The organism is Bacillus sp. CDB3 (genome assembly GCF_002081505.1).
Classification (GTDB): Bacteria; Bacillota; Bacilli; order Bacillales; family Bacillaceae_G; genus Bacillus_A; species Bacillus_A cereus_AT.
Genome location: NZ_ALBR01000007.1, coordinates 1 through 44,685 on the forward strand (window position 1 = coordinate 1; position 44,685 = coordinate 44,685).

Genomic DNA, 44,685 nt, shown 5'->3' on the forward strand with positions numbered 1-44,685 from the left:
ATCATTCATTCTCCTTTTTTATAAGTTATCTATATGTAATTTCTAAGAAATGATTAGTTCATAGTTTTTATGTTATCGTTACATTAAAATTAATTACGTAACGTTTGTAACATTAATGTAACATAACTATTATTACGTTGCAATATAATTACGTAAATTTTATTACACTTTTTTTACGTTTTTTAAATAAACACTCAAAAACCTTGTTTTAATGCATTTTCCACTACGCCCACACTTGTAACACTAGTGTAACATTACGGTCATAAAGTGAAATATAATATTATTTATATCTATTTTTGTTACAAAATAATATAAAACTTTAATCAGTCGAGCTTTTTCATTCCTACTGATTATTAGCACTCATTAATCAAGCTTTTATTGATAGTTAAGGAGAGATAAAACCCTATCTTCCCAATATAAGTTTGTATGTTTCCTTCATATAACTATGTATAATGGAAACAAAGAGGTGGTCATTTTGAAATTAATCGCACTAGATATGGATGGTACACTACTATCATCTAATCTTGAAATCTCCAAAGAGAACTTACAAGCTATTCAAACCGCAAAAGAAGCTGGTCATATTGTAATGATTTGTTCTGGCCGCGCGAAAGAGGATGCTTTGAAATTATTGGAAGAATATAAACTATCTCTTCCAGTTGGAGCAAGCAATGGGGCAATTGTTTATGTGGATGGAAAAGTAATTAACTCGCGTTGTTTACAAAATGATAAAGTATACAAGCTTGCAAAGTTACTAGAATCTGAAGGTTTTCCATATAAGTTGTACACAAATAAAGGGGTTTACTCTCCTTATACATGGCAAGATCAGGTTATGCAGGCATTCGAAGAAAACAAGCATACACTAGATGTTACACTTGAAGAACTTGAAAGAATTACAGAAAAACAAAAGAAATCAAACCTAATTACTGATTTCCAAAAAATCGAAGATGTTGTAAATAATCCAGAATTAGAAATATCTAAATTCTTTATTTTGACATTTAATGCTGCCCATCGTTCGCAGCTATTACAAACTTTACAAGAAGATACGGATATTTCAGTTACCGCATCAGCTCCTACTAATGTAGAAATTATGGATAAGCATGGTCATAAAGGGAACGGCCTACAAGAAATGGCAGCTTATTTCAATATACCAATTGAAGATACTGTTGCAATCGGTGATAACTTTAATGATGTGCCAATGCTACAAGTAGCTGGCTTATCAGTTGCAATGGGAAATGCCGAAGAAGATGTAAAAAAACTATGTGACGTTGTAACATTAACAAACAATGAGCATGGTGTTGCTCATGCAATCGAGCAATTTGTATTGAAACAAACTTCATCTAGTAAATAAGAAAAGGACTCTTTCAACTTCTGAAAGGGTCCTTCTTTTTTATACATGATGACAAGCAACAAAATGATCTTCACCAACATTACGAAACTCTGGTACTTTCGTTTTACAAATATCCGTAGCAAAGGGGCAGCGTGTATGAAAACGACAACCTGACGGCGGATTTGCCGGACTTGGAATATCCCCTTCTAGAATAATCCGTTCTCGCTTAACTATTGGATCCGGTATTGGCACTGCCGATAACAATGCTTTTGTATATGGATGAAGCGGATTCGCAAATAACTCATCACGTGGTGCTGTTTCCACAATAGTTCCTAAATACATAATTCCAATTTTCGTACATAAGTGCTCCACAACACTTAAATCATGTGAAATAAATAAATATGATAATCCCTTTTTCTCCTGTAATTCACTAAACAAATTAATAATTTGCGCTTGAATAGATACATCTAATGCCGCAACAGGCTCATCAGCTACAATAAATTCCGGATCTAATACCATCGCCCTTGCAATAACGATACGTTGACGTTGCCCACCGGAAAACTCATGAGGGTACCGGTCAATATGATACGGCGCTAAACCACATAACTCCAATACTTCTATCACCTTTTCACGGACATTTTCTTTCGTCGCTAGCCCATGAGCCAACATTGGCTCACCAAGTGCTTCTCCAATTCTCATTCTAGGATTTAATGAGCTAAATGGATCTTGGAACACGAGCTGCATATTGGGACGATGCTTTCTCAGCTCCTCTTTTGATAAAGCATGAACATCTTGACCTTTAAACTTCACTTCACCTTCTGTTTTTTGAACGAGACGGAGAATTGTTTTCCCTATCGTCGTCTTCCCACTTCCAGACTCTCCTACTAGGCCAAACACTTCTCCTTTATCAATTGTAAAGCTTACCCCATCTACCGCTTTCACATGTCCAATCGTTCTACTAAATACGCCTCCCTTAATCGGAAAATACGTTTTTAAGTTCTTCACTTCTAATAATGGTTCACTCATTGCCCAGCACGCTCCTCATATAACCAACAAGCTACTTTATGATCCTCGTCATGCACATTAAGATTTGGCGCTTCATTTTTGCATATTTCCATGCAATGTTCACAGCGACCACTAAAGTAGCAAAACTCATCTAAGCCAACTAAATTTGGAACTTGCCCTGGAATAGAATAAAGTTTATCTGTTCGTTTCCCCATTACTGGTTTTGATTTTAGCAATCCCTGTGTATATGGATGTTTCGGATTTTGAAATATCTCTAGTACCGGTGCCTCTTCAATAACTTTTCCGCCATACATAACGACAACGTAATCGGCCATTTCCGCTACAACACCTAGATCATGTGTAATTAATAAAATGGACGTTTTAAATTCCTCTTTTACTTGTCTTAGTAAGTCTAATATTTGCGCTTGAATCGTAACGTCCAGAGCTGTTGTCGGTTCATCTGCAATTAATAACTTTGGATTACAACTAAGTGCAACCGCAATCATAATGCGTTGTAACATCCCACCACTTAGTTCATGTGGATAAGAATGGACAATTTCATCAGCGCGAGCTATACCAACTTTACGAATTAATTCAATTGCCTTTTTGTATGCTTCGTTTTTACTAAGTAGTTCATGCTCTCTTAACGTTTCTACAATTTGTTCGCCTACGGTGAAGACAGGATTTAGCGATGTCATCGGTTCTTGGAAAATCATCGCAATGTCATTACCTCGTAAACTACGAAGCTCTTTCTCTTTCATCCCTAAAAGACTTTTTCCTTCATAAAGAATATCACCACCAACGATACCGCCAGATTCAGCAATAAGTCCCATAATAGATAAAGCCGTCACACTTTTCCCGCAACCTGATTCGCCTACTACACAAACTGTTTCACCTTCTCGAACTGAAAAGCTAACATGATTAACAGCCTTTACTGTACCTTCTTCCGTCTGAAAATGTGTTTGTAAATCCTTTAGCTCTACCACTGCTTTACTCATGCTTCCTCACCTACCGCTTCATCTTTGGATCTAATGCATCACGAAGTGCATCGCCAAGTAAATTAATTGATACAACTGTTATAAAAATTGCAAAACCAGGTGGTATCCATAACCACGGGCGTTTTTGGAAATCGATTAATGAGTTTGCTGCGCTAATCATATTTCCCCAAGATGGTGTAGGTGGAACGACGCCAAGTCCTAAGTAGCTTAGTGCAGACTCTCCTAAAATAGAACCAGCAACACCTAATGTTGATACAACAATTAATATGGGCAAAACATTTGGGATTAAATGATATACAATTTTCCGGTAATCTTTTATCCCGAGCACATCAGCAGCTTGCATAAACGATTGTTCTCGAAGTGATAAAATTTGACCTCGTACGAGACGTGCAAGTCCTGGCCAACCTACTAAACTTAAAATAATCATGATGACATAAAGACGGTAATCAGATGGTACTTTCCATTCTGATAAAATAGCTCCCATTATAATAAGTAAAGGTAATCCTGGCATCGACATTAAAACATCTGCAAAACGCATTATAATATTGTCAACGATACCGCGATAAAAACCTGCAATAGCTCCTAATAAAGCTCCTAATATTACTGATAAAACCATTGAAGCTAAGCCAATTGTTAATGAAATTCGTCCTGCTTGCATAAGCCTCGTTAAAATATCCCGTCCTAATTGATCCGTACCAAGCCAATGAGAAAAACTAGGTGGCTTGTTAATTAGCGTAACTTGTATTTTTCCTGATGCATACGGTGAAAAGAATGGACCGATAAAACAAAATAAAAACATAAAAACTAATGCATAAAATCCTATAAGTGCCATTTTATTTTTCTTTATCCTTTTAAAAGCTTGCCTCCACGGCGATGATTCATTCCGTCTTTTCTTTTTTGCCTTTTTCTCTGTAATTGCTGTAACAGTTTCCATCTCTTTCCCCCCTTACTTCAACCGAATACGTGGATCAACAACTGCATATACAACATCCGCTAAAAAATTTGAAACGATTGTCAAACAAGAAAGAAACATCGTAAATGCCATTAATACTGTATAATCACGGAAACTAAGTGCCTCTAATTGAATATTACCGATGCCAGGCCAGTTGAAAATTTGTTCAATAATAATTGCCCCTGAAAACAATCCCGGTAACTCAAATGCAAGCAATGTAATAGCCGGTAAAATTGCATTTTTTAATGCATGTTTATAAATAACGGTCCTCTCCTTTAAACCTTTTGCTCTAGCCGTTCGAATGTAATCTTGCCGTACAACTTCTAACATACTCGTTCTAAAATAGCGAGTTAGTGAGCCTACTCCAAGAAGGGTTAAAATAAACACTGGTAAAACCATATGCTTTGAAACTTCTATTACGTAAGCAAGCCCAGTCGAATTACTACCAACATCAATCATCCCGCCTATCGGTAATAACTTAAAGTCAACCGCAAACACTTTAATTAAAAACAAACCGATAAAGAATGAAGGGAATGACATCGCTGCAAAGACACCAATTGTTACAAACTTATCGAATAAGGAATGTTGCTTTGTCGCTGAAAACACACCGATAATAAGTGCAATTAGCCAAATAAAGAACAATGCAATGATCGCAACAATAAACGAATTCCATATGAATTTATTTAATAATGATGTTACAGGTTCTTGATATTGAAGTGAAAAACCAAAGTCACCCTGCAATGCATTACCTAACCAATGAAAGTAACGCTCAACAATTGGTTTATTTAAACCATATAGCTCTCTAAGTTCCGCAGCTCTTTGCGGTGTAATCTTTGGATTTGAATCAATATAGTCACCTGGAAGAAGCGCGAACAAAAAAAAGATAATAACTGACGTACCCAACAGTGTAGGAATCATTTGTAACACCCTACGAATGATATATGTTTTCACCCTTTTTCTCTCCAATCTTATGCTTAAAATAGAAGAACATTTTTTCAAAACGGCACACTACTTGCCGAATGAAAAAATGTCTTCTACTTATACATTCTTATCGTTATTTTTCAATAGATAATACTGGTAAGTTTGAACTAATACTATTGTATTTTTCAGGGTCAATTCCTTTTATATTCCCGTTGTATCCTGTAATTGTTCTACGGTAGTTTAATAGAATTACTGGTGGGTCATCACTTAATTCTTTATACAATTCTTTGTAAATAGGTTTACGTTTCTCAATATCAACTGTCTCAATACCTTTTTTAATTAACTCATCAACTTTTGCATTTTTATAACCAAGACTCTCCTTATTAACACCAGATAAATATTCACCTGCAGTTTCACTCGGATCAGTTGTAATCGGTGTAGCAACAGAAGCTAAATCATAATCACCTTTATTTACCTTCGAAAGCATAGTATTAAAGTCCATAAATTCAGGATTAAATTCTACACCTATCTCTTTATAATTCTCTTTTGCAATTGGAATTAATAAATCACTATCTTTAGCCGAACTTGGGCCGAAATAAGAAAGCTTTAATTTTTGACCATCTTTTTCACGAACTCCATCCGAACCAACTTTCCATCCTGCTTCATCTAATAATTTTTTCGCTTTTTCTTTGTCGTATTCATATTTATTAACCCCTTCTTCTGTATAAGCCCAAGAAGTTGGATGAATTGGTACATTAGCTACCGTACCGTATCCTTTCAATGCTGTATCAACATATTTTTTACGATCTAACCCGTAAATAAGTGCTTGGCGAACCTTTTTATCTTTTAAGTACGGCTTATTATTATTCATATAAATATAGTTAAATGATGCAGCTGTTTCGATTTGAATGTTCGCGAATTGTAAACCTTTCGCCTGTTCAAGAATTTCATCACCAGTACCTAGGCCAGTATAGTCAACTTCGCCTGTTTGGAACAATTGGAGTTTTGTATCACCAGCAGTAATTTTATAAATGAAGTTTGGAATTTTCGGCTTACCTGCATAATAATTTTCGTTTGCTACAAAACGAACTTCTTGACCTGGAATATACTTTTCAAATTTATACGGCCCCGCAGCTATCGGTTTTCCATATAACTCTTTTAAATAATCTAAACTTGTATTTTGTTTATAGTCTTTTCCATAATACGCTTTTGATAACACCGGTCCACCTAAAGCAGTTAGTGTCTGCGAATTAACTTTTTCAGTCGTAATTTTAATTGTCTGTGGATCAACAACTTGAATTCCTTCAATAGAAGTTGCTTTTCCTTCTTTATATTCTTTACCACCTTTAACAGCATATTGAGAGATGTCTATTTCGCCTTCATATGCCTTATCATGTAAAAGCGTCAATGTGAACGCTACATCATCCGCTGTTAATGGCGAACCATCACTAAATTTTAAATCTTTACGTAAATGGAATGTATATGTTAACTGATCAGAAGAAACATCCCACTTCTCAGCTAATTCTGGAGTTGGCTTTCCTTGTTTATCTGTCGATACAAGCGACGCAAAAATGACAGAGGTTACATTTCCATCCCAACCATTTTGCTGGAAGTATGGTAAAAAGACACCACCCGGTTTACTAATCCCAACAACTAACGTGTCTTTTCGATTTTTTGCTTTATCGGGTACTTTCGTCTTATCTGTAGCAGCAATCTTTTCGATTTTTATATTTTTTAAATCTTGCTGTTTAACTGGTTCTGTAGAAGCCGTATCTTCCTGTCCCCCGCAAGCAGATAACACAAACGAACTACTCAATAATACTGAAAATACACCAGCCCATTTTTTTGTCTTTTTCTTCATTGTCCCCACCCTAACTTTTTTTAATAATTACACTTTATGAACTGCTTGCCTTATGTATGCCTCCCACAGCAACATTTATAGCCAATCGGAAAAGTCGGTTTTGAACGTAAAAAAGATGTTTTTGAGGGGTAACAATCTTATTCCGACCTTTCCGGTAGACTTTATGGTTATTAGCTTATATCTTTCAATATATTTTGTCAATTCTTTCTATATAAATATTTTAAGAATTCTTTCGAAATTATTGATCAATCTTTAATTTAGGTAAACTTAACAAAATACCGTTGTAGTTGTCTTCTTGTAATCCTTGAATTCACGCATTATGTGCAGACACGACTTTACTATTGTTTAAGAAGATAACAGGTGGATCTTCACTTAACTCTTGATATAGTTTTTTATAGATTTCTTTTCGTTTTTCAATATCCAATATTTCTAGTGCCTGCTTAGCTAATTCATCTACCTTCGGATTATAATATCCATCATAATTACGCTTACTTGTCGAAACAAACTCCTCAATTGTTCCGCTCGGATCATCAATCATCGGTGTGGAAACCATCGCTAAATCATAATCTCCTTTAATTACCTTGGAAATCATCGTATTAAAGTCCATGTATTCAGGGTTGAAATCTACCCCAATCTTTTTATAATCCTCTTTCATAACGGGGATCATCACATCGTTGATTTTACTTGCAGAAGAAGCAAAATAACTTACCTTCAATTTCTGGCCATCTTTTTCCCGAATACCATCTGCCCCAGCTTTCCACCCTGCTTCATCAAGTAATTTCTTTGCTTTTTCTAAATTATATTCGTATTTATTGATCCCTTCTTCTGTATACGCCCAAGAGACTGGTGTAATTGGTACATTGACGAGTGCAGCATAACCTTGGAAATACGTATCAATTACTTTTTGGCGCTCTAATCCGTAAATAAACGCTTGGCGTACACGTTTATCTTTAAAGTAGGGCTTCTTATAATTCATTTTAATATAGCCGTAAGAACTTCCCATATACACATTAATATTAGCGAAACCTAGCTCTTTTAATTGCTCAATCGTTTCCGCATTTGTCGTGAAACCATCATAATCTACTTCTCCCGCTTGAAATTGTTGCAAATTCGTATCACCTTTTGTAATTTTATAAATAAAGTGCCCAATCTTCGGTTTACCTTCAAAATAATTTTCATTTGCTACAAAACGAACTTCTTGACCTGGAATATATTTATCAAGTTTATAAGTTCCTGCTCCCATCGGTTTTCCATATAACTCTTTTAAATACTCTAAATTCCCTTGCTTATATTCTTTACCGTAATAAGCTTTTGATATAACTTCTCCACCAATTAACGATAATGTTTGGGCATTTACCTTTTCAGTTGTAATCGTAATTGTTTTCGGATCGATTACTTGAATCCCCTCAATAGAGCTTGCTTTTCCTTCCTTATATGCTTGCCCACCCTTTATTGCTGTTTGACTTATGTCAGTTGCTCCGCTATATGCCTGGTCATGTAGTAACGTTAATGTAAATGCTACATCATCCGCTGTTAACGGCGAACCATCGCTAAACTTTAAATCATCTTTCAAATGGAACGTATATGTAAGTTGATCCTGAGAAATATCCCATTTCTTCGCTAGAATTGGGATTGGTTTTCCTTCCTTATCCAGCCCAACAAGAGGCGCAAAGATAGCTTGCGTTATATTACCATCCCACCCATTCTCCATAAAATGCGGAAGGAATATCCCGCCAGGGCTCGGCATTCCAATTACAAAAGTATCTTTTCTTTCTTTTGCCTTTGCTGGACTTTTTGCTTTGTCACTCGCTTTAATAAACTCATCTTTTACTTTCGGCATCTTTGTTGCTTCATTTGTACTTGTCTCTTCTTGAGCACATCCTGCTAATAAAACCGATGTACTAAGAAACGTAGCAAATAACCCTTTAAAGACCTTTCGCATAATTCTCACCCTTACTTTCCTGTTTTTTAATTAAGTGGTAACATAACGCGCTTCTGTAACTATCTTTATTTTACCTATAAAAATAGTATGAATTAATTTCAAGATTATTCCTTTTCACTATTTATGTCAATCCTTGCTAATTGTTTTCCCTCAAAAAAATAAAAAACACCTTCTATTACCTAATAGCCCAGCATAGAATAATAACAATTAACTACCAAGAAGGGGGCGGAAATATGGACAATCTATTCCAATATGTCCTGCACTATGTATTATTGACACTCATGATCGTCGGGGCGTTATTACTATTCCCTTTCTTCCCAAAGTTCGTCCTCTTTTTAGCTTTTTTTATTATGCTCGGGATCGCTATTATAATTTCAACGAGAGAAGATGCCACACAAAAAGAAAGCAGAGTTCAGCGCGTAAAGCTGTGAACTCTGCTTTCTTTTTTCAGTCATAACGTATTCTTGTTAAACCAATTACGAAAAATACTCCTGCAAATAAAATGAGTATACCAATATATCCTCCTATATCTGCTAATGTACCTCCCCTTACAATTAACTCCGTAAAGCCACGCATCGCCCAAGTTTGCGGAACAAAGTTTGCTGCCGTTTGCATCCATGCCGGTTCAATTTCAATCGGCCAATAAAGACCACCAATCATGCATGTTGAAATCACAACGATATTACCTAATGCAGACTGTTGTTCTGTTGTTTTTACGATACTTGCTAATAATAAGGCTAAACCAATGACAGCTAATAATAATACCGAAACAAGTGTAATAACCCCTAATAAATTTCCCCACTGCACATCAAATAATGAATGCGTTAATATCATTAGAACACCAAATTGAATCCATCCTATTAAAAAGAAAGAAAGGATATATCCAGTTAGTATTTGAACTTTCGAAACCGGCGCTCCTAATAAACGGGACCAAACACCGATTTGTCTAGCTTTCAAAATGGTTCCCGTTGCACTTAACATGACAATCATAACGAATAGAATTGAAAAACCAGCCGCTCGCCCTGTAACGTTATTTAACTTTTGTTCATCATGTAAAATTGATTCTTTTTGAATCGAACCCGGTTCTACTTTTGTATAGATTTCTTTATACATCGATTCCCACGAAGTGTTACTTTTCTTCTCAAAATCTCTTGCTGCACTAACTTCTATCTCCATCTTTTTTAATGCACTTGCTAATACTTGCTCTACAGAAGTTCCACCCGTAAAATCAGCACTGGCTTGAAATTGAATATTTTCTACTTTTCCATCTAGCATACTCTTTTGAAAGTCTTTCGGAATGATAACTATACCGGAAGATTTTTTGTTTTCAATCTTCTGTTTCCCTTCCTTATACGTTACCTTCTCTATAGAAATTAAGTCACTTTTCTTTATTTCCTCATAATAGTTGCTAGATAATATAGAACCATCTTCATCTACTAAGCTAATATTTACTTTCTCATTCCCAATTCCACCTAAAAGTCCGCCGAAAATGAGTGTGAAAATAATAGGCATTCCAAACATGAGTATATAACTTTGTGGCTTTATTAAAATTTGTTTTAATTCTAACCAACAAAGCGCCCAAACCTTCTTCATCATTTCCCCTCCTATCTCGTACGTAAACGTAATGTTCCAATCATAACGGAGATAATTCCTGCACTACATAAACTTAAAATAACAGGGAATAGCACATCCCAAGATGTTCCCGACATAATATTTAAGAAGCTCGTAAGCGCCCATTTATTCGGAGCAATATTCGCAACTGTTTGAAGTGTATCGGGAAATACGTAAATCGGTAACATTGATCCCCCTAATATAGCTAGTATTTGAATACCGATTCCTCCCATTAAATCTGCCGTTTTTTCCTCACGAATAAAAGCTGCAATTAACATGGATAAACCAGAAACACAAATTGCATAAGAAATCCCCAACACTACTATTTGAGACACGTCTTCGCCCCATTCCACATGGAACATAAAGTGTGTAGCAACTATAAATATTCCAAATTGTATACAGGCAAATAGTAATGTACCTAAAAACTTTCCGAATAAAATTGAAAATGAGCTCGTCGGTGTACTGAACAAACGCGCCAACGTTTCAGTTCGTTGCTCTGTTACAACTGACTTTGCACCTACTGTTATGTTATATAGTAAAAACATGACTAACATTGCTGCTGCATAATATTGCATCGCTGCAACTGTTCTTTTACCTATCGTTCCTTTTTGGATGTTATCCACACTTGCAGTTGCTATCGTCTGTAGACTTCCACTTACTTCTTTTGCAACTTGTGCTAGATCACCATGCTGAGATTTTGCTAATTCTGTTACAACACTTTTAGTAGATACTGCGACTGTTTGAACACGTTCTGAAAAAGAGCGGATCATTGATTCGGCAATTTTCGCTTGTATATCTTTTGATGGGTCTATAAGCACCTTTGGTTCTTTTAATTTTCCATCTTGTATTTGTTCGCTCCATTTATTTGGGATGACAATTCCTACATCAATTTTCTTTTCCTTTAACATATCTTCAAGCTCTTCCTGAGAATTAACTACCTTTACTTTCACATCATCTTTTATTTCTTTAGATTGCAATACATCTTTTTGAAAGACATCTGCAAACTCATCCGTTCCCTCTTGATAATAGCCAATTACTGTTTTCGGTAGTCCACCACTATCAAATACATTACTTAACGCTGAACCTAAAATCGCTGTTAATAAAAGCGGCATAATTAACATCATCATAAATCCGCGGCGATCAATTAAACGGATTTTTAAATCTTTCCATGCAATAATGAAACTTTTCATCTCGCACTAACCTCCTTAATCACGCAGTGAACGTCCTGTTAATTGTAAAAAGAGTGCCTCTAAATTCGGTTCTTGTACTTCCAGTTTTAAAATTTGAGCTTTGTTTTCAACAACTTCTGAAACAACTGTACCAATTGCCTCGCCACCATTTAGTCCAATGTCAATTGTGCTATTATCTTCGTCAAAAATAATCCGCTCAACAACAGGTAGTGCTTTCAACTTTTGTAGCAGTTCCGTACTATAGCGGTTTAATTGCAATTTCACCATAAATCCATCTGTCAGGCGATTACATAGCTCTCTTTTCGTTCCTAATGCAATTACCTTTCCGTGATCAACGATTGCAATCCGCTCACATAAATACTCAACTTCTTCCATGTAATGACTCGTATAAATGACTGTCATACCTTTTTCATTTAATTTTTTAACAGTCTCTAAAATATGATTTCTCGATTGTGGATCAATCCCGACTGTCGGTTCATCCATAATTAATAACTCCGGTTCGTGCATAAGTGCTGCACCAATATTAATACGCCTTTTCATTCCACCTGAAAATGTTTCAATTTTATCTTTTCCCCGATCCTGTAAACCGACGTAAGCTAACACTTCCTCTGCTCGCTCTTTTGCAACTTTTCCATTTAAGCCGTACATCTTTCCCCAAAAAATCAAATTTTCCTTTGCTGAAAGTGTCGGATACAGCGCAATGTCTTGCGGAACAATACCAATTTTCTTTTTCGCTTCTAATGGATACTCTTTTACAGATTTCCCACCAACTTTTATATCACCACTATCGTATGGAATTAATCCGCAAATCATTGATATTGTCGTTGATTTTCCTGCCCCATTTGGGCCAAGCAATCCAAATGTTTCACCTTTTTTCACTTCAAAAGAAACATTCTTTACGATTTCCTTCTTACCAAATGATTTCGTAATATGATCTATGACTAACATATTGATTCAGCCCCTTTGCATTCATCTACACTTTCATTGTAGAAAAATTTCTTCTTCTCTCCATCACCCTTAAGATAGAAATACAAAATAAAAAAGCAGCAAATTCTGCTGCTTTTTCACACTTATATATGCCAAAAGTCATGTGTACATCGTGACGCCATATCTTACTGCGTATATCGCTGCTTGCGTTCGATCTCTCAGTTCTAACTTGCTAATTAAATTGGAAACATGATTCTTAACAGTTCCCTCTGTAATAAATAGCTTTTCCGCAATCTCTTTATTATTTAACCCAAGCCCAATTTCTCTTAAAACATCTACTTCTCGCTCAGTTAATAGTTCTAATTGTTCTGGCGTGGTGTACTCTACTACTGTTTTTGTCTTTTTTAATTCCTTTACAATTTGCGCTGTTACATCTTGAGGAAGCACAGCTCCTCCGCCATGTACCGTTAAAATAGCTTGAACGATTGCATCTGTCTCCATGTCCTTCAATAAATACCCACTTGCTCCTTGCTCTAATGCTTCAAAAATAAGCTCACTATCACTAAAAGTCGTCAACATAAGAACCTTTATATGAGGGAACTGTTCTCTAACTAGACGTGTTCCTTCAACACCATTCATACGGGGCATCCGAATATCCATCAAAATAATTTCAGGATGTAACTCTTTCACTTTCTGTATCACTTCGTCTCCATCAGTAGCTGTTCCCACTACTTCAAGTTGCGAACGTAAATTTAACAACATCGCTAAACCATCACGAATGAGTGATTGATCATCAACAATCATAATGCGAATCATACCGTTCCCCCTATTATCCACGTTTTCTCCTGAAGCGGAAATTCAATCTGTAACCGGAAACCCTTTTCTATCTCACTCTCAAATTGAATAGTTCCACCATGTTCCTCTACACGTTCTTTCATATTAAGTAAACCAAATCCTGGACTTACTTCATTAACCCCAAAACCATTATCCAGAATACATAGTTTAACTTGTTTCATTGAACAGGTTAGACTCACTTCACATAAACTCGCTTTCCCATGACGTTTTGCATTCGTTAAAGACTCTTGCATAATCCGAAGCAATGTAGGTTGTAGTGACAACGGAATCACAACCGGATCCCCTTGTAATTGAAAAGATACTTGTACTTTCGTCGCTTTAGAATATCCATGTAACATTTCACGCATATCCTCTATTATGTTCCCTAGTTTACTTTCTTCTTTTACGGCATGTACAGAAGCTCTCACCTCTTGAAGTGATTTTCTAGCTAGCCCGTGACATGTATGTAAAACCTCTTCCGTAGCGTCCGATTTTTGTTTCCACAAAGCCTCTGCCAATTGTAATTGAACAAGTAAGGCAGTCATATTGTGACCAACTGTATCATGAATTTCTCGGGCAATATCATTCCGCTCCCGAACAGCAGTCAATTCTTCCACCTCTTTAGCATATAGCCGTAATTGTTCATGCGCTTCTTTTAAAGCTGTATGAGATAATGCTAATTCCTCATATTGCTCATCTACCATTTGCCGAGCTGCTGTAAGTTTTTTTATTAAATTTCCAGCTAAAGCACTAAAAACGATGAACATAAAATTAATTGCATTACTCTCAAGTTCTAAACTCCCTATATGTTGATACGTATGTAAGATATTCACAAACCAACAAAGAAAGAAAAAGATAATAAAAAAATACGTCATGCTTTTACGCCAATCATGAATAAATAATCCTACCGCATCAATCCCAAATATAATCAAATATAAACATGTCTCGGGAAATAAAAACCCTAATAACGCTGTGACAATACCATTTGCTAGCAAAGTATAAAATACGAGTTTTCTACTCCCTTTTACTTTTACAAGTAAAATATGATTCACAATATAAATAAAAAGTGCAATACCGACAAAAATTTGTAAATATGCTGTTTCACGTGAAACATGGTTTGCATAAACGAAACAAATCATGACGATTGTAGCGATCCGCGCGTATCCTAACATAAAATTCTCCTCACATTTTTAATAACCTAAAGTTCGTCTCGTTATCGCATCAACAAGAAAATTATACCAATTTCTTCTCTTTCCTTATAGAAAAAAGAACAAGCCCTCCCTCAAAATATGAGAAAACAACTTGCTCTTCCATTCTATTTTCTTTACCCCACAATATTCTCTAACTCATTATATAACTCCGCTCGCAAAAACTCTTTTTTCGTTTTTTCTTCATATAATTGTTCAAGCATTTCAACATCAACTACATTTTCCATTTTACATTCAAGTGCATATATATCTTCTTCTATATGCATTAACTCGTTTTCAACTTCCTCTAAATTCCTAGCCTTCTTCTTTTTTATAGGCATTACTTCTAACGCTTTATTCCCTTGCTGTTGCTGCTTCTGTTTTACTACTTGTTTCTCAATTCTTCCTTCCCACTTTTGACGAGCCCATGCATAGTTCCCTGCAAACTCAAATAATTTGTGCTCATCGATCCAATATGTCTTTTCAAACAATTTATTTAAGAAATAACGATCATGTGAAACAGCTAAAATCGTCCCGTTATATTGTTCAAGGGCTTCCTCTAAAACTTCCCTTGATTCAATATCAAGATGATTCGTCGGTTCATCTAAAATAAGAAAGTTAACATCTTGATACATAAGTTGCGCGAGTCTTAACCTCATTTTTTCTCCACCGCTAAGTTGCGTTACTTTCCTAAAAACAGCTGGACCATAAAATAAAAATCGCGCTAATATATGTCTCGCTTCTCCCTCTGTTACAGCTACACAATCTCTGAAAGCTTCCAATACATTGTTCTTCATATTCCCGTACGCATGTTGCGATAAATAACCGATTTTCACACTACTACCAATCCGAATTTCTCCAGCATCTTGCTTCATTTCTTCTAATAGTAATTTTAATAACGTAGTCTTTCCTGTACCATTACGTCCAACGATAGCTGCGCGCTCCTGAAAACGAATATGCAAATTTACTTTCTCGAATAAAGATCGTTCAGCAAATCCTTTACTCACTTCTTTCATTACAACAACATCTTTTCCGCTTCTCTCTTGCCCTTCAAACTGAAGTCCCATCTGTTTTCTATCCAAAATGGGTCTCTTTAGTTTCTCTATACGCTCTAATGCGCGTTCCATATTTCTCGCTCTCTTATGCAATCCTTCATTCGGCGGATTCGCCTGATTTGCCCATTCACGCAAGCGCTTAATTGCTTCTTTCATTTTCTTTATTTTCTTTTGCTGTTCTTGATACGCTTGAAATTCTTGAAGCAGCCTTTCTTCCTTTTCCTCAACAAACTGGGAATAGTTCGTATGATATACGTGAATTTCTCCATCTTCTAAATCAAAAATTTTCGTTACAACTTCATCAAGGAAATAGCGATCATGTGAAATGATCATAACTGTTCCTGTATATTCTTTTAGAAATTGCTCTAACCATTCCACTGCAAATAAATCTAGATGATTTGTTGGTTCATCTAATAAAAGTAAATCTGGTTTCTGCAATAGCATATACGCAAGGCTTACTTTTGTTTGTTCTCCACCACTTAACTCCATAAATGATCGGGGAAATAGTTCCGTCACCTGTAGACCATTTGCTACCTTCATAATATTCGCTTCTATTTCGTACCCACCGAGAAACGCGTACCTTTCTTGAATTACTCCGTACCTCTCCATCAATTTTTGTAAAGCAGATGCTTCCTGTTCTTCCGCCATATTCTTTTCTAAAGCATGCATTTCTCTTTCTAATTCCTTTTCTTCTTTAAAAGCGGAGCTCAATACATCATATACAGTCATATCCTCATCAAATTTTGGAATTTGCGCCACATGACCAATACGTGTACCTTTCTTCATATGAATGGCTCCTTCGTCCAAACTCTCCATTCCTGTTAGAAGCTGCAAGATAGTTGTCTTCCCGCTACCGTTACGACCAACTAAACCAATACGTTCACCATTCTTTATTTCAAGCGATATATTTTCAAATATGATGTTTCCACCGAAAGATTTCGTTATATTATTTACACTACAAATTGTCATTTTCCGTACTCCTTTCAATATAAAAAACCATGGGAAAGAAACATTCCCCATGGTTTTTGACATAGAAAAAGGAAGCCAAATAGCTCCCTTTTCACACGTTTATCAAAAATGGGTGAAGAGACTTCTATCGTTCAATAGCTACTATGCAATTGTTAAAAAAGGGCATACGTATCCCGTTAACAACTACATCATGAAAAATCGCACGACAAAAATAGATATAATCTAAAAATTTGGCACGCGCAGCTAAAGAACGTTTCATCTCATTCACCCCTTTCGTACGGAATTTAATACTACTTCTTTATTATACTTTCCCATTTCATGTTTGAATAGTCATTTTTCTGAAAATAATGAAGATAGACTAAACATTTCAATAAGTGACATCAAATCTTACAAAACTGTTATGTTCACGTAATGGAAAGCGATAGTACGAAAAGATGCCTCCCTATACAATAAAGTTATAAACAAGAGAGACAAAAACAAGGAGGAAAACAATCATGATGAAAGAAATCGTAAAAGCAATCTTTGAGGTATTAGTGAACGGACAAGCAGTTGTAAAAGAACTAAACGAACTATAAAAAGGAGTGAAGGAATATGATAAACATGGTGAAAATGATTTTACACGCTTTAGTCGACGCAAAAGCAGTTAGCCAAGAATTAAACCAACAATAAAAAGGGGTACATGAATATGAAGAAAGCCATTATTATGATCGCAAGTACGGCAATTGCCTTATACACAATAAAAAATAGAAAAAAGAAAAAAAATGCAAATGCTCTATATTATCCATACACACTATTGAAGAAAAAATAAAAGACAAGGTACCCTATTGTAATGAGGATATCTTGTCTTTTATTTTTCCCTATTCCCTTTAAAGGATTTCCTCCTCCTTTCCCCGAATGTATTAAGCGGGATTTTTACACATATTTTAAAGGGGCATATATACAAATGGATACTCAACAACTATATTTTTTAAACGATATCGGTAAACAAAAACCAGAAAGCATTCGGAACAGAAGCGCTGCATGTCCTTTTTGTGACAGAGAAAATTTAACGGATATTTTAGCAGCTGAGGGCTCTATTATTTGGCTGAAAAATAAATTTCCTACATTAAAAGATACCTTTCAAACAGTGCTAATCGAAACAGATAATTGTGAAGATCATATCGGAACATATACAGAAGAACATATGAGAAAACTAATTCGTTTCTCTATTCAACATTGGTTACACTTGCAGAAAAGTGAAGAATTTACATCTGTGATTTTATACAAAAATCACGGTCCATTTTCAGGTGGAAGTTTGCATCATGCACACATGCAAATTATCGGAATGAAGCATGTAGACTATCTCGAAAATATTGAAGAAGAAAATTTCCAAGGGGTAATTGTTCAAAAAAACGGACACATTGAGCTCAACATTTCAGCGCGCCCCATTATCGGTTTTACTGAATTTAACATAATCATTGAAGATATTGCATTTCTCGATGAAATGGCAAATTATATTCAGCAAACTGTACGTTACATACTGACAGATTTCCATAAAGGATGTAGTAGTTATAACTTATTCTTCTATCACCTAAATGGAAAAATCATTTGTAAAGTTGTTCCTAGGTTTGTCGTTTCACCATTGTATGTAGGGTATAAAATACCACAAGTTTCTACAAAACTAGAAGAGGTGAAAATACAACTAGCACAGTATTTCATGAAACAAGAAGACAAAATTATTCATAAAAAAACAGAGTAGGTGTCGAAAACCTACTCTTTTATTACGCCTTTATTCCGATAATATACATCTTCTAATCCAACGTTATACTTCATGTTGTTATCCGTCCACTCTGGCCCTAAATTTCCTGGCCAACCTGATGTATTCGCTACATATTTCAGTAATGCAAAATCAGTCAAACCTTTTTGCACCCCACGCTGATATCCCTTCATTAAATGCGGCATTGCTATTTGCGCATTTGTACGCGGATCTTTCAACTCTTCATCAGTTAAATTACCTGGTGCAAGCCCACCACCGCGGTGCAATTGAAACAATCCGAATGAAGTTCCGTTATCTCCAACACTTCTTGGATTTAACCTACTTTCATGTTCGGCAATTGTAAGAGGTATCCATTCTGGAAGGTTTACTTTCTTTGCTTCCTCTATAATAATTTGTTTCATCTGTTTTGCTTCCTCTGAATCAACATAGCTTGTCTCATTCATTAGCTTATCCATTCCTTCAGACTTCTCTTGGAAATATAAATACACTCCAAGAACAACTAAAAATCCTACAAAGAATTTCTTCACTACCTCTACCTCTTTCTCCGCTGAAATTTGTCCCCTTTCAGCCTTCCCTTTACAATTACCTACATTCTATCGTTCTCTTACTCTTCCATCATAGCAAATTACTATACATATTATCATCATGCTTTAGACCGATTTTGCGAAAAAATAATTGGTAAATACATGCAAAAATGTAACTTACATGGACTATAACTTTTTTCTTGTATATAATTGTAAATTGAATTCCATATAGACTAGGAGCATATATAAATGAAAAAAGTCCTACTACTCTTTTTTAGCATTTTACTACTCATTCCTATACACACATCTGCGCAAACATCATCCAAGCCAAAAGTACTTATTTTGTATAGTACAGAAAACAACAAAATTACAAACAATGTACAAATCCTTAATACTCAGTTAGGACACTTTACAAATGATATAACAGTAAAAAGTTTAAAAGAAATGAATGAAACTACTAACTCATCTTCTTATACACATATTGTTTATATCGGAGAGAAAAAAGAAGGTTTTTCTATTGCAGCAAAACAATTTCTAGAAAACTTCTCAGGTCCAGTATTAGTTTTAGGGCAAAATGTTGAACAATTATCTAATCGTTTTTCTTTCATTACCTCGGATGAAACTGATATACGAACTCATACTATAGAATATCCGACACACAAATTAAAAAATGAATTACAAGAAGAACGCTTAATGAAGAAAATTGAAGTAAAAGGAACAACTCTTGCTTACGCCTTGAGTGCCGATGGAACCCATCCGTTAATCGTTCACCAAGGAACATCATATTATGTCGCGACTCCAAACCTTTTTGATTGGATGTCTCATTACGTCGGTGAAATGCTATTTTCTTACTTCGAACAAAAGCCTATGACAAATAAAACTTCAGCTTATTTACGCCTTGAAGACGTTCACCCAGCTGTAGATGTAAAGCAATTAAAAGAAATTGCTGAATTACTAAACAAGAAAAAGCTTCCTTATATGATTACCGTTATCCCTGTCTACAAAGATCCAAACACAGGAAAAACAGTACATTTAAAGGATAACTCTGAATTAATTGATGTTTTACGCTTTATGCAAGATAACGGTGGCTCTATCGTCATGCATGGTTACACTCATCAATTTTATGATAGTGAAACTGGCGAAGGTTTTGAATTTTGGGATGTAAAAACTGATCAACCAATTCGTCAACCGAACCATGAAAAACCAAAAACAAAAGACGATTTCCAATCTACAGAGGACTATAATAAATACGTGGAAAACGGAAAAACCTTTGAAGAAAAGTATATTAAAGAGCATATTGAAAAAGGGATTACAGAGCTTGTAGAAGCTAAATTGTATCCAGTTGCCTTTGAAGCTCCGCACTATACAATGTCTCAAAAAGGATACGAGATACTTTCTCAATATTTCTCTACTTATGTAGGACAACTACAACTAAACGATACAACTTGGAAATCTATGCATTCACCAGCTTATACGAGTACACCATCGTTTTTACATGGGATGAAATTAATGCCTGAAACGGTTGGATTTATCGAAGAAGGCAAGCCACAAGATATTGCCAAAATGAAAGAACGTGCTTTATCTATCACTAAACTATCTGATGGAATTATCGGTGCATTTTATCATCCTTACTTAGGTGTTCAACCATTAAAAGAAGTATTAAAGGAACTAGAAAGTATTCCAAACGTAGCATGGATTGATTTACAAAAAGAAACGAATGAAGTAAAAATGAAAGATATTCATATTACTACTAATAAAGACGGCATTCACGTTGAAAAACCAACAAGTGCGAATGACATGATTGATTATATAAAACAATATGGGTTCTTCCTTATAATCGGGTTCATTATAATTGTCTTTCTTTTATTATTAAGACGTGCGAAAAAATTAGAGTCATAAAAAAACACCAAGCGAGATGCTTGGTGTTTTTTATGACTCACTAACTTTATAAAATCGTACCGTATTCGCATATATTTGCTCAGTAACTTTCTCTACTGATATTTTTTTTATTATACTAATTTCTTGTAATACATCTTTTATCATATAAGGATGTGTCAGCGTATCCTCTTGAAATTCCCATGGGCCATCTGTTTCTACCATCATATATTCAAGCGGATAATACGAAACGATTTTTCTAATTTTCTCCTTATGTAAAACATCCGGTGTGATAGAAATATAATAACCGTTCCTCATCATCCGTTTCATTGTCTCTTCACTTCCTTTAAACCAATGGAAGTGTGCACGTGAAACTTTATATTCTTCAAGAAAATCACATACAGTGTCAGCATCTTCATAAACCGCATGCAATACAATTGGTAAATCATGTTTACTAGCTAGTTCAACAAACTTTTTTAACACCGCTATGTATGGATCGATAGCAATATTTTCATCTTCTTTCCTTAAATAATACGGGAGTCCCACTTCACCAATCGCAACAATGTCCTCTACATGAGCTTCAATTAATTTAAATATGCGCTCACATTCTTCTCTATGAATCAGTTGTTCCGGATGAAAACCTATTGCTGGATGTACAAAAGGATATCGCTTTGCTAAAGATAAAGTGTCTTTACATGATTGATAATTCATAGATACTGCAATAAGCCCCTTTACCTCTTTACTATTTTCCACATCTTTAAGTAATCTACTTTTCTCTTCACCTTTATATTGGTCAACATGTATATGACTATCAATCCATTTCATCTTTATTCCCCCATAAAAAAACAAGAAAGGATCTCCCTTCTTGTTTTATCATCTATATTATTTAACAATTAAATTTGTTATTATATCAAATAATCCAATACATACTACGGCAACAGTAAAGTAGCTACAGTAATCTTTAATTGGAAACTTCACTACTTCTTCTTTACGCATCCCAGTTTTCTCCCTTCTTACTATATCCCTAATTATTTTTATCTATTTGTATCTATTATGCAAAAAATATGACAAATTTACTATCGAATTAACTTACATGAACCTTACAATGTTGTAAGGTTCAAAAAAGAGCCTCATCTAAATACAGATGAGGGCTATTAAAAAGTAGTTGGTTTTTCATTCTTCATTAACATTACAAACAGAAAGTAATACAGTGAGACTTTCTAATTACACTATATGAAATTCACTAGCTTTTAACCATCGAATTACATTACAGAAGACTTACATGTTTGTAAGCTATGTGTAATGTAATTCGATAGTTTCCCTTACCTATATTTCGTACAATAAAGTTAGAAAGTAAGCCAAATAAGAAGAACACTCACATAACCAAATTACATTGCTAGTAGCCTACTCTTCTTATACCTTTCACTCATGCTACTACAATGTACCCCCTTCCCCTTTATATAATAAAAAGAGCCTTAGTCCATATGGACTAAGGCTCTTTCTTGCACCCCAAAATACCCTTACCTAGTATTTTTATTTTCGACAAAAAATAGGAGGGGGTATAATTCGCTATCTCATCGTTAAAAGTTTACTCTTTGCGTTAATAGGAATATTTACAGCTTCAATTTCTTCAATTGCCTCACCGTAGCGTCCTTTTGCGTACACCTTTAATGCTTCATCTTTCTTTAACATATGCTTAACAGTCTTCTTTATTTTTTGCTCTCTTCCACGTTCGTCAAATGCAATAAATTCATATTCATACCACTCATCACCAATATGCTGACCAATTGTATTCACAACCGTATAATATTCTTTCGTCTTATAAAGTGGATTATATTTATCGATAACTGGTCCAAGTTTCGTAGGCAGTAACATTACTACTATCACTATCATCGCTATTATAGTAGTGATCATTTTTTTCTTCATAATAAACATTCCTCCTCTGCAGGATATATATACATCCATTTTAAAAAGAAGGAATAAAATCTACTATTGAATCTCCTTACATTACACTTACATTTTTGTAAGAATTAAAAAAGGCGAACGAATTTACTCGTTCACCTTTTAGCTCGCTTTAAAGCCACCACCAAGTACATCTCGTACATCGTGAATAACAACGAAAGCATCTTCATCTACTCGGCTAATAACTTGCTTTAACTTAACAAGCTCTTGTTTATTAATAACAATATATAACACTTCTTTATTTTTACCAGTATATCCGCCGCGTCCTTCTAATACAGTGACACCACGTGTCATGTTTTTCGTAATAGTTTCACGTATTAAATCCGGTTGATTTGAAATGATTGTAACAGCTATTTTTGTATCCATTCCTTCTACAATGAAATCAATCACTTTCGCTCCGATGAATACTGCAACAAGTGTGTACATTGCTTTTTCTTGCCCTATTATAAATACAGAACCAGCAATTACCACAATATCAATAATAAGCACGCCTTTACCAACGCTCCACCCTAAATATTGATTGGCTAACTGCGCTAAAATTGCCGATCCTCCTGATGTACCTCCAGCTTTGAACATACAGCCTAATCCGACACCGACAAATAAGCCAGCGAATAGAGCCGCTAATAACGTATCACTATTTACATGATACTCAATATGTTCCGTAACATATAAAAACAAGGATGTTTCTACAATCCCTAAAATTGTATAAACCATCGTTTTCTTATCAAAAAATTTATAACCAACAGCTAGTAAAATTGCATTTATAGCAAAATTCACAATCCCCGGCGACCAATCAAATAAATAGTACGTAACAACCGTTACACCAATAATTCCACCCTCTGATAAACGGTTTGGAATTGCAAAGTAATTAATACCAATTGCGAATAATAATGAACCAATTGTAATTAGTGTTATTTCCTTTATACGTTGATTAACCATAGTTCATACCTCCCCCCATTTGACATTGTATCACTATCTCCTAGAGGTTTAGAAGTTGTTTTTATTTCGCATTTTTCCTCACAAAGACCAAGATATTATGTTTAAACAAAGGGGTGATTAATTATTCATATTCGCTCTAACTGTACGGACAAATCGCTCCACATTACCTTTCTGAATATACTTAGCTGTTACCGTTTCCTGATTACAAGTAAACACTAATTGCGGATGAAAATTTATGTCATCTATATGCAAATACGAATACGCTTCAAATGTTGATGGATAGTACGGAAATTCTCCATAAAAGAGGAGACGTCTAGTAGTAGCAACGAAAATCCCATGCCGATATGATAAGGTAAAATCATCTTTCTCAAATATCCCTATCACAAATGCTAAAATTTGTTCATCATCTTCTACATATTTTTTCATACTTAATAAAAGTTCATTCATACATATCCCTCCAAATTCTATTCATTGCTTTAACACTTGAAAAGAATCCATGGATTATTGCAGACCGGTGTAACTCTTTTATAAAGTATGAAACGCATTTCCTGTCAAAGACATTTCAAAAAATAATCCGTTATGTGATTATACACATAACGGATTATCACTAAACTGTAGAACGTTCCACAAGTTTATATGGAATTTCCATCTTTTCTTGTTTAGAACCCTCATCACTTACTTGCCTGTAAAACATTTCAAAAGCCGTCTTACCTATTACCTTTAAATTTTGGTCAATGGTTGTCAGTTGTAAAACTTGAGAAATCGGTTGATTATCAAAACCAATAATCGCTAAATCCTCCGGAACTTTAATACCTAATTTTTCAACTTCTGTCATGATCCCAATAGCGACCTCATCTCCTGCCACTATTAACGCTTCAGGAGGATTCTCCATCTCCTTAAATTGATGTGCAACTCTTACACCATCTTCTAATGTAAAGCATTCTGTGAAAATCCGATCTTCCATCACTTCTTCATCTATTAATTGTAGCTGTTGTTTATACGCATCAAAACGTTTCTTACTACTTGGTCCTAACTTTCTTCCCGTACAATATCCAATCTTCTTATAACCTTTTTCAATAAGGTAACTCATCCCTAATTGAAAGGCATTAAAATGATCTGTATATACACTCGATATACTTTCAATATCATTATCCTCACAAGCAATAACCGCCCCATACGCTGCATAAGGCTCTATAATTTCCCATTCATTAGCACGAGAACAAATGATCAGACCATCTAGTTGCTTTGTTTTCAACATATGTAAACTTTTCATTTCTTCTTTTTTATTGTAATTCGTTTGACAAAGAAGCACTCGATAATTGTGAGCTAACGCAACTTCCATCATTCCACCCACCATCGCATCAAAACACGGATGATTAATATAAGGTAAAATCACACCAACAATATTCGTCTTCCCTTTTGATAAATGAACAGCATTTGCATTTTGTGAGTAATTCAATTTCTCAACTATTTCTAAAACAACTTTCCTTTTTTCTTCACTTACATATGGATGATCATTTAATACCCTCGAAACAGTCGTAACTGAAACCCCAGCCATCTTTGCAATATCTTTAATATTAGCCATACACTCACCTCTACTTTTAACTTAATAAATCACATGAACATATGTCAAATCTTCTCATCATGACACCTTCATTCGTTTTTCTTACAAAAGTGTAATTTTCCTGTAAGCTAATTCGATAGTGACTCTCCGCTATATTTCATACAATTAAGTTAGAAACAGGGCAACAACCATTCGAAAAGGAGCGGATCTAATATGATGAACAAAATGAAATCAAACAATTTCTTAAATACAATGGGCATGGTATTATCTGCTCTTATCGATGCAAAAGCTGTTGCTTCTACATTAAACAAGTAAGGAGAATACATTTTATGAACAACATCACTTTTAACAAATTAGATTTTTTAGGACTTGCTAGCGGCTCGGTTCTTCTTACTGCTTTCATTTACGCTGCTACGCTTGTATAACTTTGTGTCCCCTTTCCCCTTTATCCCGCTTTAACGGGCAGTAAGACTCCCACCTCAGAATTCGACGAATGCGAGGAAGTTAGGCGGGAGATCAACTGCCTGTAAAAGCCCGATTGGTGAAGGCTAATAATTAGTGGGGATGACCCCCCCACTGATTAAAGTTTCACTTTATATAAATAGTAATAGAAAAGACGACCGTCTATGCCCGGTCGTCTTTTCTTACTTTTGATTTGATTGAAGAGCTTCCTTTAGTTCTTCAAACTTTTCATTTAATTGATCTGTCATCATTTTCATAGCCGTTTTTCGATCTATTTGTTCTTCAGCATCAATTTGAATTGGGTCTCCAAAAACTAATTGTGCTTTTTTTCCTTTTATCAATTCTTTTACACTTGATGGACCAACATAAGCTGCCGGTATTAATGGAACGTTAGAACGCATTGCAATCGTAACAGCCCCAGCTTTTAATGAAACATCTTCTGATGATCTCGTTCCACTCGGGAAAATACCTACTACTTTTCCCTCTTTTAATAAACGCGATGGAATTTTCAATGTGCTTGGCCCCGGATTCGCACGGTCTACAGGGAATGCATTTACATTTTTAAAAAACCAATTTTTAAATTTCCCTTCAAACAATTCTTTTTTTGCCATGTAATGAATTTGGGTTGGATACATTCCTGTCGCTAACATTAAAACATCCATAAAACTTGTATGTGTACACGCAACAACGTAAGGGCCATTTTCCGGTAATTTTTCTCTCCCTTGCACTTCTACCTTCCCAGCCATTTTAAATATATATTTCAACGAAAATGTAATTGGTTTATACATTTGTTTCGTTCCTTTCTGAATATCCGAAGTATAATCATTTTCTTACAACGATTATAACACTAAGTTTTAGGAGTTGGTAATAAAAATAAGTATTTATTGTTAAATTTCAATTCTTACAAAAGTGTAATTTTCTTGTAAGCTAATTCGATAGTTACTTCTTGTAATATTTCATACAATTAAGTCAGAAAGAAACAACAACCATTTGAAAAGGAGCGGATCTATATGATGAACAAAATGAAATCAAACAATTTCTTAAATACAATGGGCATGGTATTTTCCGCTCTTATCGATGCAAAAGCTGTTGCTTCTACATTAAACAAGTAAGGAGAATGTATTATGAATAACATCACTTTTAACAAATTAGATTTTTTAGGACTAGCTAGCGGCTCAATTCTTCTTACTGCTTTCATTTACGCCGCAACGCTTGTATAACTTTGTGTCCCCTTTCCCCTTTATATAGAAAAAGACGACCGTCTATGCCCGGTCGTCTTTTTAATTTTTCTTTCCTTCAATTCTTTTAAAAGCTGTATCAGTTCAGCTTGTTGTTTTATATTCTTACGACCATTTCGATTAATCGCTGCAAGCTCGCAGGCAACTCCAGCAGCAAAGAAAAACAATAAACTTTCTAACATATAAAATCCTCCAGTTGCCTATTAAACAGCTTGGCGCAATTGCTTTTCTTGTAAAACTTGTTTATTTATATTTTCTTCTTTTCTCTGACAAACATTATTACGAATAAGTGCTGCAATAACAAATAATGTTCCTACAATATCAAACGTTGTTATTTTATACCCTTGCATCATCATAATAACTAAAGTAGTAATTGGCACAAAGTTAATAAATAAAATACCATTAATTGATGATAAGATTTTCACACCGTAGTTCCAAGCAAGTAGTGCTACGATACCTGGTAATGTCATCATAAATAACAAATCATATTTCACAATAGAAATCGTTCCCATGCTTGGAACTGATACATATCCAAGTGACGTAATGATTACAGTTATAATTCCTGTGACAGTTGTACCAAATACACATGTCAGCGTAGAATAACGTAATGTTGACCAATCGCTACATGTTTGACCACCCATCGTATAAATAACCCAGCCTACAACACCAACAAATATAAATGCTAGTGAAAACATGTTATCTTTCAATGTTAAAAAGAAACTCATGTCACCTTTCGTAATAACAAACACAGCTCCTACAAAAGCAATACACATGCTCGTTATCATATACTTTTTCGGTTTTATATGTTTATATCCCCATAGAATACAAATGGAAATCATCGGCATAAGCGCCTCCATAATAGAAGCTACCATTACACCTGATTTTCCCATTAACATTTGCCCTAGAAAAATTAATACATTGTATACGGTAAACGCCATCGTTCCAAAAAAGACGAGTAACTTTCCTCTTCCTTCTAAACGAAATGCTTTCTGTCCTTCTTTCATTAACAATACTACCATCAGCACTATTGCTACGGCTCCATAGCGAATAAGTGAAAAATAAAATGGATCTATGTATTCTAGTGCATGATCAGCAACAGGAAACATTGCTCCCCATGACATACTTGCAATTAAACATGCAAACGCACCTATTATCATTTGACTTCTTCTCACCGCAATCCCCCACTTCTTTCTATTTGCACAAAGAGAATTGTAAAAGAAAAAATATATCACGTAAAATGATTCAAAATGATGTTAACTATCATTTATAATGATAGTTAACATCAAGGAGGAGCATAAAATGGAATTACGAGACTTACAAATCTTCCAAAGCGTTGCCGACCGTGGTAGTGTAAGCGGCGCAGCAAAGGAATTAAATTACGTACAATCAAATGTAACTGCACGTATTAAACAACTGGAAAACGAGCTAAAAACACCGCTCTTTTACCGTCATAAACGAGGCATGACTTTAACAGCTGAAGGTAGAAAAATGCTCGTTTATGTTCATAAAATTTTGCAAGATGTTGAAGAGCTAAAACAAGTGTTTTTAGATAGCGAAACACCATCTGGTATATTAAAAATTGGTACAGTCGAAACAGTAAGCACATTGCCTACCATTTTGTCTTCTTACTATAAGAGCTATCCAAATGTCGATCTATCATTACAAGCTGGTCTAACAGAAGAACTTATTAGAGAAGTAATCGATCACCAATTAGATGGTGCATTTATATCAGGTCCTATTAAACATCCATTAATCGAACAATACGATGTTAGTACCGAAAAATTAATGCTTGTTACACAAAATAAAGCTTTTCATATAGAAGAATTCACTACGACGCCCCTACTCGTTTTTAATCAAGGGTGTGGATACCGCTCCAAGCTAGAACGTTGGCTTAAAGATGAAGGTTTGCTTCCAAAAAGAATTATGGAATTTAATATATTAGAAACAATACTAAACAGTGTCGCACTCGGCCTTGGGATTACACTCGTACCGCAGTCCGCCGTCCAGCATCTTTCCAAGGCAGGTAAAGTACATTGCCATGCAATCCCTGAAAAATATGGTAGCATTTCCACAGTTTTCATACGCCGTAAAGATAGTTATATGACAAATTCAATGCGTAGCTTTTTAAAAACAATTGAAGGGCATCATCATATCAACATGCTTTAAAGGACATTCTTACAAAAGTGTAAGTCTCCCGTAAGCTAATTCGATAGTTGTAGGCGATCATATTTCCTATAATTAAGACATAAAGCAGGGCAACAACAATTCGAAAAGGAGCGGATACGCATGATGAACAAAATGAAATCAAATAAATTTTTAAATACAATGGGCATGGTGCTATCCGCACTTGTCGATGCAAAAGCAGTTGCAACTACATTAAACAAATAAGGAGAGATTATTATGAACATCATTACATTTAACAAATCAGACTTTATCGGACTCGCAAGTGGAGCGACTCTTCTTACAGCTTTCATTTACACACTTGCTCAAAGTCTTATTTAACACTTTGTTTCCCCAAATCCCTTTATATATAGAAAAAGCTGCTCGTCTTATAGACAAGCAGCTTTTTCTATATAACAGTTAAAATTTTTGATTTAAATTATTACTAATTACATTATCAGGATTAGAACGAGCGTATCCCCCACCCATTTCAACAGCCCTATCTACTTGTGCATTCCCATCACCATCTCGCCAATATCCTTCTACATATGTCCCATCCTGCCTCATGTAACCATCAACATGATGAGGTTTAACGAAATGTAACGGTTGCATTTGAAATTGATTTGCATGCTGTAACGGATCTGCATATTGAAAAATATCGATTGAATCCGATGCAGGATTATCATGCACACTAAAGAACCCTGTATCTATTTGGTGTGATAACACACTGTGTGTCCCATCAATTGCGTCATTAGAATGTGAAAACTGTTTATCAAATGCATCTGATATATTTAAATCATGATTGTGAGAAAAGTCGTTCATTTCTTTCCACCTCTTTTATAAAATAATTATATTGTGCCACTATTGCTTTCTGTATTTTTTCAACTTTCTCTTGCTCATTGAACTTATTGTGATAAACTGATTTTTTCTGTTTTATTTCTTCCTCTAGTAAATGACGTCCCGCATCTACTTTATCTTGAAATACACACATTGTGTGTCTCTTAATTTCTAAAATTCCTTCAGAGACATATTGCGCAATATGCTTCATAAAATCTTCCATAACTTGTGAAACAACATGATCGACTTCCACTAATAACTTCGGCTTAATCTCATCTAATTGTTTCTGAATCATTTTCTTTTGTATATACGGTAATCCTGCTAAACCAATAATCGGAATGAATATTGGTCCTCCAAGTACCATCGCTATCGTACTAGCCCCTCCTACAATTGCTCCTGAAGCAATCAACGGATTCATTTTATTAGGGGCATGCATTTCTACATCAACATCGTATGTTAAACGATCTGCAACCTGTTTTCGCATTAGAATTTTCATATCAAATATTTGACTTAACCCTTTTGAAAGCTCTATTTCAAGTTTTCTTAATAATTCTTGTATATACCCTGAATACTGATCAATCCATCGTTTTAATCTATTTTTTATAATTAGTGGTATTTGAGTTTCGATGAAATTTCCCATGTCGTGTCCGTTATATAATTGGATACGGTCTTTTACTTCATCCCTTATGCTTTCACCTAAAAAATCAACTGATTTATAGATGATAAGCTGTATTTCATTTTCACGTGCTTGCACATACTCATTAATTTTCTGTTCCCTCGACAATCTCTCCGTATCCCATTGATTCAATGAATCATAGGATTTCTCTAACTCTTCAAGAGACTGCGTATTAACAGATGATAGAACTTGAATTTCTTCTAATGCATCATACAAAATATGTGTAACTCGATTATAATAGCGCATTAATTTCTCTTCGCTGCAAGAACCATTTTGAATTATATCCCATATATTCTTCTCTACGTCCCCTAGACCAGAATACTCCCAAAGTTCCTCGTCTTTCGTTTGCTTTGCCTCCAGTCCTTCTCGAGCTGAAATTGGAAATACCCTCGGACACTCAATTTCAGTCACACGTTGAATACGATTTGAAATAAATTCACTAAGTTCTTCTACTTCTTCCTCATCGACACGATCAGCAAAGTTTGCCACAAATATAAGGCGATCTAACCCTTTTCCTAGTAAACTATTATTAATAAATTGTTCCTCTGTTCTCTTTAATGGCGCTGTCATATCTAGCATGAACAATACTACGTCTGCACGCGGAATAAATTCATATGTAATATTTGAACGATGTTTATTTAAATCATTAACACCTGGTGTATCAACAAGAACTACTTTATTCTTCAAAAGTGGCGCTGGCATACATAATTTTAAATAGTTTACTTCATCTGGGTTAAAATCTGCTGTCGCTACATATTTTTGCAATGTTTCAGCTTGCAAGCCACTTCTTTCTACCGTTCCATCACTTTTATGCACCTCAAAACTTCTTTCACTTCCCCATACTAAAGCATGGATAGCCGCCGTCGTAGGTGTTACATCTACAGGCAACAATGATTCTCCTAACAATGCATTTACAAAAGTAGATTTTCCATTCTTGAACTCACCAACGACAACAACTGTGTATAAATCTTCTTTTAAATCCAAGAGCACTTCATCAAATTTACGAATTTGAGGGCTTTGAGGTAATATGTCACAAACTTGATTTCGCAGTACTTGAATTTTATTAAATAAATCTGTTTTTCTTTCTTCGTAATTCATTATTTCACACCCACTTTATCCGAAATAATTTTATCCATTTCTTGAATTACACGCTCTACTTGTTGCTCTTGGCGATTTAATACTTGCAATCTTTCTTCTGCTACATACTGTTCCATTTGACGGTTTTGTAGCAATGTTTCCATTTTCATATTTAATATATTTACTTGTTCCTGCACTTTTTGATTATACAGATCCATAACAACCTTAATTTTCCCGCGCCATCCTTCTTTAAATCTATTCAATTTCGTTGGGATGTTCTTATCAAATCTCTCATCTATCCCTTTCATTAACTGTTCGTATTCTTGATCTCTCCCACTGAAAAAGTGAAATATAGATTGTATTCCCTTTCCAATTACTCCAGTAAACAAAGTTAGTCCCTTTAAAACTCCAGAATACCAGCGGCCTCGAGGGATTTGTTCCCATATACTACCTACAATGTCATCTACTATATCAATAGGGGCATAATTGCTATACTTTTCATCTGATTTAACAGGTATAATATTATGCTCTATCTCACCCTGCACTAAATGTTCTAACTGCCCTTGGATTGATTGGATATGCTTTTCTACCTTTTGACTGGCAGTTGTTAATATTTCCTTCAACGTCTTCTCTTGTATTTTTTTCATTTTCTCATGTAAAGCCCTCTCTAATGGAGCAACTTTGGTTTCTACATTTGTTACCACTTCTTCTGTAGACATCCTCTTATATAAAGAATCCGCTGTCTCCTTTGCTTGTGTTGCAATCTCATTCAACCCTTTGCCATACTCTCCTTGGATTACTTTCTCTTTCTTCTTCAAAGTTATTTCAATATAATTAGCTGCTTCTTTTCCGATTCGCTTTAGCTCGCTAATTTGTTCACGTAACTTTTCTAATTTCTTATCTAAATCTTTAATATCATTATTTAAACTTTTTTTATCGAATGTAATTTGCTCTTGTAGTGTTTTATTTGCCAATCGTTTTGCTGTTTGAATTGGTTTTTGTAGTTTAATCATCCCACGTTCATATTGTAAGAAATGTGCCAATTCCTGCTCCAATTGAGGTATTCCAGTCTCTTCAATATCCATAATTGGACCACGCATACGTATAGTTTCTCCGTTTTGTTTTCGTCGATATGCCAAAGCATGCTTTGCTGAAACAAAAAAGATTCTAGGATTTTCTACTACCTTACTTAATTTCTCTTGCGCATAAGAGTATACTTTTTTAATTCCCTCTTCATCTAGAGCATCCTTAAAATTAATGACAAAGAAAACTTTCTGAATATCTTGTGATAAAATACGATCACGTAAAAAGCTCATCTCAGATTCAGATAAGATTTTCACACCAGATAATAGTAATATAGCTGCATCAGATGTTGGAATAAATGTATTTGTAATTTCCTCACGTGCTTCATCTAAGTCGTTTGTTCCTGGCGTGTCAATAATTTCTACTCCATCCGAGCAAAATGAAAGTGGATAGCCAACTTCAGCATAAGCAACTTCTGAGATCTTCTTTAACGCTTCTTCATATTCTTTTTCTGATTGCTCATCCCCTACAATTGGTTCTCTAGGTGCAACAATTTTTTTAAATTCTTCTTCCGAAATCGCACGGGATTTTTCCTTTTCATCACGATAATGCAATGTAATATTTGGATGTTCTTTGTACGTAATTTTATTTAAAATAGTTGTAGTTGGCTTTACTGAGGATGGAAGTATGCGCTTTCCAAGAAAACTATTAATAAATGTCGACTTTCCTCGCGAGAATTCACCTACTACTACAATAACAAACTCTTCATTCATTACATTTTGAATTAATTTTTCTATAGTGTTCACGTAATCTACTTGCTTACGCTCCACAAATATATTCCGCAAATTTTGAAGTTGTTCCAATGTATCTAATTTCTTTTCTTTAAATTGTGATAATGAAAATGACATATAGTTCTCCTTCACCTAATATTAAAATTTATCTCTTTACTAACAAGTGAATCTATGTGATCAATGGAATAAAAATACCATTGATCACAGTTTCACCCTACTTATCAATTTTTATGATTTGGTAATGTTCGTACCCGTTTTCCTTCAGAGTATAATAGAATGTCATTTTTTTATGGTCATCTCTTCCATCTGGATAATGGAATGTATATTCCTCTTGTACCTCTACCTTATATTGCTGTCCCCCTATTTTTTGAATGTTTTTAATGACCGGAGGATACGTTCTTTGCTGTATACGCTTCTCTTCCATCGTTTTGAAATACTTCTGTACATCTTGATATTCACTACCACTTGGATCGTAGAAAGATGCAATTCGACTAAAATTATATTGATTAAATGCTGTTTCAAACTCACGGTAGAATCGATTCATAAATTGCTGAATATTTTGCTCTTCTTTCACCACACCAACCGTTTGCGACTTACCTTGTTCAAGGGTTTTCTTATCTAATTGAATAGTGGATATATCATATACCTTCCATTCATCACCACTATAATTTCGCTTCATAACATACGTAGTTTTCACTTTCAAATACTCTTTTTTGCCGTTTTCATATGTAGTGATAATTTCATTCGCTGCAATAACTTGATACATGTTATCCGCTTCTAATGTTGCATCCTCTATATAAAACGATTTTGAATCAAGAGAAAAACGTTCTGTTCTAGCATTATTTACATCCCTTTTTACATCCTCGTAAGCTTTACCGCTCATATCTATATACGGGGATACAATTGAAAAGTTCTTCTCTTTTATTGCTCTCTGGTACGCGCGATTATAGTCCTGAACCTGATTTGAAACTGTTATAACTTCTGTATTTTGAGATTCTCGATTTACTTCTACACTTTCTTCTTCTACTTCTTTTTGTCTCTTTGAATCACTTATATAACTTGGTTCCTCCTCTTCTACGTTTTGATTCATAGAATCCCCAGATTGCTTAGTCGCTGCTAATATTGCAGTCAATCCAAAGACAAAAACTGCGACCATTATTAACGTCCGACATGCATTGAGAAATTGTCTTTCCTCTTTCAAATTAATAGATAAATCTATTTCCTGCAGACTCCCTAAACTTTTACTCCCTTTTGCAGTGGTAACCTGATGCCTATATTCTTTCTGATATAAAGAATACATTGGTAACATATTATTTAGGGTTCTCTGTGCCTCTATATATCTCTCGTATTCAAAATTCCCTCCTTCACGCTCCAATAATATAAATGCTGCACTCAATTGTTTCGCTTCTTCATATAAGTCTTTATGAAAAATGTATTCCCGCTTTAATAAATCTGTATCTGATAAAATTCTGACTATACTTTCCTTTTTCAGCTGTAAGGTATTTAATTTTGAAACACTACTATAATCTATTTTTTCAAAGTGCGACTTTACAGCATTATATTCTTTTTTATACAATTCCCATTCTTTCTTTGCGTAATTGTTCACCGCTGTTTCTAACTTATTAAGGAAAGATTTAATATTATGAAGTATATGTTCCCCTACTTGTTGAAATAAATTTTTGTATTCCTTAAACGTTTGGGCTTCATTATTAAAATTAACTATATTTCTATTTAACTCATCCTGCCTCTTTAAAAATCCTTTGAGATTTTCCAAACGTCCCCAAAAAGGAGTCTTACCAAATATATTTGATTTCCCATATTCCTTATAATCATCTAACAACTGATTTCTTTCGTTGCTTAATCCCACTTTCAACTGTTTTAATTCTTCTTCTTCACCTATATTATTAATCAGGTAAAATAATTCTTTACCTACATTTATTTTTTCTTCATTAAACCTATTAAACTTATTTACCTCTTCAACGAGATTCAGTTCTGAAATAAGTTCCGATTGTTGATTTAATAGAGCACTAATTTTTTGTGAACTCTCCACTATCTCCCCAACAGAATATTTTTTATTATTAAGTATATTAATAGTATGAGCAAAATCTTTTACTTTATTTAGGGACTGTATCCCATTATCATATTTCCTATCTAGGTTAGGAATCATTTCAAAAATTAATTGATTTATCTTCCCTTGCGATTCTACAAAGTCTAGTTTTTGCTTTTCATTTTCTATACAATGTTGTATTTCTTTTAAAGTATTGGCTAGCCCTACATAAGCCTTCTTCTCCTTCAAATAAGGATCAAATTGTAAATTGTCCAACCAATTCTCTAATTCCCTCCAATTGCTCCAATTCATCTGCTCAGCATCATTTTCCACTTTCCCTTTTAATGCGTTACGAGCTGAAACTCCTATTAAATTTTGAAGCATCGGTAACCGTCTCTTTGTATCCATAATAAAGTCTTCTAATGGTTCCTCTTCATCATCATGATGATCAATTTGATTAATAATCCCTGTCGTTTGTAGTCCGTAGTCTTTTAATTTATTTATTTGATTAATCTCTGTAGAAGATCCAACATTTAAATATGAGAATAACCAAATTGCTAAATCAGCCCGTCGCATAAACATCTCTGTAGCTTCTGTATGTAATAAATTTGACGAGTTTAATCCAGGAGTATCAACTAACGTAACCTGTTTTAGAATCTCACTTGGCAGTGTTATCTCCAAAAAGTTTAGACTCTTACGGATAAATGCACCATTTTCTTCCCCTTCAGATGAAATAGTAGCTAATTTCTCAATACTATATGTTTTACAATCTCCATTTTTAAAATACGCAGTTATTCCTCTAACTTCTCCGTATTTTAAAACTGTTACAATTGCTGTTGCTGGTGTTATCTCCGAAGTTAAAATCTCCTCACCTAATAAAGCATTAATAAAGGTGGATTTTCCCGCATTAAACTCCCCAGCAATCATAATGATAGGATTACTATTTATGTCGCTTTTTAATTCTCTAATTTGTCGAAGGTTTTTCTGAAATGTCTTGTCATCTACTAATTCATTTTCTATTTGATCTAATTCATCATTTAGTTTTGACAACCATTGTGGTAACTCACTTCCCATTACTTATCCCCTTTTAACATTTATTTTTCCAAATTATTCTTACCAATCTATTATAAACAAGAATCAACTTATGTAGTAATGTTACTAACAATTTTTTCTAAATCCACCACTGATTTTTGTAATCATACAAAAGCATGATCCTTCTGTAAGCTGCCTCAATAGCTGCAATTAATATTTATTATCCTCGGACTCGCAAGTGGAGCGACTCTTCTTACAGCTTTCATTTACACACTTGCTCAAAGTCTTATTTAACACTTTGTTTCCCCAAATCCCTTTATATATAGAAAAAGCTGCTCGTCTTATAGACAAGCAGCTTTTTAGTTTGTTTCATATATAATTTGGCCTGTTTTCGTAATATCATATCCGCCAATCGCTTTTAATTCATTATGAAATTCTTCTGATTGCAGAATTTCTTTCATAACTTCGATAAGCTCCTCATTTTCTTTATTCTTTAAAATCACTAAATCATACTGCTCTTTCATTATTGGAATAAAGTCTACATTTACAATTTGCGAAACCTTTTCTGACCCTATCCCAACATCAGCTTTTCCATTCGCAACTTGCGAAGCAACACCAAGATGATTTGATTCTTCCCAGTCATATCCACTAATATGTTCTTTATTTAACTTTTGAATTCGTAATTGTTCATCCACTAGCACCCTAATACCAGAACCTTTTTCTCGATTTACAAACTTTATAGAGGACCCGGATATATCAGCCCATGTATTTATTTTCTTGGGATTTCCTTTTTGGACATAAAAACCCACATTTCTTGCCAATAAATTAATCATAATACATGGTTGTCCAACTAAAATACGTTTTACATAAGGAACATTATATATACCCGTTTCACCATCAAATAAGTGTAAACTAACCACACTTCCTTCTCCTTGGTACATCTTCACTAAACTCGTTAAACTACCTTGATACGCTCTTAATATATTAGAATTTGGCAATCGATTTTCTATATGCTTTGCCAACATATCTAACGTTAGTTCTTGACCGCTAATGATGCATGTACTCGAAATACTATTTTCAGCCTTCTTTATAGGAGTAACTTGCACCTTTCCCGTTTTCATTTGCTTTATATATTGCTCTAAATCCGTTGCATCAATGCGCATTTGTCTACCAACCCTATAAGAAGGAAGTTCTTCCTTTTTAATTAAGTCGTATACAGTTAATTTTGATACTTTTAATCGCTTTGCTACTTCTTCCGTTGTGTAGGAATGATGATCCATAGACGATTCCTCACTTTCTTCCTTCATTGTAACAAAGAAAAGAATATTTCTCCTATTTTTTAAAAACAACTCAATCGTTCAAATTATATTCGATTATAACTAGTTATATTTAGTTATATTTAGTTATATTTAGTTATAATTGAATATGTCAAAACGAAAGGGGATTTTTTTATGAACAAATTCACATTACGATCCATCGGGGCACTTATACTTTCTTTCCTTCTTATATTTAGTGCTGCTTGTACAAGTGAGGAAAAGAACGAAAAGTCAGCTGCTAAAGAGGGACAAACAGTCGAACTGACTATATCAGCTGCTGCTAGCTTACAAGATGCATTAAAAGAAATTGAAAAACAATATAAAGAGAAAGAGCCTAATATTAAACTTTCTTTTAACTTCGGTGCTTCTGGTGCACTTCAACAACAAATTGAGCAAGGTGCACCTGCTGATTTATTCTTCTCTGCAGCAGAGGATAAATTCCAAACTCTTGTTAAAAAAGGATTCATTAACGAAAAAGAAGGGAAAAATCTTCTTGGAAATGAACTAGTTCTAGTCGTTCCAAAGGATAGTTCTCTTACAAAATTTCAAGATTTAAAAGATGAAAAAATAAAGAAAATTGCACTTGGTACACCTGAATCTGTACCTGCAGGAAAATATGCAAAAGCTTCTCTCACACATGAAAATCTTTGGAATGACGTTCAAAATAAAATCGTATTTACAAAAGATGTTCGCCAAGTGTTAACATATGTAGAAACAGGTAATGTTGATGCCGGTATTGTATATAAAACAGACGCTCTCGTTTCAGACAAGGTGAAAATCGCAGAGGCAGCACCGGCTAATTCTCATGAGCCAATCCACTATCCTTTGGGTGTTATAAAGGAATCTAAGCATAAGAAAGAGGCGACTTCATTCTATGAGTATTTGCAATCAAAAGATGCACAATCTATCTTTAAGAAATATGGATTTACAATCCTGCCATAATTGCTATGAGCTTTGATACAGTTTTGTCACCTGTCTTTCTATCTTTGCGAGTAGCTGCGTGCGCCACCATTATCGTTACGATTCTGGGAACGATTATTGGACGAGCATTAGCGCGCTCCTCGTGGCGTTATAAAGTACTACTAGAAACTATTTTCTTATTACCAATGGTGCTTCCACCAACTGTTATCGGCTTTTTTCTAATTATCATTTTCGGAAATAACAGTCCCATTGGAAAGTGGATTGAATCATTATTTCAGCAGTCCATTATGTTTACATCTACTGCTGCTATCATTGCTTCTACAGTCGTTGCATTTCCGCTCATGTATCAATCAGCAAAAACAGGATTTTCTATCGCAAATATACAAATTGAAGATGGTGCACGCGACCTTGGTGCAAGTGAGTATCAAGTTTTTCTACACGTTACACTACCGCTTGCATTTCCCGCGCTACTTAGCGGTATGATTTTAAGCTTTGTTCGCGCGCTCGGTGAATTTGGTGCTACTTTAATGTTTGCAGGAAATATACCTGGAAAAACACAAACGATTCCAACGGCGATTTATATGGCTATTGATGCAAGTAATATGCAACTCGCTTGGACTCTTGTCATCATAACGATTAGCATGTCATTATTATTTTTATTATGTATTCAAATCATTAACAAGCGAATTACCACTTCCTAAAGCAGTTTTCGACAAAAGCTGCTTTTTTTATTTCCCGAAAAATAAAATGCCTTAACTAATGACTGAATTTTATTTCTTATTTAAATATACATTTTATTTGAATTCACTTTCTAAAATAGGCAATTTCCTGTTATTATATGGAGGTGTTTCAAAAAATGAAGAAATGAAAACGCATTTATATCGTAAGTTCTTCATCCTGTTTTAGCGATCGGTAATCTTCTACTCTATTAGTGGGGCATTACCGATCGTTAGAACGATATGTAATTATATTGGTATAGAAAACCGAAGGGAGTCTTGTAATGGACATTTTATTAGCGCTTCTTCCTGCAATCGCATGGGGAAACATCTTATTAGTAAGCGTAAAAATGGGCGGTGGTGCATACAGCCAAACGGTAGGTATGACAATCGGTGCTCTATTCTTCGCAACAATTATGTATGTATTTACTCAACCAGCTTTAACAATGACAGTCTTGATTGTTGGTTTTATTTCAGGTTTATTCTGGGCTTTAGGACAAGTAAACCAATTAAAAACAGTTGAAAAACTAGGTGTTTCAACTACTGTAACTATTTCTACTGGTATGCAGCTTGTTGCAACTTCTATCTTTGGAGTTATTGCTTTCCGTGAGTGGACTACTACTACGACGATTGTTCTGGGAACGATTGCAATCCTATTAATCGTAGTCGGTGTTGTATTCACATCACTAGATGATAAAGAAAATGCTCAGCCACCAGGACAATTGAAAAAGGGACTTCTTACTTTAATTGTTTCTACTTTTGGCTATCTTGTATACGTAATTATTATTCGTTGGTATAACATTGATGGTTGGTCTGCTATTTTACCACAGGCGGTTGGTATGTTTGTTGGTGCTGTTGTACTGACATCTAAACATAAACCATTTAACAAATACGCAATTCGTAATGCTCTATCTGGTTTACTATGGGGAACAGGAAACTTATTCTTACTTCTTTCACTACCACGTGTCGGAGTAGCAACAAGCTTCCCATTATCTCAAACTGGAATCGTTATCTCAACATTCGGTGCGATTGTCTTCTTAGGCGAAAAGAAAACAAAACGTCAATTGATCTTTATTGCACTAGGTAGTGTTTTAATTATCGGCGGCGCTGTATTGCTTGGTATGACGAAAGCATAAGCTTATAATTTATCAATCCCTGAAGCATAAATGCTTCAGGGATTTTTGATTATAACTATTTTTCAAATATAATAATCTTCATAGTCCTTTTTATATAGCCTTCCTTCCCTCCAATTGTATTCTCTCCACTACAAGCCGTTTCTTTTTACAAAATTCTCTTAAAAATGGTATCGTTTTTTATAACATATTCTCATCAGAAAGGAATAAAGGATATGCCTAATAAACATCGAATTTTATTTATTGGTGCCGGTCGTATGGCAGAAGCTATATTTGCTGGACTACTTACAACAAGTAAAGAATACATCGAAGAAATTATAGTTTCCAATCGAAGTAACATAGAAAAACTAACGCAACTACAAAGTCAATATGGTCTATCGATTACAACGGATTGGAAGCAGCACATTAAATCTGTAGATACAATTGTTTTAGCAATGCCGCCTGTTGCACATGAACAGCTATTAGCGGATCTATCTCCTCTTCTAACTGATCAATTTGTCGTGACAGTTGCTGCCGGAATCGGACCATCTTATCTAGAAGAAAGACTTCCTCAAGGGACACCTGTCGCCTGGATTATGCCAAATACAGCTGCTGAAATTGGCAAGTCTATCTCTTTATACACGACGGGAAATTCCGTAGAGGAACGACATCATGAAACGTTACAACTTCTTTTAAGAGGTATCGGTACCTCACAGTTTTGTACCGAAGAGGAAGTTCACCAACTTACCGCAGTTACTGGTAGTGCACCTGCTTTTCTCTATCACTTTGCTGAAGGTTTAATTGAGGCAACGAAAAGCTATGGAATTGATGAGGAAACAGCAAAACATCTTGTCATTCAAATGATCGCTGGCTCTGCCGCTATGCTCCAGCAAAATCAGGATCCAGCTATGTTACGTGAACAAGTAACAACACCAGGAGGTTCAACGGCTGAAGGTTTAAAAGTTCTATATGAAAATAATTTTTCAGAAGTCATTCAACAAGCAATTGAAGCGACCAATAAAAAAGCTAGGGGGAATTAATATGACTTTAACAAGTTTAAACGACTACACAACATTACATAACGGCGTAAAAATGCCTTGGTTCGGTTTAGGTGTTTTTAAAGTAGAAGACGGATCAGAAGTAATTGATTCTGTAAAAGCAGCTATTAAAAATGGATACCGTAGTATCGATACAGCTGCCATATATAAAAATGAAGAAGGCGTTGGACAAGCAATCCGCGAATCAGGTATTCCACGTGAAGAATTATTTATCACATCAAAAGTATGGAATAGTGATCAAGGTTACGAGTCAACATTACAAGCATTTGAAACTACATTAGAAAAATTAGGTCTAGAATATTTAGATTTATATTTAGTACATTGGCCCGTAAAAGGAAAATACACTGAATCATGGAAAGCTTTAGAGCAACTTTATAAAGATGGTCGTGTGCGTGCTATTGGCGTGAGTAATTTCCATATTCACCATTTGCAAGACGTATTTGAAATTGCTGAAATTAAGCCTATGGTTAACCAAGTGGAATACCATCCACGTTTAGCACAAGAAGAATTGCACACTTTCTGTAAAGAGCATGGTATTCAGCTTGAAGCTTGGTCACCATTAATGCAAGGACAACTACTAGATCACCCAACATTACAAGAAATTGCTACAAAATATAATAAATCGACTGCACAAGTGATTCTACGCTGGGATCTACAAAATGAAGTTGTAACGATTCCTAAATCAATTAAAGAACACCGCATCATTGAAAATGCGAACATCTTTGATTTTGAATTAAGCTCGGATGATATGAAAGCAATTCAAGCTTTAAATGAAAATCACCGCGTTGGTCCAGATCCGGATAACTTTAACTTCTAATAATCGAAAAGTAAATTAATAGAACAGATTCCCTGATATCAGGGAATCTGTTTCTTAATATATTATTTCAAGAAATTAATACTCTTTTTTTATTATTGACATATAGTTCTTTCCAGTGTTAATATTCTAAATAATCAAAGAAACGAAATATTTAACCATCAAAATGTAATGTCTACAAAGTTGAAACATATAACGTCAGATTATAGCTCAACATGTATATACATATAGAACACCTGATTACCTATATACACATATTTATAATAGGTTTTCTCTTCTGTAGCTACACTTCAAGATATGGACATTATGGCGTTACGAACAACACATTTAGGGAGGAAAGAACAATGAAGAAAAAAGTTGTACCTGTTGTTGCATCTGTTTTAGGGGCAAGTCTACTACTAACTGCTTGTGGGGGAAATAAAGATAATGCAAGCGGAGTGAAAGCGAACGATAAAGCACCTGATAAACAGGCAATTAACTTATCATTCGCTTCAGAAATTCCAACAATGGATGTTGCAAAGGCAACGGATGGGGAATCCATGAACGTAATGCGAAATGTTTTTGAAGGCTTATATGCAATAGGAGAAGATAATAAACCGATTCCTGGTGTTGCTGAGTCGGTTGACGTTAGTCCCGATAAAACAAAATATACATTCCACCTGCGTGATTCAAAATGGTCAAATGGTACTCCTGTAACAGCAAAAGACTTTGTCTTCGCTTGGCAACGTGCCGTAAACCCTGATACAGCAGCTGAATATGCATTCTTATTCTTCGATATACAGAATGCAAAACAAATAAACCAAAAACAATTACCAGTTGATCAATTAGGCATCAAAGCTCTTGATGACAAAACTTTAGAAGTACAACTAGATCGCCCTGTTCCCTACTTCTTAAGCTTAACGACATTTTCAACATTCTTACCAATTAATGAAGACTATTTAAAATCTCAAGGTGACAAATACGGTTTAGAAACAAATCATTTAATTTACAATGGTGCTTTCACATTAGATAACTGGAAACACGAACAAAGCTTCCAATTGAAGAAGAACCCTAACTATTGGGATGCTAAAACTGTAAAATTAGAAGAAATCAACTTCAATGTCGTTAAAGATAAGTCTACAGAAGTTAACTTATATGATTCAGGACAAATTGACCGTGTTGCTTTAACTGCGGAGTTTGTTGATAAATATAAGGGCGATCCAAACTTCAAGGAACGCGCTGAAGTCGGCATTCAATTCTTACGACTAAATCAGAAAAATGCAGTATTAAAAAATCAACATGCACGCCTTGCTATTAACGGAGCAATGAATAAAAAAGCGTACGTAGAAACAATTTTAAATAACGGTGCTATTCCAGCTGAAGGAATGGTTCCTGCGAAATTCGCAAAAAGTCCAGACGGTAATGACTTCCGTAAAGAGAATGGAAATCTAGTCAAAGATGATGTGAAAACAGCGAAAGAAAACTGGAAAAAAGCGAAGCAAGAACTTGGTACTGACAAAGTAACAATTGAACTATTAACAAGTGATAATGCTTTAGCTAAAAAGACTGGTGAATATTTAAAAGGTGAATTAGAAAAAAATCTAGATGGATTAACAGTGAATTTAAAACCACAACCACGTAAACAACAGTTGAAACTACTATTAAGTGGTGATTATGAAATCGGAATTGATGGCTGGGGCCCTGACTTCGCTGACCCAATTACATTCTTAGACTTATTTACAACAGATAGTGCTTATAACTTCGATAAATACTCTAATAAAGAGTACGATGAGCTAATTCATAAAGTGAAAACTGATTTAGCTGGCGATGAAAAAGCTCGCTTTGAAGCAATGAAGCAAGCTGAAAAAATCTTATTACAAGATGGTGCTGTCGCTCCTTTATACCAACAAGGTCGTTCTTACTTACAACGTTCTTTCATTAAAGGACTTGTAACAACTGACTTCGGCGGTGAGTTTAACTACAAGTGGACAGAAGTTGCAAAATAATAAAATAAAAAAAGAGTCACT

General features: G+C 34.8%; 41 protein-coding genes and 2 pseudogenes. 16 read left to right on the forward strand and 27 right to left on the reverse strand.

Annotated elements, in window-relative coordinates:
• The first annotated feature begins 475 nt into the window (after positions 1–475).
• Positions 476–1,348 carry a Cof-type HAD-IIB family hydrolase gene (locus tag CDB3_RS00915; protein WP_000766416.1) on the forward strand — a complete coding sequence of 291 codons (873 nt, stop codon included), beginning with the start codon at positions 476–478 and terminating at the stop codon, positions 1,346–1,348.
• A gap of 39 nt (positions 1,349–1,387) precedes the next feature.
• Here CDB3_RS00915 and CDB3_RS00920 read toward each other — a convergent pair whose 3' ends face one another.
• From CDB3_RS00920 to CDB3_RS00945, 6 genes and pseudogenes are all read right to left on the reverse strand, one after another.
• On the reverse strand, positions 1,388–2,353 hold the full coding sequence (locus CDB3_RS00920) for an ABC transporter ATP-binding protein (protein ID WP_128853233.1): 966 nt from the start codon (positions 2,351–2,353) through the stop codon (positions 1,388–1,390).
• Complete coding sequence (locus tag CDB3_RS00925; protein ID WP_097831222.1) at positions 2,350–3,330, reverse strand: ABC transporter ATP-binding protein; 981 nt, start codon at positions 3,328–3,330, stop codon at positions 2,350–2,352. The genes CDB3_RS00920 and CDB3_RS00925 overlap by 4 nt, the downstream gene beginning before the upstream one ends.
• Positions 3,331–3,340: 10 nt before the next feature.
• Positions 3,341–4,264, reverse strand: coding sequence for an oligopeptide ABC transporter permease (gene opp4C / locus CDB3_RS00930; RefSeq protein WP_097831221.1), 924 nt, complete (start codon positions 4,262–4,264; stop codon positions 3,341–3,343).
• 12 nt (positions 4,265–4,276) lie between these two features.
• Entirely contained in the window at positions 4,277–5,233 is a 957-nt protein-coding gene (locus CDB3_RS00935; RefSeq protein WP_128853234.1) for an ABC transporter permease, read from the reverse strand.
• A gap of 103 nt (positions 5,234–5,336) precedes the next feature.
• Complete coding sequence (locus CDB3_RS00940; RefSeq protein ID WP_071744524.1) at positions 5,337–7,064, reverse strand: ABC transporter substrate-binding protein; 1,728 nt, start codon at positions 7,062–7,064, stop codon at positions 5,337–5,339.
• 238 nt (positions 7,065–7,302) lie between these two features.
• A pseudogene (locus tag CDB3_RS00945) lies at positions 7,303–9,006 on the reverse strand (ABC transporter substrate-binding protein).
• A 233-nt stretch (positions 9,007–9,239) separates the two neighbouring features.
• On the opposite strand from CDB3_RS00945, the gene CDB3_RS00950 reads away from it, so the two are divergent.
• Complete coding sequence (locus CDB3_RS00950) at positions 9,240–9,437, forward strand: hypothetical protein (RefSeq protein WP_000369263.1); 198 nt, start codon at positions 9,240–9,242, stop codon at positions 9,435–9,437.
• Positions 9,438–9,453: 16 nt separating this feature from the next.
• Here CDB3_RS00950 and CDB3_RS00955 read toward each other — a convergent pair whose 3' ends face one another.
• From CDB3_RS00955 to CDB3_RS32910, 7 genes are all read right to left on the reverse strand, one after another.
• On the reverse strand, positions 9,454–10,599 hold the full coding sequence (locus CDB3_RS00955) for an ABC transporter permease (protein ID WP_128853235.1): 1,146 nt from the start codon (positions 10,597–10,599) through the stop codon (positions 9,454–9,456).
• Positions 10,600–10,610: 11 nt separating this feature from the next.
• Positions 10,611–11,807: an ABC transporter permease gene (locus CDB3_RS00960; protein WP_128853236.1), complete on the reverse strand. Its 1,197-nt coding sequence runs from the start codon at positions 11,805–11,807 to the stop codon at positions 10,611–10,613.
• 15 nt (positions 11,808–11,822) lie between these two features.
• On the reverse strand, positions 11,823–12,755 hold the full coding sequence (locus CDB3_RS00965) for an ABC transporter ATP-binding protein (protein WP_128853237.1): 933 nt from the start codon (positions 12,753–12,755) through the stop codon (positions 11,823–11,825).
• A 138-nt stretch (positions 12,756–12,893) separates the two neighbouring features.
• Positions 12,894–13,550 carry a response regulator gene (locus CDB3_RS00970; protein ID WP_128853238.1) on the reverse strand — a complete coding sequence of 219 codons (657 nt, stop codon included), beginning with the start codon at positions 13,548–13,550 and terminating at the stop codon, positions 12,894–12,896.
• A complete protein-coding gene (locus tag CDB3_RS00975; RefSeq protein WP_128853239.1) occupies positions 13,547–14,740 on the reverse strand; it encodes a sensor histidine kinase in 1,194 nt (397 codons plus the stop codon). The genes CDB3_RS00970 and CDB3_RS00975 overlap by 4 nt, the downstream gene beginning before the upstream one ends.
• A gap of 152 nt (positions 14,741–14,892) precedes the next feature.
• On the reverse strand, positions 14,893–16,779 hold the full coding sequence (gene abc-f / locus CDB3_RS00980) for a ribosomal protection-like ABC-F family protein (protein ID WP_128853240.1): 1,887 nt from the start codon (positions 16,777–16,779) through the stop codon (positions 14,893–14,895).
• Between the two features lie 124 nt (positions 16,780–16,903).
• Positions 16,904–17,038 (reverse strand): RAxF-45 family protein, encoded by a 135-nt coding sequence (locus tag CDB3_RS32910; protein ID WP_079999070.1) that lies wholly within the window; start codon positions 17,036–17,038, stop codon positions 16,904–16,906.
• Positions 17,039–17,458: 420 nt separating this feature from the next.
• Here CDB3_RS32910 and CDB3_RS00990 point away from each other — a divergent pair, with 420 nt between their 5' ends.
• On the forward strand, positions 17,459–17,587 hold the full coding sequence (locus CDB3_RS00990; protein WP_071744517.1) for a spore coat protein B: 129 nt from the start codon (positions 17,459–17,461) through the stop codon (positions 17,585–17,587).
• A 135-nt stretch (positions 17,588–17,722) separates the two neighbouring features.
• Positions 17,723–18,517 (forward strand): DUF4931 domain-containing protein, encoded by a 795-nt coding sequence (locus tag CDB3_RS00995; protein WP_483861143.1) that lies wholly within the window; start codon positions 17,723–17,725, stop codon positions 18,515–18,517.
• 11 nt (positions 18,518–18,528) lie between these two features.
• On the opposite strand, the gene CDB3_RS01000 is transcribed toward CDB3_RS00995, so the two are convergent.
• Positions 18,529–19,062 (reverse strand): transglycosylase SLT domain-containing protein, encoded by a 534-nt coding sequence (locus tag CDB3_RS01000; RefSeq protein ID WP_128853243.1) that lies wholly within the window; start codon positions 19,060–19,062, stop codon positions 18,529–18,531.
• Between the two features lie 246 nt (positions 19,063–19,308).
• Here CDB3_RS01000 and CDB3_RS01005 point away from each other — a divergent pair, with 246 nt between their 5' ends.
• Complete coding sequence (locus tag CDB3_RS01005; protein WP_128853244.1) at positions 19,309–20,958, forward strand: DUF2334 domain-containing protein; 1,650 nt, start codon at positions 19,309–19,311, stop codon at positions 20,956–20,958.
• Between the two features lie 30 nt (positions 20,959–20,988).
• Here CDB3_RS01005 and CDB3_RS01010 read toward each other — a convergent pair whose 3' ends face one another.
• From CDB3_RS01010 to CDB3_RS01030, 5 genes are all read right to left on the reverse strand, one after another.
• Complete coding sequence (locus CDB3_RS01010) at positions 20,989–21,759, reverse strand: TatD family hydrolase (protein ID WP_128853245.1); 771 nt, start codon at positions 21,757–21,759, stop codon at positions 20,989–20,991.
• Positions 21,760–22,503: 744 nt separating this feature from the next.
• Complete coding sequence (locus CDB3_RS01015; RefSeq protein ID WP_128853246.1) at positions 22,504–22,860, reverse strand: YxeA family protein; 357 nt, start codon at positions 22,858–22,860, stop codon at positions 22,504–22,506.
• Positions 22,861–22,998: 138 nt separating this feature from the next.
• Positions 22,999–23,835: a YitT family protein gene (locus CDB3_RS01020; protein WP_097831205.1), complete on the reverse strand. Its 837-nt coding sequence runs from the start codon at positions 23,833–23,835 to the stop codon at positions 22,999–23,001.
• A 117-nt stretch (positions 23,836–23,952) separates the two neighbouring features.
• A complete protein-coding gene (locus CDB3_RS01025; protein WP_128853247.1) occupies positions 23,953–24,282 on the reverse strand; it encodes a PH domain-containing protein in 330 nt (109 codons plus the stop codon).
• Between the two features lie 160 nt (positions 24,283–24,442).
• Positions 24,443–25,420: a LacI family DNA-binding transcriptional regulator gene (locus CDB3_RS01030; protein ID WP_128853248.1), complete on the reverse strand. Its 978-nt coding sequence runs from the start codon at positions 25,418–25,420 to the stop codon at positions 24,443–24,445.
• A 308-nt stretch (positions 25,421–25,728) separates the two neighbouring features.
• On the opposite strand from CDB3_RS01030, the gene CDB3_RS01035 reads away from it, so the two are divergent.
• On the forward strand, positions 25,729–25,824 hold the full coding sequence (locus CDB3_RS01035; protein ID WP_001060010.1) for a DUF3948 family protein: 96 nt from the start codon (positions 25,729–25,731) through the stop codon (positions 25,822–25,824).
• 219 nt (positions 25,825–26,043) lie between these two features.
• Here CDB3_RS01035 and CDB3_RS01040 read toward each other — a convergent pair whose 3' ends face one another.
• Positions 26,044–26,649: a lysophospholipid acyltransferase family protein gene (locus tag CDB3_RS01040; protein WP_128853249.1), complete on the reverse strand. Its 606-nt coding sequence runs from the start codon at positions 26,647–26,649 to the stop codon at positions 26,044–26,046.
• Positions 26,650–26,985: 336 nt separating this feature from the next.
• Between CDB3_RS01040 and CDB3_RS01045 the strand changes: the two genes are divergently transcribed.
• On the forward strand, positions 26,986–27,081 hold the full coding sequence (locus CDB3_RS01045) for a DUF3948 family protein (RefSeq protein WP_001059999.1): 96 nt from the start codon (positions 26,986–26,988) through the stop codon (positions 27,079–27,081).
• 20 nt (positions 27,082–27,101) lie between these two features.
• Here CDB3_RS01045 and CDB3_RS01050 read toward each other — a convergent pair whose 3' ends face one another.
• Both CDB3_RS01050 and CDB3_RS01055 read right to left on the reverse strand, forming a co-directional pair.
• Complete coding sequence (locus CDB3_RS01050) at positions 27,102–27,281, reverse strand: YrzO family protein (protein ID WP_128853250.1); 180 nt, start codon at positions 27,279–27,281, stop codon at positions 27,102–27,104.
• A 21-nt stretch (positions 27,282–27,302) separates the two neighbouring features.
• Positions 27,303–28,271, reverse strand: coding sequence for a DMT family transporter (locus CDB3_RS01055; protein ID WP_128853251.1), 969 nt, complete (start codon positions 28,269–28,271; stop codon positions 27,303–27,305).
• A 127-nt stretch (positions 28,272–28,398) separates the two neighbouring features.
• Here CDB3_RS01055 and CDB3_RS01060 point away from each other — a divergent pair, with 127 nt between their 5' ends.
• Together CDB3_RS01060 and CDB3_RS01065 are read left to right on the forward strand one after the other, a co-directional pair.
• Positions 28,399–29,265 carry a LysR family transcriptional regulator gene (locus CDB3_RS01060; RefSeq protein WP_128853252.1) on the forward strand — a complete coding sequence of 289 codons (867 nt, stop codon included), beginning with the start codon at positions 28,399–28,401 and terminating at the stop codon, positions 29,263–29,265.
• Positions 29,266–29,499: 234 nt separating this feature from the next.
• Positions 29,500–29,601 carry a DUF3948 family protein gene (locus CDB3_RS01065; protein ID WP_128853253.1) on the forward strand — a complete coding sequence of 34 codons (102 nt, stop codon included), beginning with the start codon at positions 29,500–29,502 and terminating at the stop codon, positions 29,599–29,601.
• 78 nt (positions 29,602–29,679) lie between these two features.
• On the opposite strand, the gene CDB3_RS01070 is transcribed toward CDB3_RS01065, so the two are convergent.
• The 4 genes from CDB3_RS01070 to CDB3_RS01085 all read right to left on the reverse strand — a co-directional run bounded on the left by CDB3_RS01070 (position 29,680) and on the right by CDB3_RS01085 (position 36,784).
• Positions 29,680–30,081, reverse strand: a complete 402-nt coding sequence (locus tag CDB3_RS01070) for a hypothetical protein (RefSeq protein ID WP_128853254.1) — start codon at positions 30,079–30,081, stop codon at positions 29,680–29,682.
• The gene (locus CDB3_RS01075) at positions 30,056–31,870 is read right to left on the reverse strand and encodes a dynamin family protein (protein WP_128853255.1); all 1,815 of its coding nucleotides are present in this window, start codon (positions 31,868–31,870) and stop codon (positions 30,056–30,058) included. The genes CDB3_RS01070 and CDB3_RS01075 overlap by 26 nt, the downstream gene beginning before the upstream one ends.
• On the reverse strand, positions 31,870–33,780 hold the full coding sequence (locus tag CDB3_RS01080) for a dynamin family protein (RefSeq protein WP_128853256.1): 1,911 nt from the start codon (positions 33,778–33,780) through the stop codon (positions 31,870–31,872). The genes CDB3_RS01075 and CDB3_RS01080 overlap by 1 nt, the downstream gene beginning before the upstream one ends.
• Positions 33,781–33,877: 97 nt before the next feature.
• Entirely contained in the window at positions 33,878–36,784 is a 2,907-nt protein-coding gene (locus CDB3_RS01085; RefSeq protein WP_128853257.1) for a dynamin family protein, read from the reverse strand.
• 183 nt (positions 36,785–36,967) lie between these two features.
• Here CDB3_RS01085 and CDB3_RS01090 point away from each other — a divergent pair.
• Positions 36,968–37,036 (forward strand): annotated as a pseudogene (locus CDB3_RS01090) (DUF3948 family protein); the annotation flags it as partial.
• Between the two features lie 65 nt (positions 37,037–37,101).
• On the opposite strand, the gene CDB3_RS01095 reads toward CDB3_RS01090, so the two are convergent.
• Positions 37,102–38,049 carry a substrate-binding domain-containing protein gene (locus CDB3_RS01095; protein WP_128853258.1) on the reverse strand — a complete coding sequence of 316 codons (948 nt, stop codon included), beginning with the start codon at positions 38,047–38,049 and terminating at the stop codon, positions 37,102–37,104.
• 144 nt (positions 38,050–38,193) lie between these two features.
• Here CDB3_RS01095 and modA point away from each other — a divergent pair, with 144 nt between their 5' ends.
• The 6 genes from modA to CDB3_RS01125 all read left to right on the forward strand — a co-directional run bounded on the left by modA (position 38,194) and on the right by CDB3_RS01125 (position 44,664).
• Positions 38,194–39,000, forward strand: a complete 807-nt coding sequence (gene modA, locus CDB3_RS01100; protein ID WP_128853259.1) for a molybdate ABC transporter substrate-binding protein — start codon at positions 38,194–38,196, stop codon at positions 38,998–39,000.
• A 5-nt stretch (positions 39,001–39,005) separates the two neighbouring features.
• A complete protein-coding gene (gene modB / locus CDB3_RS01105) occupies positions 39,006–39,680 on the forward strand; it encodes a molybdate ABC transporter permease subunit (protein ID WP_128853260.1) in 675 nt (224 codons plus the stop codon).
• A gap of 299 nt (positions 39,681–39,979) precedes the next feature.
• Positions 39,980–40,831, forward strand: coding sequence for a GRP family sugar transporter (locus tag CDB3_RS01110; protein WP_000353549.1), 852 nt, complete (start codon positions 39,980–39,982; stop codon positions 40,829–40,831).
• A 212-nt stretch (positions 40,832–41,043) separates the two neighbouring features.
• A complete protein-coding gene (proC, locus tag CDB3_RS01115) occupies positions 41,044–41,847 on the forward strand; it encodes a pyrroline-5-carboxylate reductase (protein WP_128853261.1) in 804 nt (267 codons plus the stop codon).
• 1 nt (position 41,848) lies between these two features.
• Positions 41,849–42,682 (forward strand): aldo/keto reductase, encoded by an 834-nt coding sequence (locus tag CDB3_RS01120; protein WP_000176914.1) that lies wholly within the window; start codon positions 41,849–41,851, stop codon positions 42,680–42,682.
• A gap of 341 nt (positions 42,683–43,023) precedes the next feature.
• Complete coding sequence (locus CDB3_RS01125) at positions 43,024–44,664, forward strand: peptide ABC transporter substrate-binding protein (RefSeq protein ID WP_128853262.1); 1,641 nt, start codon at positions 43,024–43,026, stop codon at positions 44,662–44,664.
• Positions 44,665–44,685: the final 21 nt, after the last annotated feature.

Coding starts and splice junctions, on each gene's coding strand:
- CDB3_RS00965 (WP_128853237.1), bottom strand. CDS start 12,755: ATGTTAGTCATAGATCATATTACGAAATCATTTGGTAAGAAGGAAATC.
- CDB3_RS00920 (WP_128853233.1), bottom strand. CDS start 2,353: ATGAGTGAACCATTATTAGAAGTGAAGAACTTAAAAACGTATTTTCCG.
- CDB3_RS01010 (WP_128853245.1), bottom strand. CDS start 21,759: ATGAAATGGATTGATAGTCATATACATGTTGACCAATATAAAGGTGAA.
- proC (WP_128853261.1), top strand. CDS start 41,044: ATGCCTAATAAACATCGAATTTTATTTATTGGTGCCGGTCGTATGGCA.
- modA (WP_128853259.1), top strand. CDS start 38,194: ATGAACAAATTCACATTACGATCCATCGGGGCACTTATACTTTCTTTC.
- CDB3_RS01085 (WP_128853257.1), bottom strand. CDS start 36,784: ATGGGAAGTGAGTTACCACAATGGTTGTCAAAACTAAATGATGAATTA.
- CDB3_RS01040 (WP_128853249.1), bottom strand. CDS start 26,649: ATGTATAAACCAATTACATTTTCGTTGAAATATATATTTAAAATGGCT.
- abc-f (WP_128853240.1), bottom strand. CDS start 16,779: ATGACAATTTGTAGTGTAAATAATATAACGAAATCTTTCGGTGGAAAC.
- CDB3_RS01045 (WP_001059999.1), top strand. CDS start 26,986: ATGAATAACATCACTTTTAACAAATTAGATTTTTTAGGACTAGCTAGC.
- CDB3_RS32910 (WP_079999070.1), bottom strand. CDS start 17,038: ATGAAACGTTCTTTAGCTGCGCGTGCCAAATTTTTAGATTATATCTAT.
- CDB3_RS00975 (WP_128853239.1), bottom strand. CDS start 14,740: ATGTTAGGATACGCGCGGATCGCTACAATCGTCATGATTTGTTTCGTT.
- CDB3_RS01015 (WP_128853246.1), bottom strand. CDS start 22,860: ATGAAGAAAAAAATGATCACTACTATAATAGCGATGATAGTGATAGTA.
- CDB3_RS00955 (WP_128853235.1), bottom strand. CDS start 10,599: ATGAAGAAGGTTTGGGCGCTTTGTTGGTTAGAATTAAAACAAATTTTA.
- CDB3_RS01120 (WP_000176914.1), top strand. CDS start 41,849: ATGACTTTAACAAGTTTAAACGACTACACAACATTACATAACGGCGTA.
- CDB3_RS01125 (WP_128853262.1), top strand. CDS start 43,024: ATGAAGAAAAAAGTTGTACCTGTTGTTGCATCTGTTTTAGGGGCAAGT.
- CDB3_RS01070 (WP_128853254.1), bottom strand. CDS start 30,081: ATGAACGACTTTTCTCACAATCATGATTTAAATATATCAGATGCATTT.
- CDB3_RS01110 (WP_000353549.1), top strand. CDS start 39,980: ATGGACATTTTATTAGCGCTTCTTCCTGCAATCGCATGGGGAAACATC.
- CDB3_RS01075 (WP_128853255.1), bottom strand. CDS start 31,870: ATGAATTACGAAGAAAGAAAAACAGATTTATTTAATAAAATTCAAGTA.
- CDB3_RS01020 (WP_097831205.1), bottom strand. CDS start 23,835: ATGGTTAATCAACGTATAAAGGAAATAACACTAATTACAATTGGTTCA.
- CDB3_RS00950 (WP_000369263.1), top strand. CDS start 9,240: ATGGACAATCTATTCCAATATGTCCTGCACTATGTATTATTGACACTC.
- CDB3_RS01050 (WP_128853250.1), bottom strand. CDS start 27,281: ATGTTAGAAAGTTTATTGTTTTTCTTTGCTGCTGGAGTTGCCTGCGAG.
- CDB3_RS01080 (WP_128853256.1), bottom strand. CDS start 33,780: ATGTCATTTTCATTATCACAATTTAAAGAAAAGAAATTAGATACATTG.
- CDB3_RS00990 (WP_071744517.1), top strand. CDS start 17,459: ATGAATATGAAGAAAGCCATTATTATGATCGCAAGTACGGCAATTGCC.
- CDB3_RS00970 (WP_128853238.1), bottom strand. CDS start 13,550: ATGATTCGCATTATGATTGTTGATGATCAATCACTCATTCGTGATGGT.
- opp4C (WP_097831221.1), bottom strand. CDS start 4,264: ATGGAAACTGTTACAGCAATTACAGAGAAAAAGGCAAAAAAGAAAAGA.
- CDB3_RS01005 (WP_128853244.1), top strand. CDS start 19,309: ATGAAAAAAGTCCTACTACTCTTTTTTAGCATTTTACTACTCATTCCT.
- CDB3_RS01095 (WP_128853258.1), bottom strand. CDS start 38,049: ATGAAGGAAGAAAGTGAGGAATCGTCTATGGATCATCATTCCTACACA.
- CDB3_RS00995 (WP_483861143.1), top strand. CDS start 17,723: ATGGATACTCAACAACTATATTTTTTAAACGATATCGGTAAACAAAAA.
- CDB3_RS00940 (WP_071744524.1), bottom strand. CDS start 7,064: ATGAAGAAAAAGACAAAAAAATGGGCTGGTGTATTTTCAGTATTATTG.
- modB (WP_128853260.1), top strand. CDS start 39,006: ATGAGCTTTGATACAGTTTTGTCACCTGTCTTTCTATCTTTGCGAGTA.
- CDB3_RS01065 (WP_128853253.1), top strand. CDS start 29,500: ATGAACATCATTACATTTAACAAATCAGACTTTATCGGACTCGCAAGT.
- CDB3_RS00960 (WP_128853236.1), bottom strand. CDS start 11,807: ATGAAAAGTTTCATTATTGCATGGAAAGATTTAAAAATCCGTTTAATT.
- CDB3_RS01060 (WP_128853252.1), top strand. CDS start 28,399: ATGGAATTACGAGACTTACAAATCTTCCAAAGCGTTGCCGACCGTGGT.
- CDB3_RS01035 (WP_001060010.1), top strand. CDS start 25,729: ATGAACAACATCACTTTTAACAAATTAGATTTTTTAGGACTTGCTAGC.
- CDB3_RS01025 (WP_128853247.1), bottom strand. CDS start 24,282: ATGAATGAACTTTTATTAAGTATGAAAAAATATGTAGAAGATGATGAA.
- CDB3_RS00925 (WP_097831222.1), bottom strand. CDS start 3,330: ATGAGTAAAGCAGTGGTAGAGCTAAAGGATTTACAAACACATTTTCAG.
- CDB3_RS01030 (WP_128853248.1), bottom strand. CDS start 25,420: ATGGCTAATATTAAAGATATTGCAAAGATGGCTGGGGTTTCAGTTACG.